Below are 55,395 nucleotides of genomic sequence, written 5' to 3'. Positions count from 1 at the left end.
CGCGCCGTAGACCACGGCACTGCGCCGCGTCAGGCCGGCGCACCGGGTGCGAGCGCCCGCAGGCTTGCGAAAGTGGTATGCTCGATTCAAGCCGTCCCGCACGGCGAGTCCATTCCACCGCAACAACGAGGGAACCGATGCCGCCCTGCGCGGCGCCGATACGTCGCCATGCCAACGCTGAACGCCAACGGAATCCGCATCGCCTTCGATACCTCGGGCGATCCAAAGGCCGTGCCGCTGCTGCTGGTGCATGGCCTCGGCATGCAGCTTGCAAGCTGGCCCGACGAATTCGTCGACGGCCTGGTCGAGCTCGGCTTCTACGTGATCCGTTTCGACAACCGCGACAGTGGCCTGTCCACCAAGTTCGAGCAGGCCGGCGTGCCCAACCTCTCCATCGCGGCGCTCAAATCCTCGCTCGGCTGGCCGCTGCGCGCCGCCTACCGCCTCGACGACATGGCCGAAGACGCCATCGGCGTGCTTTCCGCGCTGGGCGTGGCGCGCGCCCACGTGGTCGGGGTATCGATGGGCGGCATGATCGCCCAGATCCTCGCCGCGCGTCACCCGCAGCGCATCCTGAGCCTGACCTCGATCATGTCGAGCAGCTGCCGGCGCGGCTTGCCGGGGCCGGAGAAGAAGCTGCGCAAGCTCCTTGGCCGTCGCCCGGCCAACCCGGCCGATATCGAGAGCATCATCGACCAGGGCATGGAAGTCATGCGCGCCATCGGCAGCCCGTCCTATCCGACGCCCGAGCGCCTGCTGCGGCGGCGCGTGGCCCGCTCGGTGCGGCGCAGCTATTGCCCCAGCGGGGTGGCGCGCCAGATGATGGCGATCGCCGCCTCGGGCGACCGCTGCGCCCAGCTGGCCGCCATCACCGCGCCCTCGCTGGTGATCCATGGCGCGGCCGACCCGCTGGTGCCGCTGGCCTGCGGCGAGGATACCGCCAGCCGCATCCCCGGCGCCCGCCTCGAAATCATCCAGGGCATGGGCCACGACCTGCCGCCGCAACTGGCCGAGCGCCTGCTCGCCTTGATCGATGCCCACGCCAGGGGTAAGATGCTTCCGGACTCAACACCCCGGCTATTTGTCAAACAGTGATCACCCAACAAATCGGCATCGCCATCGTCGCCCCTGGCGGCCAGGCCCTCGACCCCTGCGCGGTCGACCGCGCAGTCGCCCGCCTCGAGGCGCACGGCTGCCTGGTCCACAATTACTACGACCACGCTTCCATCCACGAGCGCTTCGGCGGCACCGACAGGGGCCGCCTGGCCCAGCTGCAGGCGGCCGTGGCCGACCCGGACATCCAGCTGATCATGGCCCTGCGCGGCGGCTACGGCACCACCCGCCTGCTGCCGCAGATCGATTTCGACGCAATCGCCGAGAGCGGCAAGCTGGTGGTGGGTTTTTCCGACGTCACCGCCATCCACATGGGCCTGATGGCCCGCACCGGCGCCCTCAGCTATACCGGGCCGATGCTGGTGGGCGACTTCGGGGCGCGCGAGACGGTCCCGTTCACGCTCGATAATTTCTGGCACTGCCTGGCCGGGCCGACCCATACCATCCTGGAGACCGCCGGCGGCAATCCCTGCCTCGAGACCTCCGGCACGGTCTGGGGCGGCAACCTGGCGATGGTGGCGTCGCTGCTGGGCACCCCGTATTTTCCGGACATCGACGGCGGCATCCTCTACCTCGAGGACATCGGCGAGCATCCCTACCGGGTCGAGCGCATGCTGCTGCAGCTGGAGCATGCCGGGGTGCTGGCGCGCCAGCGCGCCGTCGTGCTGGGCGAGTTCTCGGGCTACCAGCTCGGCGCGAACGACAACGGCTACGGTTTCGACACCATGCTGGCGCACTTGCGCGCCACGCTTCCGCTGCCCGTCATCCACGGCCTGAGCTTCGGCCATGGTCCGCGCCGGGTGACGATTCCCTTCGGCGCGCAGGGGCGGCTGGCGTCGAACCTCGACGGCTTCACACTGAGCTTGTCGGATTACCCGACACTGCGCGCGGCCGCCTCGGTCTCGCCCAGTCGCTGCGGCGATGGTAAAATGCACGGTTAATCGTAAACTCCGCTTCTAAAGGTTTCCCAGTGCTATCCACAGCCAATATCACCATGCAGTTCGGCGCCAAGCCGCTGTTCGAGAACATCTCCGTCAAGTTCGGCGACGGCAACCGTTACGGCCTGATCGGGGCGAACGGCTGCGGCAAGTCGACCTTCATGAAGATCCTCGGCGGCGACCTGGAGCCATCGGCCGGCAACGTCAGCCTCGACCCGGGCGAACGCCTCGGCAAACTGCGCCAGGACCAGTTCGCCTACGAAGACATCCGCGTGCTGGACGTCGTCATGATGGGCCACACCGAGCTGTGGAACGCCATCTCGGAACGCGACGCGATCTACGCGAATCCGGAAGCGACCGACGACGATTACATGCGCGCCGCCGAGCTCGAGGGCAAGGTCGCCGAATACGACGGCTACTCGGCCGAAGCGCGCGCCGGTGAACTGCTGCTGGGCCTGGACATCTCGGGCGACCTGCATCAGGGCCCGATGAGCGCCGTCGCGCCCGGCTGGAAGCTGCGCGTGCTGCTGGCCCAGGCCCTGTTCTCGAACCCGGACATCCTGCTGCTGGACGAGCCGACCAACAACCTGGACATCAACACGATCCGCTGGCTGGAAGACATGCTCAACCAGCGCAATTCGACGATGATCATCATCTCGCACGATCGCCACTTCCTGAACCAGGTCTGCACCCACATCGCCGACATGGACTACGGAACCCTGAAGGTCTACCCGGGTTCCTACGACGACTACATGCTGGCCTCGACCCAGGCGCGCAACCAGCAGCTGGCCAACAATGCCAAGGCCAAGGAAAAGGTCGCCGAACTGCAGGAGTTCGTGCGCCGCTTCTCGGCCAACAAGTCCAAGGCGCGCCAGGCGACCTCGCGCGCCAAGCAGATCGACAAGATCAAGATCGAAGACTTCAAGCCATCCTCGCGCGCCTATCCGTTCGTGCGCTTCGAAGTCGAGAAGAAGCTGCACCGCCTGGCGGTGGAAACCGAGGGCTTGAGCAAGGCCTACGACCGTCCGCTGTTCAAGAATTTCTCGATCATGATCGAGGCCGGCGAGCGCGTCGCGATCATCGGCGCCAACGGCGCCGGCAAGACCACGCTGCTGCGCTGCATCGGCGGCAAGGACATCACCGGCCTGGACGCCGACCATGGCCGCACCAAGTGGGCCGAGAACGCGAACGTCGGCTACATGCCGCAGGATCCGACCGAGGAATTCCCGACCGACGCCGTTCTCACCGACTGGATGGGACGCTGGACGAAAGAGGGCGACGACGACCTGGCCGTGCGCTCGATCCTGGGCCGCCTGCTGTTCGGTGGCGACGAAGTCAAGAAGTCGGTCAAGGTGCTCTCCGGTGGCGAGAAGGGCCGCATGATGTACGGCAAGCTGATGCTGGGCCGCCACAACGTCATGCTGCTGGACGAGCCGACCAACCACATGGACATGGAATCGATCGAGTCGCTCAACATCGCGCTGGATAAATACGAAGGCACCCTGATCTTCGTGTCGCACGACCGCGAGTTCGTGTCCTCGCTGGCCACGCGCGTGCTCGAAGTGAAGGAAAACGAAATCGTCGATTTCCGCGGCAGCTACGAAGACTACCTGAGCAGCCAGGGTATCGAGGCTTAGCAAGATTCGTAGGGTGGGCGGGGTAATTTCGGGCAGTGCCCGGAATTACGAACGCCCCCGCGTTCAAACCACATGTGAACAGCCGCGCGGACAGCATCAACGTGAGTTGAACGCGCGGGCGGCCAAGCCGCCCACCCTACGAGAACCATCTCCTGCACAGTGAGACCATGACCCCATGATGACCGTACCGATCAAGACCTACGAATACGACCACCCGCAAGGGGGCAGCGCCTGTACCGCCGAGGCCTGGGCACGCACGCCTGCAACGCCGACCGCCGCCGAGAAAACCGAGCTCAAGGAGCGCATCCGCCGCTTGTTGAAGGAACGCGATGCGGTGCTGGTCGCCCACTATTACGTCGATGCCGACCTGCAGGACCTGGCCGAGGAAACCGGCGGCTGCGTGTCGGACTCGCTGGAAATGGCGCGCTTCGGCCGCGACCACCCGGCCAGGACCCTGGTGGTGGCCGGTGTGCGCTTCATGGGCGAATCGGCCAAGATCCTGAGCCCGGAGAAAACCATCCTGATGCCGGACCTGGATGCAACCTGTTCGCTGGATCTCGGCTGCCCGGCAGACGAATTCGCGGCATTCTGCGACCAGCATCCGGACCGCACCGTGGTGGTCTACGCCAACACCAGCGCCGCCGTGAAGGCGCGCGCCGACTGGATGGTGACGTCCTCGATCGGCCTCGACATCGTCAAGCACCTGCACGAGCAGGGCAAGAAGATCCTGTGGGCGCCCGACCGCCACCTGGGCGCCTGGATCCAGAAGCAGACCGGGGCCGACATGCTGCTGTGGCAGGGCTCCTGCCTGGTGCACGATGAATTCAAGGGCGTCGAGCTCGACCTGCTGAAGGCCGAGCACCCTGAAGCCAAGGTGCTGGTGCACCCCGAGTCGCCAGCAGCGGTGGTGGCCCAGGCCGACGTGGTCGGCTCGACCACCCAGCTGATCAACGCTGCGGTGAACCTGCCGGCGACCACCTTCATCGTGGCGACCGACAACGGCATCCTGCACAAGATGCGCCTGGCCGCGCCGGGCAAGCATTTCATCGAAGCGCCGACCGCCGGCAACAGCGCCACCTGCAAGAGCTGCGCGCACTGTCCGTGGATGGCCATGAACGGCCTGAAGAACCTGGCCGAGGTGCTCGAATCCGGCGCCAACGAAGTGCATGTCGATCCTGCGATCGGCGCGCAAGCCAAGCGCGCGATCGACCGCATGCTCGATTTCGCGGCCGCGAAAAAAGCACAAGCCCTGCCGAGCGGTGCGCTCGAGCAGAACACCACTTTGTTCCAGGGAGTTGGGCCCGCATGACGACCCTCCGTAACCAGCACGACCAATTCGACGAGAAACTGCAATCCGCTTTTGAGGCCAATATCCTTGCCGCGCTGCTGGAAGACATCGGCAGCGGCGACCTGACCGGCCTGCTGGTGCCGAACGACACGCGCGTGCAGGCCAGGGTCATCGTGCGGGAGAACGCCGTGCTGTGCGGCGCGCCCTGGTTCGAGGCCGTGATGCTGGCGGTCGATCAAGGCATCGACATCGACTGGAAATATGCCGAAGGCGAGATGATGAGCGCGGACTCGGTGGTCTGCACCATCGAAGCCAATCCGCGCTCGCTGCTCACGGCCGAACGCGCGGCGCTGAACTTCATGCAGCTGCTCTCGGGCGTGGCGACCGCCACCCGCAAGTACGTGGACGTGATCGAAGGCACGAAGGCCGCGATCCTCGACACCCGCAAGACCCTGCCCGGCCTGCGCCAGGCGCAGAAGTATGCGGTGCGCGTCGGCGGCGGCAAGAACCAGCGCATGGCGCTCTACGACGGCATCCTGATCAAGGAAAACCACATCGCCGCGGCCGGCGGCGTCTCAAAAGCGCTGGCTGCGGCCGCCGCGCTCGGTTCGAATGCCCCGGTGCAGATCGAAGTCGAAACCATCGTCCAGCTTCAGGATGCCCTGCAGGCCGGCGTCAAGTCGGTCCTGCTGGATAACTTCGATCTCGCGATGATGCGCGAAGCCGTGGCGGTCAACGCCGGCCGCGCGCTGCTGGAAGCCTCGGGCGGCATCAACATGGACACGGTGCGCGCGATCGCGGAGACGGGCGTGGACCGCATCTCGATCGGCAGCCTGACCAAGGACGTGCGCGCCACCGATTACTCGCTGCGGATCGTGGGCTGATGATGATGGACTGGAGCAAACTGCGCCTTTCGACCGGCGCCCGCATCTTCTGGCTCATGTTCGGCCTCGTGCTGGGCGTGCCGACCCTGCTGGGCGGCCTTGCCAACCACGGCACCGCCGACCTGTGCTTCGGGATCGGCATGATCCTCGTGGGCGTGCGCGGCTTCCTGCGTCCGGTCATGTTCGGCAAGGCGCTGAGGATGGAACAGGACCCGCAGACCGCGCAAGTGTCGATCGGCTCGCCGATGCTGCATGGCGGGCTGTCGATGGTGATCTTCATCGCGCTGACGGCGGGGATCGTGATCAAGTATGTGATCAAGGCCTAAGGTCTTGGCAAACCATCACACCCCGCTTTCGCTCGCCCTCGCCAGCGCCTCCGCCTCCGGCGTGCGCACATGCACCGGCACGCCCACCTGCGCCGCGATCGCGTCGATCGCCGCCATCACCTTGTCCGGGTGCGCATAATGCGTCATATGCCCCACGCCCGGTTCCAGTTCCAGCTGGCTGTTCGCCAGGCGCTCGTGCAGCCTTTCGGAGTTGTGACCGCAGTTGACGATCTTGTCCTGCGTCCCTGCCAGGATCGCCACCGGCACCTTCAGTTCGGCATAACGCCTGGATAGCGACACCGCCGCCGGCACCATCAGCGCGCCTTCGGCGGCGCTGGCGCGCAGCTGTTTCGGGCGCAGCGCCATCCAGACCGGGAAGCGCTTGAAGCGCTCGGCGACCGGCATCGGCGCAAACATCTTCTTGCTCGCGAGTGGCCACAGCAGGCGCGAGCCCAAGGGCGAGATGGTATAGCGCAGCAGGTCGCCCAGGACCGGGATCGCCGGGGGCGAGGCGGTCACGACATCGAGGCGCACGCTCGGGTAGTAGTAACCCGACAGCAGCACCAGCCCGCGCACGGTGTCGGGCGATTGCAGGCCCATGGCCAGCGCCACCATGGTGCCCCAGGAGTGGCCGGCGACGATGCTCGACTCGACGCCGAGCTGGGCCAGGGCCTTGTTCAGGAGTTCCGCCTGCTTGTCCGGGGTCCAGACCGTGGTGCGGGGACGGTCGCTGTAGCCGAACCCGGGCCGGTCGAAGGCGATCACGCGGTAATGCTCCGCGGCGGCGTCGAGCAGGCCGCTGGTGACGAAATCCTCGGTGTAGACGCCATTGCCGTGCAGGAGCACCAGAGTTGGCCCCGTGCCGCGCTCGAGGTAATGCAGGCGCACGCCGTCGACCTCGATGAACTTGCCCTGCGGCGGATTCTCATGCTCGGCCTGCCGGGTCCTGGCGCGCACGTAGAGGAAGGAAGCGGCCAGGCCGATGCCGGCCAGGATGGCGCCGGTGTGCAAGCCGGTCGGACGCGATGCGATGGAAGTAGTGCGGTAGCGTTTGGTCACAAGATCCCCCTGTTATTCGTTGATTGGTTGTGACTCCTCCGGCTCCTGTGCGTGGAGCAGGCCGGCAACGAGCGGCAGCAGCCGCTCGGCCGACTCTTCTATCTTGAGTGCGATCAGCTCATCCGCACGGGTGCGCCCGAGGTTGACGGCGGCGATCGGCTTGCCGGTGTCAAACGCCATGCGGCAAAACCGGAAACCCGAATACACCATCAACGAGGAGCCGACCACCAGCAAGGCGTCCGCCGCTGCCATGCTGGCCAGAGCCCTGGCAGTGCGCGCCTGCGGGATACCATCGCCAAAGAATACGACATCCGGCGAAAGCGCGCCGCCGCAATGGACGCACCAGGGCAGGCGGAATTCGGCCCAGGCATCCGGTTCGATCGCGGCGTCGCCATCGGGCAGGGGCGTGGCCAGCACGTTCGCCAGCTCGGGATTGGCTTCATTGAGCATGGTCTGAATGAAAGCACGGGAGAAATCCAGCCGGCAATGCAGGCAGACGACCTTGTGGACGCTCCCGTGCAATTCGAGCACCGACGGGCTGCCGGCGCGCTGGTGCAGGCCGTCGACGTTTTGCGTCAGCAGGCCGCTCACGCGGCCGTGCTGCTGCAGCCGGGCCAGTGCGATATGCCCGCCATTCGGGAAGGCCCGCGCCATGATGGGCCAGCCGACCATGCTGCGCGCCCAGTAGCGGCGCTGGACCTCGATCGAGCGCCGGAATTCCGGTCCCTGGATCGGCAGCCGCCCCCGTCGCACGCCGTCGCGGTCGCGGTAACCGGGAATGCCGGAGGCGGTCGACAGGCCGGCGCCGGTGAGCACCAGCGCGCCCGGGTGCCGCTCCAGGAATGCGGCCAGCTCGCCGGCGGCGTCGTGCGGGGATAAACCTTCTGCCATCTTGCTTTCCTCTTGCTCAGGCTGCGATCCTAGCATCCAGGGCGGCCGGGCCGGAACACGTTTCCAAAGCCGAACACACAGGGTTCAGCGCGCGGAAACGACAATGCCGCCCACGATCAGGCCGAAGGCCAGCACATGGTAGAGATGCGGCGCCTCGCCGAGAAAAGCGGACGACAGCAGCGCCGTGAACAGCGGCGTGAGGTTGATGAAGAAGGCGGCGACGCTCGGCCCCGCACGCTGTACGCCGGCGCCCCAGCAGCGCATCGCCAGGATCGCCGGGCCGATCGCCACATACAGCAGCGCTGCGCCCAAGGGCCAGCTCCAGGCGATCTGCACGCCGGCAAGCGCCCATTCGCCACCGGAAAGCGCCGCCGACCACAGCACGCCATAGCCGACCTGGGCCAGCAAGAAGGCCGCCCAGTCCGCGCGCAGCGCGGGCACGTCCTTCTGCTGCATCAGCATCCAGCTGTAGAAGGACCAGGCGATGGTCGCCAGGATCATGTACAGATCGCCCGTCACCAGCCGCAATGTGACCAGTTGGTCAAATTCGCCGCGGCACAGCACCACCAGCACCCCGGCAATCGACAGCATGGCGCCCACCACCTGCCTGCGCTTGACCGGAATGCCGTAGACGAAGCGGCCCACCAGCAGCATCCAGACCGGGATGCCGGAGGCGACCAGGGTCACGTTGATCGGCGTGGAGCTCTGCAGCGCCAGGTATTGCAGCGAGTTGTAGAGGCCCACGCCCAGAAGGCCGAGCATGCAATAGCGCCGCCAGTTGGCCAGCACGCCGCTGCCGGGCTGGAACGCGGCGCGGCCCAGGGGCACCAGCACCGCAAGCGCAATCGTCCAGCGGATCAGGTTGAGCGTCATCGGGGGCACCGCATCGCGCACCAGCCGTCCGACGATGGCATTGCCCGCCCACAGCACCGGCGGGACCGTGAGCAGCAGGATGGTGGAGGGGGTGAGGGCGGGGCGGTTCACGGGAAACAGCCGGTCCGCACAGGGACCGGCGTGGGAGACTCAGCGGCGTTCCGGCGTGAGCACGCTCGGCAGCGCCTTCGGCAGCGTGTCCGGGAAGTCGCGCGAATAATGCAGGCCGCGGCTTTCGTGGCGCGACAGGGCGCTGTTGACGATCAGGCAGGCCACTTCGACCAGGTTGCGCAGTTCCAGCAGGTCGTGGGTGATGCGGAAGTTGCGGTAATACTCGTCGATCTCTTCCTTGAGCAGCTTGATGCGGTGCTGGGCGCGTTCGAGGCGCTTGGTGGTGCGCACGATGCCGACGTAATTCCACATGAAGCGGCGCAGCTCGTCCCAGTTGTGGGCGATTACGACTTCTTCGTCCGCATTGGTGACGCGGCTTTCGTCCCATGGCGGCAGCGCCGGCCCTTCGCCCCGTGGCGCGGCCGCGATCTGGTGCGCGCAGGCGCGCCCGATCACGACGCATTCGAGCAGCGAATTGCTGGCCAGGCGGTTGGCGCCGTGCAGGCCGGTGCAGGCGGTTTCGCCCACCGCGTACAGGCCCGGGATGTCGGTGCGTCCCGCCAGGTCGGTGACGATGCCGCCGCAGGTGAAGTGCACCGCCGGCACCACCGGAATCGGCTGCTTCGTGATGTCGATGCCCAGCTCCAGGCAGCGCGCATGGATGGTCGGGAAGTGCTCCATCAGGAATTCCGGGCTCTGGTGGCTGATGTCCAGGTGGACGTAGTCGAGGCCGCGCTTTTTCATCTCGAAGTCGATCGCGCGCGCCACCACGTCGCGCGGGGCCAGCTCGCCGCGCTCGTCATGGGCCGGCATGAAGCGCGTGCCGGCAGCAGCGCCCGCTTCCGGCGGGAGTTTCAGCAGGCCGCCTTCGCCGCGGATCGCTTCCGTGATCAGGAAGGACTTGGCGTACGGGTGGTACAGGCAGGTCGGGTGGAACTGGATGAATTCCATGTTCGACACGCGGCAGCCGGCGCGCCAGGCCATGGCGATGCCGTCGCCGGTGGCGGTGTCCGGGTTGGTGGTGTACAGGTAGACCTTGCCGGCGCCCCCGGTGGCCAGCACGGTGTGCTCGGCCTCGAAGGTGAGCACGTCGCCGCTTTGCTCGTCCTGCACGTACAGGCCGTAGCAGCGCGGCTGGCCCACCAGGTGCGGCGTTCCGCCATGAAGCGCACCATGCACGCCCTTGGCGGTCAGCTTGTCCGAGGTGATGACGTCGATCGCGCAGTGGTGCTCGAACAGGGTGATGTTCGGGTGCGCGCGCACCTTCTGCTCCAGCGTGACCTGCACCGCGTGGCCGGTGGCGTCGGCCGCGTGGATGATGCGGCGCTGGCTGTGGCCGCCCTCGCGGGTCAGGTGGAAACCCATCTCGGCCGAGGCGTCGCGCGTGAAGGGCACGCCCTGCTCGATCAGCCACTCGATCGCGGCGCGGCCGTTCTCGACGATGTAGCGCGTCGCCGCTTCCTCGCACAGGCCGGCGCCGGCGATCAGGGTGTCGGCGATGTGCTGGTCGTGGCTGTCGTTCGAGTCGAGCACCGCGGCGATGCCGCCCTGGGCCCAGTTGCTGGCCCCATCGAGCAGCGCGCGCTTGGAGATGATCGCAACCGTGCGCGTCTGCGCCAGATGCAGGGCCACCGACAGGCCGGCCAGCCCGCTGCCGACAATAGCGACGTCAAATTTCATGGAGGAGTGAGTTTTTGTACGGAGGCGTCACTATAGTCGATTTGGCCATTCCTCGCCCGCGCCCCGCCGGAGGGACAGAGCCGGGTCAGTGTACGTCGGCGCACCGATGGCAGCAAGCCGCGGCGCTACCATCGGGGTTTCATTCCATTCCAGAGGACTGCCATGCCAGCCAATACCACTCCTGCGCACGCCGCCGCCCTGTCCGACAAGATCGGCTCGATGCGTTTCGCCATGTTCACCACGCGCGACCAGAACGGCCACCTGGTCAGCCAGCCGATGACCAACCAGCAGGTCGATTCCGAAGGCGCCCTGTGGTTCTATACCAGCACCACGACCGAGCTGTGGGACAACATCGCCCATGAGCCGGAAGTGAACCTCAGTTTTGTCAATACCGACGACAGCAACTACGTGTCGGTGAGCGGGCGGGCCGAGCGGGTGGTCGACCGCGTGAAGATCAAGGCGCTGTGGAACCCGATGGTCCAGGCCTGGTTCCCGGCCGGCCCCGAAGACGAGCATGTGGTGCTGGTGCGCGTGCTGCCGCATGCGGCCGAATACTGGGATTCGAACGACAGCAAGATGGTGCGCCTGTTCGCCATGGCCAAGGCCGCGGTGACCGGCACGACCCCGGACATGGACTCGGACCACGGCACCATCCGCATGTAAGTGCAAGCGTCCCGGCTGCCCGGGCTTGCCCCGGCCCGCCGTGCTCGCGTAGAGTGGCTGCTTCATCCACAGGAGCAGACCATGGCGCGAGCAGCACAAGACAGGGCGGGCGCATGACGCCGCTCGAAATCGCGGCGAATGCCTTTACCGCCATCGCGATCGTGCTCGCCGGGCGCAACAGCGTCCATACCTGGTGGACCGGCATTATCGGCTGTACTTTATTCGGCCTGCTGTTTGCGCAAAGCCGGCTGTATGCGGACGTGGTGCTGCAGGTGTTTTTTGTGGCCACCAGCCTGCTGGGCTGGTGGCGCTGGGTCCTTGGCGCCGAAGGCGCTCCGCTGCCGGTCACCCATGCCCGCCTCAAGACCCTGCTGTGGATGATCCCGGCCGGCCTGGCCGCCACCGCCTGCTACGGCGCGCTGCTGCATTTCTACACCAATGCCTACGCGCCCTTCGTCGATTCGGCGGTGCTGGTGTTCAGCGTGATCGCCCAGCTCCTGATGATGGGGCGGCGCATCGAGAACTGGCCCGTGTGGCTGGTGGTAAACACGATCGCGGTGCCGCTTTATTTCAGCCGTGGACTCTACCTGACCGCGGTGCTGTACGCCTTCTTCTGGGTCAATGCCATCGTCTCGTGGATCTGGTGGCGCAAGCTGGCCGCGCTCGACGCGCACAAGGCGGCGCTCGCGGCCCAAGAGCTCGCCCAAACGGCTTAGCGCGGCGGCAGGTCGGCTTCAGTCTGGTTACCGCCGGTCTCGGGCGTACCCAGGCCGGTGCCGGTCTTGCCGGCCTGGTCCGGGCGGGTGTCCTGCGGCCCGCGCGCGGTATGCGTCATCGCGCTGCCCGGCGCCTCGCGTTCCGGTCGCGCCTGCGTGACGTCGCCGTCCGGCGCATTCGTCGTTTCGCCCACCTGGTTGCGGCTCAAGCCGTCGCCGCCGTTACCGCCGGTTTCCTGCTGGGTTTCATGGCTCGGCGTGGCGCCTTGCTGGCCGCTGGTGGCGCCGCCCACGCCCAGGGTCGTGGACGGGTCGTTCTGTGGGGTGGGTTCGCTCATCCTGGCCTCCATCGCATCGTGAACGCCGATTATGCACCCGAGGGGGCGCCGCGGCCCGTCCTATTGGTAGCGCCCGAACACCGCCGCCTTGCCGCCGTCTTTCACCAGCAGCACCTCGTACGGGTCCTTGCGCGGGCCTTCCATGCCGGGAGAGCCCATCGGCATGGCCGGCACGGCCAGTCCGCGCGCCTTCGGTCTTTCAGCGAGCAGGCGCTTGATGTCGGCGGCCGGGACGTGGCCCTCGATCGCATAGCCGTTCACGCGGCCGGTGTGGCAGGAGCCGTATTGCGCGGGAATGCGGAATTTCTCGCGGTAGTCCGACGGGTTGGCGACATCCCTGGCCTTGACGGTGAAGCCGTTGGCCTCGAGATGCCTGACCCATTCCTTGCAGCAGCCGCAGCTGGCGGTCTTGTAGACTTCGATCACTGGCTGGGCGGCGACGGCTGCCAGCGGAAAGGCGAGCGCCGAGGCAAGGGCGGCCTGGGCAGGAAAACGCAGGGGCATGATGGCTCCGAAGTGAAAGGGACGAGCCGGCATTATGCCGCAGCCTCGGGGGCTGCGCCCGGTTTGCGCGAACTCTTGGTGGGCCTGCTCGGCGGTGTTATACTGTATAAAAACACAGTATATGTAAGCAACCATGCCACGCTTCCTGCCGCTCGACCTCGATCCACCCGCTGAAGATTCTCCCGAGCGGGCCGCCGCCAGTGCCCGCAGCGGGGTCTTCCGTGGCGTGGCCGACGAGCCGGTCACCGACGCGAAAACCGACGTCGAACTGGCCCGCGAATACATCGGCCACAGCGAATTGAGCCCGAAGTCCGTCGCCAACACCCAGAAAGAGCTGTACCGCTTCCTGACCTGGTGCCGCGAAGAGGCGCGCAAGACCTTCCGGCAGCTCAGCGTGGCCGACCTGAACGCCTACAAGGAATTCATCCGCAACCCGCCGCCCGAATGGACCAGCACCACCAAATGGCCGCGCAACGACCCGCGCTACCGTCCGTTCTCCGGCCCGCTGTCCGACGCCAGCCGGCGCCAGGCCATGATCGCCGTCAAGGGCCTGCTCGGGTATGCGGAGCAGACCGGCTACCTGCGGCGCAACCCGGGCCGCATGGTGCGCAACGTGCGGACCTCGAACGTCAGCCGCATCACGCGCTACCTCACCACCCAGGCGATTGCCTACGCGCTCGATGCCGTGACCAGCCGCGTGGCCGAGACGCCGGCGGCGATCCGCCAGCGCGAGCGCGACCGCTTCCTGCTGGTGGCCTTCGCCCAGACCGGCGCGCGCCTGAACGAGATCGTCGGCGCCAGCATGGGCGCGATCTACAGCGAAGGCGACCAGCGCTGGTGGCTCGACGTCATGGGCAAGGGCGCCAAGCCGCGCCGCCTGCCGGTACCGCCGGCGATGCTGACGGCTTTCCGCGACTACCGCGGGGCGTTCGGGATGCTGCCGCAGGCCAGCCGCGCCGACCGCACCCCGCTGGTGCTGTCGAGCCGGCGCGAGGAACCCGTGCGCATCACCGACGAGGCGGCGTCCGAAGCGCTCAAGGCGGTGTTCATGGCCGGCGCCGACCGCGCCGCCGCGCTGGGCGACGCCGACAGCGCCGCGTCGCTGCGCCAGGCATCGACGCACTGGCTGCGCCACAGCATGCTCACCAACCACGCCAACAGCGGGGTGCAGCTCAAGACCCTGCAGGACACGGCCGGCCACGCCAACATCGCCACCACGGCGGCCTACCTGCACAAGACCGACCACGAGCGCCACGACGAAATCGTGGGCAAGGGTCCGGGCCTGGCGCAATAGGCTTGCAGCCGGGGGCGCTTCAGATCGGGAGTTCGGATTCGCCGCCGGCCGAACTGCCGAAATCCTGCAGGTCGTCGAGCGACAGGCGGCGCTCGTTCAGGGCCTGCACGATGGACTTGAGCTGCTCCGCATCGGGATGCAGGTAGACGATCCGCTGTTCCAGTTCGTTGTCCCAGTACTTCGTGTAGGGGACGTCGGTTTCCGACATGACTTTGGCGTCGAAGCTGCCGTCCATCATTTCACCGACCAGGATGACCTTGGTGGTGTCGGGGGTGGTATTCTTGACGGTCGTGCCCATGCTCATCCTTTCGAGTGATCAGTTCGCAACGGCACATTCTTACCCACCTGCCCAAGTCGCGCAAACGGCTGGCATTCAGCCGTGCGCGCTGATGCAGACCGGCTTGCCGACCACGTAGCGCCAGCCGCCCGGATGATGCGGGCCGCCGGCAGGAAGGACGACCCGCCTGCCCGGACCGCATAGTGCGGCGTGGGCCGCGTCGCTGCCGGGGTCGAACACCGACTTGATCGGGTGGCCAGGCAGGCCCCAGGTCGCCGCGGTGAACGTCTGGATGGCGCCATCGTGGTGCAGCACGCGCTCCAGGAAGATTTCCGGCTCCGGCGCATACAGGCTGGGAAACAGGCGCAGCACCGCCCGCGCGGCCGGGCTGAACTCGATGTACTCGTAGCTGCGCGCGTGCTTCATCGCTCCCGCCTGCACCAGCAGCATGGCCGCCAGCAGCATGGTGCTCCAGCGCGGCACGCGCTGCATCCAGCTCAAGGCCAGGTAGAGCAGCGGCATGCCGCCCCAGAAGGCGTAGCGCATCATGCCGTTGGCGCCCGAGTTCCAGTTGATCGTCGACAGCGAGGGCAGGGCCAGCGCGACGCTGAACCCGATCCCGGCCAGCGCATGCGGCAGCCAGCGGCGGCCGTCTTTCGCGAACAGCTGCACCGCCACCATGGCCAGCACCACCGGGAAGCCGAGCATGAGGCCCTGGTTCAGGTCGAAGTAGAACGACAGCAGACGCGCGCCGCCGATCAGGTCCGGATTGGTCGACATCGCCGCGATCGGGCTCGGGATGCCGAAGACGGCCTGGTTGTACAGGAAGGGCGTCAGCGCCAGCGCCGCCACCAGGAGCGACGCCGGCACCGCATGGCGGTCGAGCACCCTGCGGATGGCGGCGCCGGCCGGCAGGCGCTCATGGGCATACAGGTAGCAGATGCGGATCAGCGGTGCGAACACCGAAAAGAATACCAGCGGCGGATTCTGCATGGCCCCCAGGCCGGCCAGCAGTGCGCCGACGTAGGGTCGTCCCTGCAGCACGAACAGCAGGCCGGCCAGCAGGCAGCAGCCGGTGAAGAATTCGGTGCTGGCCCAGTTCGCGTAGAGCACCCCGCCCGAGAGCAGGAAGAACACGATGGCGAAGATCGTGCGGCCGCTCGATCTGGTCACCCGGAACATTGCCACCGCCAGGATCGCCAGCGCGGCGAGGTTCACGACCTGGAAGGCCTTGAACGGCTGGCCGCCAAGCGCCTCGATGATCTTGAAAGGCAGGGCTGCCAGGGCCGAATAGGCGAAAAAATGGATCGCGTGATAGCCGCCGCCCAAGCCGCGCACGATGCCGGGATAGGGCATGGATTCGCCGCGCTGCATGCCGGCGCGCAGCTGCCGGTGCAGCGTGACGAAGCCGGGCTCGGGCGAGAGCTGCTGCGCCGTCTCGAGGTCGGCCAGGCGGATGTCGGGGCTGGCGTGGTTCGCCAGCGCGATCGTCATCAACGCGTATTCATGGAAGTCGCCATCCTTGGCAGGGCGGTACAGGAGCAGGGTAGCAAGCGAGACCAGGAAGACGAAGATGGCGAGGCGGGCGCCTGGTTGGACAGGGAATCGAGGCTTCATGGAACGGCAGTGCGGGGGCTGCGGCGCAAATAAGGGAAACGGTCAGGATTCTAGCCTGCTATCCCGGCCATGGGAATGCGCCGCCGCCGTTTATCCCGGATGGATAAGCGGCGCGCCTGTACGGGCGGCGGGAGACAGGCTAGTATGAAAGGCAGGGGACGATCGTCCAGCGAAACGGAGGCCTACCGCCATGCCTGCTACCACGCCAACCGATCTCCAGCGCCGGCTCGACGAGCTGCTGGAGCACCTGCCCGCAGGCGTCGTCGTGCATGGCGCCGATGGACGGATCGAATCGGTCAACCGCCGGGCATGGGAATTGCTGGGCCGGCCCAAGGACGAACTGATCGGCACCGAATGGAATACCACCGCATGGAGCTTCGTCCGCGCCGACAATACCCCGATGCCGGAGTCCGAATTCCTGGTCAACCAGGTGCTGGCTACCGGCCAGTCCGTGACCGACCTGGTCGTCGGCGTTCCGTCAACCGCGCCGGAACCGCTCCGCTGGCTGATCTGCAATGCCTATCCCGAACACGACGGCCAGGGCAGGCTGACGGACGTGGTGGTGTGCTTTACGGACTGTACCAAGCTCAAGAAAACCGAACGGCGTCTGTACAAATCGGAACAGCGGCTGCAGCTGGCCCTGCGCGGCTCGACCGATGCGCCATGGGATTGGGACCTGGTCAGCGGCGAAGTGTATTACTCCGAGCGCTGGTGGGACATCCTGGGCTATACCGGCGACGAACTCAAGTCCGACGCCGATACCTGGGCCAGGCTGATCCATCCGGACGACCAGCCGCGCATCGGGGTCTTCCTCAGGCAGTTGCTGACGTCTGCGCGCGAGAGCTACAGTGTCGAGTTCCGCATGCGCCATCGCGACGGACACGATGTACCGATCCTCTCGCGCGGATTCGTGTCGCGCAATCCAGAGGGCAGGGCAGTGCGCATTTCCGGAACCAATACCGACCTGACCGAGCGCAAGCTGGCCGAACAGCGCATCCATGAGCTGGCCTATTTCGACCACCTGACCGGATTGCCGAACCGGCGCTTCCTGGCGGAAGAACTGCACATGATCCTGGCCCGCAGCGAGCGCACCGGCCAATTGGGCGCGGTGCTGTTCCTCGACCTCGACAACTTCAAGCTGCTCAACGACACCATGGGCCACGACGTCGGCGACCTGCTGCTGTGTCAGGTCGCGCAGCGCCTGAGCAAGGCGGTGCGCCACAGCGACCAGGTGGCGCGCCTGGGCGGCGACGAATTCGTGGTCGCGCTCGAGAACCTGGGTCCCACCTCCGGCGCCGCGGTCGCCGAGGCCAGCCGGGTCGTCGCGAAGATCCTGCATGTGCTGGACCAGCCTTACCAGCTGGCCGGCCGCCAGTTCGACAGCACCGCCAGCATCGGCATCGCGCTGCTGGACGGCGCGCGCACCGACATCGACACCTTGCTCAAGCAGGCCGACCTGGCGATGTACCGGGCCAAGTCCGATGGCCGCCATGTCGCACGTTTCTTCGATCCCGGCATGCAGGCGGCGGCCGAGCGCGAGGCCGCGCTCGAGGCGTCGCTGCGCCAGGGCATTTCCTTGAACCAGTTTGTCCTGTTCTGCCAGCCGCAATTCAGCCCGGCGGGACGCCTGGTCGGGGCCGAAGTGCTGGTGCGCTGGCGCCGCGACGGCGGGCCCCTGCTCGCGCCTGCGGACTTCATCGGCCTGGCCGAAAGCTCCGGGCTGATCATCCCGCTGGGCCACTACGTGCTGGAAGAAAGCTGCCGGGTGCTGGCGCGCTGGGCGCACGACAGCATCCTCGGCACCCTCAAGCTTTCCGTCAACGTCAGCGTGCGCCAGTTGCGCGATCCCGATTTTCCGGCCGAAGTGGCGCGCATCCTGGCGCGTACCGGCGCGCCAGCCGGCATGCTGTGCCTGGAGGTGACGGAAAGCGTATTCGCCTCGGACCTGCCGGAACTGACGGCCCTGATGGAGCGCTTGCGCAAGCTGGGACTGTCCTTCTCGCTCGACGATTTCGGCACCGGCTACTCGTCGCTGGCCTACCTCAAGCGCTTTCCCTTGTCAGCCCTGAAGATCGACCGTTCCTTCGTCCACGACGTCCATGTCGATCCGGACGCCGGCCCCATCGTCGAGGCCATCATCGCCCTGGCGCAGAAGCTCAAGCTCGAAATCGTCGCGGAAGGAGTCGAACACGAGGCGCAGAAACGCTTCCTCAGCAAGGGCGGATGTTATGCGCTCCAGGGTTACCTGCTGGGCCGGCCGGTTCCCGTTCCGGATTTCGAGCGGGCCTACAGCGCGGCCGATACCGGGCAGGTATGATGTCGACTCGCGGCCTGGCCAGGCCGCCTGGCGTCATGGAAGAACAGAACACATGCGGATCGAAGTCGTATCGGCCGGCGCCTCGGCCGGCCATAACGAAGATTGGGCTGGGCATGTCCATTCCGACGGGATCACCGACCTCGTCATCATCGACGGCGGCACCTCGGTCGCCGACCGGGACTATGTCGCGCCGGGCACGGGCGACGTGGTCTGGTTCGTCGGCCATTTCGCCGCCGCGCTGGGTCGCTGCATCGATGCCGGCCTCGGCCAGCACGCGGCGGTGCACGCGGCCATCGATACGACCTATGGCGCGTATCGTGAGCTTGCCGCCGGCCTCGCCGTGCCGGCATATGCCTGGCCGATCGCGGCGCTGACCTGGACCCGCGTCACGGCCGGCAAGGCCGGCCACCGTGCGCAGCTGTACTGCCTGGGCGACTGTAAAACCCTGGTGCGCCATCCGGACGGCGCCGTGGTCGACCTCGACCCGTTCGTCAACCCGCAGGAAGGCGTGCTGCGTGCCGAAATCGCCAGGCTGCGCGCCGAGGGCATCGTGGACGGCGCGGAGCGCCATGCACGGCTGCTGCCGATCCTGCGCGCACGGCGCGAATTCCAGAACACGGCCGCAGGGCCGGCGGCCCTGTGCCTGCGTCCGAACGGCGGCTTCCAGGCGCGCACGGTCGAAGCGGACCTGGCGCCTGGCGCGGTGGTATTGGGCATGACGGACGGCTTCTACCGGCTGGTCGACACCTACGCGCTGTACACGCCGGCGTCGCTGGCTGCGCTGTGCATCGAACGCGGACTGCAGAGCGCGCTCGACGAGCTGCGCAGCTTCGAAGCGAACACGCAGGCGCAGGCCGCGGCGGCGGGCTCGGTAAAGCGTGCGGACGATGCGTCGGCGATCCTGTGGCAAGCGGGACTGCAGTCGCCGTGACGGCGGCAGCAGCCTGGTAGCGATGTAGCAGGCCCCGGCTGGGCCTGGATTACTTTGCCTTTCGCGACGACCAATGGACGTGCACGATCGACCAGTCATCGCCATTCTTCGCAAGAATAGCCGTTCCCGTCCCGAACACCGTAGCGGACTGCCCCTGGATGACGGCCGTCGTTTCGGTTTCTTCCCACACCACCGCCGTTTTGCCGTCGATGCGTTCGTTCTGCTTCAGCACTTTGCGTGTCGAATTTTTCGCAAACTCGATGTCGCCGCCAAGGTGCTGGCCGGCGTACTCGTCGCGCGACCGTTCCACGTGACCGGCCTCGTAGATCGCAACTGCGGGCGCCAGCAGGCTGGTCGCCCTGGCCCTGTCGCCCTTGCTCAGGGCATCATGAAATGCCTCGACGGTTTCCGTCGGCGACGCGGCCCAGCTGGCGGCCGGTATCCCGAGAAGTGCGGTGCCGAGGAAGAGTCCTGCCAGGGATTGCATCGTCATTATTATTCCTTAAGGGATGAACTGCTTCACGACGTCGGCGGTGGCGTGATCGAGCCGGCAAGGTGGTCGCCCAAGGCCGGCGGAGGAACGAAAAAGCGAGGCAAGCATCGCCTCGCTCACGCCTTCAACGACCGCCTTTGCGGAGAATCAGTGATGATCGCGGAACTGGCGGCGGTGATCGCAGCTCGCGCAGCCCTCGGCCGCCTCGTTGGTCCAGTACACGTGGGTCAGCGTGATGGAACCATCGTCGTTGTGGCGCTGGTAGGTGGAGGTGCGGCCGTTGGCGGACTGCTTCATCAGTGCGCCCCAGCTGTTCGGGTCGTCGCTGATGTCGACGTTCACGCCGCCGCGTGCCGACGGCGCCGGCCCGGGAGCCGTGGCGACGGTGGTGGTGGAATCGAGGTGCGCGTAGATGCTCTTGAGCAGCGAGAAGTCGTGCGCGTTCGGCTTGGTGCTGACGGTGCTGGTGGCGTTCGCGCCCGTGTTGGAGAAATAGTCCATGCACGAGTTCTGCGAGCTGCCGTCCTCGGACTGGTGGCCCAGGCCGAAGGTATGCGCCACTTCCTGGCACATCACGTGTTCGCGTTGGTTGACGTTGTTGTAGGTCGCCGTGTTGAAGTAGGTATCGTTCATCTTGGCGGTACCCTGGGTGATATGGTCGCCGTTGATGTTGATCGACGCCAGGCCGAGCCAGCCGTTATTGCCGTAAGTCGCGTTGCAGACCTGGGTGGTACCGACAACCATCTTGCACGTTTGGCTCGTGGTGCCGCCGGAAACAACGGCGGTGAGGACTGGCGTGTTCCCCGCGTTCCAGTCGTTGGACGATTGGTTCAGGCGGGCCGTCCAGGCGCTGGTGGTCAGGTTGTTTCCGAGCTTCAGGGTAAATTGAGGCGTGGTCCGTGCCCAGTGGTAGTTGCCCCAGGCGTGGCTGGCGAGGGCGACCTGGCTGGCCGAGACGCCTGCTGCGCCGATGGCAATTGCGAGTGCCAGCTGCTTCAAGATCTGTTTCCGCATAACAAATTCCTTTATAGTTTTTAAACAACGGGAAAATACATACGTACATACAGGATACTGCTGGGCCAGAATACGCCGCCGGTCGAGTTTGTCTACGCGATATGGATAAGCTTGGGGTTTTTCCGCAAAACCTAGCAGATCTGATACCTGAAGCGGCAGGGCCCTGTGGTACGGAGACTGACGCCGGCGGATCGAGCGCGTTTCAGGCAAGCAGATGATTGGGCGACGTAACGGGCAGCGTGAGTGTCAATCATTGCGAAGCAGGGCAGAGCGTGTCGGTGTAGCGCTTGCCTCCGACAGACTGGTGTCGACCGCAATGCCGGTTACCTGAGAGTCGCCGCTCAGGGCGGTAGGAACGTCCTCAGCTAGAGCGCCGCCATTAGCGGCACCAATTTCACCATCGATCGAGAGCGCTGGAAGAGGCTGTGCGAACGGCAAGTTGGGAAGTAAGGCTTGCACCCGAACGTCGGCGCGTGACATCTACGGAGCCGATGCCCCTTGTCAAATGCGGTAAGCTCTTTCGGATAGTAGCGGATGATCGCCATCCAGCGAACTCGACATTAGGTTTTATAATGTCGAGTACGCTCTTCCTGCCGGGGGGAGTCGGCATCGGGTCGGTGGCCCTGTGCCAATGAGGCCTTGATCCTCAGCCGCGCCGCTTCTTGTGGATGCGCGGGCTCATCGGGCAGGTACCGTGATGACTTGAGAACAAAGCGCATCTCACCAGTACTAGGCGGATAGCGCCCTTCGAATCGTGCGACGATATCGGAATCCTTGCAGTTGGCAAGGCGTGGCCGCGCCATTGCCACTCTCGGGCACGACGAAAGACAATCAGCTCGTTACTCACCGGTCAGGCACTGGCTCCGCGGCTTCGCCCGCCATCCAAGGCAACTCACAACGCACCGTCGTGGATGTCAGGCGCGACTCGACATCGCCAGCGACCAGGGCGCGACAAATTGCGGACGTTTCCAGCAGGTTCTCGAGAGTCGAGCGTCTCTGGTGCCGGCTCAGGATTGCTGCGTTCCTCCTTAGCTCCGGCAAAGCGGAACGCGTCCAACGTTTTCACTGCGTTCTTGTCGGCCTCAAGGCGGACTGCCAGACGGGGAAAGGAGCGTGTGTTTCAGATTGACTGTCTCTCCGCCGGCAAGTTTCAAAAGCGCGCAAGTGACGACACTGGTGTCGCCCAGTGACCGGAGGGCCGAACAGCCACCCCGAGGCCGGGGATGGGCCGGCGGCATCGATACGAATAGCGCATTTAACATAATATAGATTATGCGTCTAAGCCCCACAGTTCGGTGTGCCGCTTTTTTTCTCGCACGACATTACCGACCGCATCAACTCAGTGCGTTGTCGTCACATCGCCACAATTCTCGTCGAGTTCCGGCTTCATACCATTCGACATTCTCCTCTATCGGCGCTGCCCGCTTTCAAGTGACCCCGGCAGCACTGGAGAGCCCATTCTGCTGGAACTGGCAGACGCCAACGGCTCCGAATCTCAACCCAAATGCTCATTTTCGGCGGTCTGTTATTGGCTGAGGCTGGGGGAAGGTCCGATCAAGGTAGAAACACCGTCCTCCTGGATTACCCTTTGCAGTTCTTTCATTGCCTCCTGATCGGTGGGAAATGGATCGTTCCAGACCGTCGAGTTGTTGAACTCGTCGACAACTTCAAGAAGCCAACCACCGTCGCCATCCTCATAAATCTGGACATCGATTTTTTTACCGTCGAGCTCCAGCCGCTCTGACAGCGGCGACATCTTGACTTCGTATTCTTCGTGCATTGGGTATCTCCTAAATAAGTGATTGAAGCGGGTGGGAGTCGTGATGCCTACACTCAATTGGAAGCGTGGCGACATGATGGATTTAGCCCGCATGCTCGCGGCTTCACACTGGGTACGCGGCGTAAAATGAAAAAGGGCGGCCATCGCCGCCCTTCCCGTCCACGGCAGCTCAGCAGCAGCCCAGCATCTTCAGGCAGCACTCGATGCTCGCGCAGCAGCCCTGGCTGGCGGCGAAAGCGGCGGTCGACACGGCAGCCAGACCCAGGGCAGCGGATACTTTGATGAGTTTCTTCTTGATTGGTATTCCTTTCAAGTTAAGGACGAGCCCGATAAATCGCCACGATATGCCGGGAAATGACGATCACGCGTCAATTCTATCCTGATCAAGATATTCCGGCCACATGCGGCTAGCACGCGCCTGAACCAACCGGGAGCGGATCGGGTTCACGCTCCCTTCAAGCATGCGAATGCTCAAACCAGCCACCTGCTGCCCACCTAAAATGGACCTTCCGCCGCCTCTAATTGCTATTAGTCAACCGAACTCAGCTCTGCCGTGCGTCACTCTTTAGGTATATCAACACTCCTGCTGAAGGGATATTGGCTTCACTTCGAGGAGGAAGCCGGCTCCACTCCACCGACGAGGCCAATCGTGACCGACCGATTCATATCGTTCTTGTTGATCGCCAGATGGGCCAGTGCCATTGTCGCGCTGATGTACCACCTCCGGTTCCTGTTGTTCGTGGACTACGATGCCGTCCACGCGAAAACCCTGTTTTCAAAGGGTTTTTATTTCATCACGGGGCTGGGACACGAATCCTATGCCGTCTTTTTCATCCTGGACGGCATTCTCGCCGGGCTCCTGCTGCACCGGCAGCGTTCCGGGGGCGTGCCAGACCGCCCGGCCGTTTCCCCGCACCTGGGCTCGCTCTACAAGATCGTGCTGCCGGGCCTGATCGTCGGCGCGACCCTCGATTTCACCGGCGCGCAGTTTTTTGGCGGCACCGGCGTGTACACCGACTTCCCTGAATTGAGCGTGCTGACGCTGACGTTTTCGGCACTGTTCGGTAACGCCTTGATGCTGCAGCCCTTCATCGTTCCAAACTTCGGCAGCAACAGCATGCTCTACCTGCCCTCCTACCTGTTCTGGTCCATGATCCTGCTGGTTGCGTACGTCCGCCTCGGCCTGAACAAGCCGCGCGGACGCTATGTGCAACTGGCGCTGCTGGCGGTCGTGGTCTTCGTCATGCCTTACCAGTTCCTGATCTGGGCCGGCATCTGGCTGGCCGGCGTCGGCGTCGTTTTCCTGGGCGAATCTCGCGCGCTGCGGCCGCCCTTGCTGGTCGCGTTGCCGGGTTTTGCCGCCGCGCTGGTCCTGTCCCGGCTCATGGGTAGCCGCAGCAGCCAGTTGCCGGAACCGTTTGGAGACTTCATCATCCAGGGCGGCTTCGCACTGGTCGGCATCGGGTTCGCCGCCATCGCCTGGGCGCTGTATCCGAAGCAGCCCCAGGACGGGCGCGCCAGCCGTGCATTCGAAGCCAGTGGCTCGGCCGCTGGCTGGTCGGGGCAGACCGCGTCGTTCACCTTTTTCTTCCACTTCCCGGTGATCATGCTGCTGGTGGCGATGGGCTCGGCGCTGCTCGGCCAGGCGCTCATGCAGCAGCCGACGCTCGCTACCTACATGCGCTTTTCCCTCCTCGCGATCGCCTGCATCGTGACGGCAGCGCTGGTCACGCGCGTGGCGAGCGCCGCCACGCATGCGGTGGTGTTCAGGCGCCAGCCGCGGGCCTGAACCATCCGCACGGCCGCCCGGCGGTGCAAGGCGCCGCCCACGTGTTGCGTCCGCAAATCAGGTATACAATGATGGGGCAGGTGTCTCGTTCCCGCCCGCGGCAAACCGGGCGCAGGACAAGCGAGCGTGACGGTTTCAAGGCACGTTCAAGCCGACGCCGCACAGGTGCCCGATGCAGACCGCCCAAGTCATTCATCCACGCGCGCCGGTCTCGAGGCCGGACAGCGCCCTGGCACGCCCCGCATCCTGTACGGGCCCATCCGTACACCGACAAAACCGGTTACGGTGGCGGTGCGCCCCGGATCGCCTGGCCGGTATCGCAGGGAGCTTCGCAACATGAGCCCTGCCCCCGATACGCCCGGTCCCGCCACGTCGGCCGGCCAGCCGTCCGTTTTGCTGGTCAATGACGACCCGGGCGCCCTGTTTGCGCTGCGCACCGTGCTGGCCGACCTCGATATCGACATCGTTACCGCGACCTCCGGCGAACAGGCCCTGATGCACCTGCTGCGCCGGGATTTCTGCCTGATCCTGATGGACGTGAAGATGACCGGGATGGACGGCTTCGAGACCGCCCGCCTGATCCGGTCGCGGCCGCGCTCGCGCGACACGCCGATCGTATTCCTTACCTCGCACCGCGCCACCGACCTCGACCGCACCGAGGGCTATGCGGTCGGCGCCGCCGACTACCTGTTCATGCCGCTCGCGCCCGAAGTGATCCGCGCCAAGGTCCAATCGTTTGCCGACCAGGCCCGCGAACAGCAAGAGGAGCGCGGCAACGCGCCCGCGCCCGGGGCCGGCGTGTGGTCTTCGGGACAGGACACGAGCCCGGTGGAAGCCGAGACGCTCCATAGCGGCGCGGCCAGCCTGACGCCCGGCATGACGGGTCTGGACCGTCCCGACGCGGCGCGCCTGGTGCTCGAGCATGCGGGCGACTATGTCGCCCTGCTGTCGGCAGACGGCGCCTGGCTCTACGCCAGCCCGAGCTACCAGCGCGCCTTCGGGACCGAGATCATGTCCGGCGCGAGCTATTTCGACATCGTCCATCCGGACGACCGCCGCCGCGTGGCCGAGGCGCTGACCCGCTCGCCCGGGAACGAAGGGCACCTGCGCCTGCGATACCGGATCACCGCGGCGACCGAGCGCCATCTCGAGTCGGACGCAAATGCCGTGCACACCGCGGCGGGCGCGGTCGGCCAGCTGGTGGTGGTCTCGCGCGACCTCACCGAGCGCAAGGAAATGGAAGCCTACGGGGTGCAGCAATCCTTCCACGACAGCCTCACCGGCTTGCCGAACCGACTGTTGCTGATGGACCGCCTGACCCAGGCCACGGCGCACCGCGCGCGCCCCGATACCCCGCTGGCCGTGCTGTTCATGGACCTCGACCATTTCAAGGAGGTCAACGACAGCCTGGGCCACGCCGCCGGCGACCGCCTGCTGCAGGACGTGGCCGAGCGCGTGGCCTCCTGCGTGCGCGAGGCCGACACCGTGGCCCGCATCGGCGGCGACGAATTCGTCGTGCTGCTGGTCGACCTGCGCGACCTGTCCGCGGCGGCCGTCGTGGCCGACAAGATCATTTCCGCGGTCTCGGCCAGCTGCCGGATCGAAGGCAGCGAGCTGCACATTACGCCGAGCATCGGCCTGGCCGTCTTTCCCTGCGACGGGGGCGACCCCGACACGCTGCTGCGCAATGCCGACGTGGCGATGTACCACGCCAAGCGCGACGGCGGCGGGCGCTATGCCTTCTTCGCTCCCGAAATGCAGGAGGCGGCCAGACGCCGGCTCGCGCTCGGGACCGCCCTGCAGCGCGCCATCCGGGCCGATGAATTCCTGATGTATTACCAGCCCAAGATCTGCGCCGCGAACGGCAGCATCTGCGGCTTCGAGTCGCTGATCCGCTGGCCCCAGCGCGACGGCAGCTGGATCCCGCCCAGCCAGTTCATCCCGGTGGCCGAACAGACCGGGCGCATCGAGCCGATCGGAGCGTGGGCGATCCGGCAGGTGACCGCGCAACTGCGCCGCTGGCACGCGCTGGGCATCGACAACGTTCCGCTTGCGGTGAACGTGTCGGCCTTGCAGTTCCAGCGCGATAACGTGGCGCGCCGCCTGGCCGAAGCGGTCGAGGAGGCCGGCGTGGCCCCTTCCCTGCTCGAGGTCGAGCTGACCGAGTCGGGCGTGATGAGCAACCCGTCCCAGGCGATCGCCACCCTGCACGAGATCCATTCGCTCGGCATGACGATCGCGATCGACGACTTCGGCACCGGTTATTCCTCCCTGGCCTATCTGAAGCGCTTCCCGATCGACAAGCTGAAGATCGACGCCTCTTTCGTGCGCGACATGGTGACCGACCCCAACGGGGCGGCGATCGTGCGCGCCATCATCGGCCTGGCCCATGTACTGAACCTGACCGTGATTGCCGAAGGGGTCGAGACGGCCGAGCAGTCGGCCTTCCTGGTGGCCCATGGCTGCGAAGAGCTGCAAGGCTTCTATTTCAGCAACGCGGTGCCGCATGCCGAAGCGCTCGCGCTGCTGGCACGCGGTCCCTATGCCGTTCCGGGCGTGCCCCCCCGGCATCCGTCATGACGACCGGCGCGCCGCCGGCGGAGCACGACGCCACGCTGGAAGGCAAGCCGGGGCCTCGGACTGCGCGACGAAGCCGGTCGATACCGCCGAGCTGCTGGTCAAGCTTCGCAGCTGGGTCGGCGGGCCGCGCTCCCATCCGACGTGATCCGCCTCGGAACTGCTGTGTTTGGGAATATGCCGGACGGAAAACCGCAGCTACAGGATATATAGGTGACGGCAACTTATCATCCCGACAGCGAATTTGCCTTCAAAACAGGCAGATCGAATTATTTTGAATTTATTTCTGCGTGGAACTTAATGCCGCACAGAAACCTGTCGCCTTGTACTTGTGAACGCGAGTGACTCACTCCACAACCCGAACACTGACAGGAAACCAACCATGCTGAGCCTTCACACCAACAACGCTGCACTGTCCGCACAAAACTCGATCAGCCGCACCCAGAGCTCGCTGTCGACCTCGATGACCCGCCTGTCGACCGGCTACCGCATCAACTCGGCAATGGACGACGCCGCCGGCCTGCAGATCGCATCGCGCCTGAAAGCCCAGACCTCGGGCATGACCGTCGCCATGCGCAACACCCAGAACTCGACCTCGATGCTGCAGACCGCCGAAGGCGCGCTGGACGAAGTCAGCAACATGCTGGTCCGCATGAAAGACCTGGCTACCCAGGCAGCCGATGCCTCGTCGACCGCCGACGACAAGACCGCCATGCAGTCGGAATACGACGCGCTGGGTACTGAGCTGGGCAACGTGTTGAAGAACACCACCTTCGGCGGCACCAAGCTGCTGGTGGGCGGCACCATCGCTTCGTCGATGACCTTCCAGATCGGCGCTTCGTCGAGCGAAACCATGGCCGTCGACCTCGGCACCGACGTGTCGCAAGTCGTCACCGACATCAGCGCCGCCACCGCCAACTACAGCGCGGCCACCACCGGTGCCGAACTGACCGGCGCCGCCAACGCGACCATCGGTTCGCTGGAAACCGCGCTGGCTTCGGTCAACAAGGTCCGTTCGGGCCTGGGCGCTGCCGCCAACCGCCTGGAACACGTGTACAACAACCTGTCGAACATCAGCACCAACAGCAAGGCCGCTGCCGGCCTGATCATGGACGTCGACTTCGCCACCGAAAGCGCCAACATGACTTCCAGCCAGATGCTGCTGCAAGCCGGCACCGCCATGCTCAAGCAGTCGAACAGCATGTCGTCGATGGTCATGTCGCTCCTGCAGTAATCCTCTTCGCCGCCCGGTTCGCCGGGCGGGATGTGAACAGGCCAGCCCCACGGGGCTGGCTTTTGTCGTTCTGCGCGTATTAAAAAAATAATTTTGGCAGAACTGCATCCAAAGCCCGTCCTGGAACGTAGAGCTCGTGTCACCACGACTTCCACCCGACAAAAAGGACCACGACCATGAACGACCAGCTCTTCGCCAAACTCACCCTTGCTTGCGCCATGGCCGCGGCACTCGCCGGCTGCGGCGGCAGCGACGATGACGACCGGGTCCCGGCGCCCGCCCCGGCCCCGGCGCCGCCTGCGATAGCAGTGGGCGACATGTTCGCCCTCACAAGCAGCAACCGGATTGTCTCCTTCGACCGCGCCACGCCCGCGACCATCCGCAGCACCGCGGCCGTGACCGGCCTGCAGGCCGGCGAAAACCTGGTCGGCATCGATGTCCGCCCCGCCGACGGCCTGCTGTATGGCGTCGGCAGCAGCGGGCGCCTGTACACGATCGACCCCGCCACCGGCGCCGCGACCCTGAAATCCACCCTGGGCGCCGATGCGACCGACACCACGGCGCCCTTCACCGGGCTGGCCGGCACCGAATTCGGCGTGGACTTCAACCCGGTGGCGGACCGCCTGCGGGTGGTCGGCAATACCGGCCAGAGCCTGCGCATCAATGTCGACACGGGCGCGACCACGACCGACGGCAACATCAACGGCGGCGCGGCGACCACCGCGGTGACCGCATCGGCCTACACGAATTCGTTTGCCGGCACGGGCGCCACCACCCTGTACGCGCTGGACAGCGCAACCGACACCCTCTACATCCAGAATCCGCCGAACAACGGCACCTTGGCCACGCCGGTCGCGCTGGGCGTCGACGCCGGCGGGGTGAACGGCTTCGATATCGACGGCCGCACCAACATGGGCTATGCGGTATGGAGCGTCGGCGGCGCGCGCACCCTGTACAGCATCAACCTGGCCGCAACGGCGAATCCAGCCACGGCCATCGGCGCCGTGGGAGTGAACGAAGAGATTAAGGGCCTGGCCGCACGCGCCACCCTGGGGCCGGTGGTGTTGGGCCTGACCGACGCCGGGCGCATCGTCGCCTTCCGTCCGGCCACGCCGAACGTCCTGACCCTCGATATCGCCCTGGCCGGCCTGAACGCCAACGAAACTGTGCTCGGGATCGACTTCCGTCCCAAGGACGGACTGCTGTACGGGATCACCTCGGGCGCGCGCGTCGTGACGATCGATGCCGCCACCGGCGTCGTTACGGTCAAGGCCACCCTGGCCGCCGACGCTGCCGACACCAGCAACCCCTACGGCGCAATCGCCGGCACGGCCTTCGCGGTCGACTTCAACCCGGTGGCCGACCGCCTGCGCGTGATCGGCAATACCGGGCAAAGCCTGCGCATCAACGTCGATACCGGCGCGACCACGACCGACGGCGCGGTCAACCGTCCCGGCGCCGCGCCGGTAGTGACTGCCGCTGCCTATACCAACAGCGTCCCGGGGGCGACGGCCACCCAGCTGTTCGACATCGATACCGACAGCGACAGCCTGGCCCTGCAGAATCCCCCGAACGACGGCGTGCTGGCCAATATCGGCTTGCTGGGCGTGGCCGTGGCGGGCGATGCGGGCTTCGACATTGCCGGCGGCGCCAACGGCATCGCGCTGGCCGCGCTGCGGACGGACGCTGCCGGGCCGTCGTCGCTGTACCGCGTGGACCTGGCTACCGGCGCGGCCACGCTGTCGGCCGGCGCCGCCAACCCGGCGCTGTCGGTGGTGGGCGGCAGCCTGGGTCTGCGCGACATCGCGATCTCGCTCCAGTGATGGCGTTCAGGTCATCTTGACCGCGCGGCCGATGAACAGGATCGGCCCGGTCGGGCGGCCGATCGGGGAACCGGCCGGCGGTTCGAGCGTGATTTCGAACAGCTGGTTTGGCGCCAGGGGCGGCAGCTTGCCCAGTTGTACCTCGACCGGCTTGCCAGGTGTGATCAGCCCGAGCGAGACCGGCCCGCTCCAGCCGTCGGCCTTGGTCCAGAGCTGCAGCGAACGTGCCGCCGGCACGCCGGTGGCGCGCAGCGGCACCAGGCGCAGCTTGTCCTTGCCGATCGACTGCAGCATCCAGCCGGGCGCCATGCTGCCGGGCGCGGCCAGCACCACCATGTAGCGCGGCGCGGGAGCGTGCGGCAACTGCACCGTGATCACCGCCATGAATGCTGCCGCGGTAAAACCGGCGGCGGCCAGGCCGCGCCATAATCCCAGCCGGTCCCACCAGCCGGCGCGCGGGCGCCGGGCCGCTCCTGCGGCCGCCATCGAGCCGGCGATCCGGGCCCATAGCTGCGGCGAAGGTTCGATCGGTGTGGCCAGCATGGTCAGGGGCAGCAGCCGGGCTTCCCATTGCGCGACCGACGCGCGCAGGTCGGCGTCGGCGGGCAGCGCCGCTTCCACTTCGCGCCGCTTCGCCAGCGGCAAGGAGCCCAGCACGTATTCGCCGGCCAGGCCATCGAGTTCATCGCGCTCGGGGCTCATCCCATGCACTCCCGCAAGGCGCTCAGGCCGCGCCGGATCCAGGCCTTGACCGTGCCGAGGGGCGACTGCAGGCGTTCGGCGATCTCGCTGTGCGAGCAGCCGTCGACATAGGCGAACAGGATGCTGTTGCGCTTGACGGCGTCGAGCCCGACCAGGCAATCGTGCAGTCGGCCCAGGTCCTGGTGCAGCTCGAAGGGGTCGGCCGCGCCGGCGTCAAGGGCGGCCGCGCCGAGCGCGCCCAGGGCCTCGTCATCGACCCCGATCTCGCGCTCGCCGCTGCGCACCAGGCTCAGGGCCTGGTTGCGCACCACGCTGTAGATCCAGCCGCGCCCGGCGCCGCGCGCCGGATCGAAGCTGTGGGCGCGGGTCCAGATGTTCAGGAAGGCGTCGTGCAGCACGTCTTCGGCGATCTGCCGGTGGCGCACGATACGCATTGCGACCCCCAGCAGGCTGCGGCTGTCGCGGTCGTAGATGCGGCGCAGCGCGCCGTGGTCGCCCCGGGCGCAGGCCGCCAGCGCGGTATCGTAGTCGAAGCCGTCGCGGGCGATCATGCGGGGCGGCCTGTAAGCATCAAGACATCCATGGTCGGGTTCTCCTGTTGTATGAATAGTAAGGCAATACGCCTTCATGCCCGCATTTTTACGCAGGAATGCGCTACAAAGGGGCTTTCACGACCGCGTCAATGCCGGAGCACTTGGCGAATGAGCCATTTTCCTCTATATATATCCGGTTTTCATCTCGATGAGCCGCCGACCCGCCGCATGAATTTCCAGCCACCTTCCCTGCGCCTGAGCGCGAACGCCGTCGTCAGCGCCACCTGCATCATCGCCCTCCTGCATTTCGGGCGCGAAGTACTCGAGCCGCTGGCCCTTGCGCTGATCCTGAGCCTGGTGCTGGCGCCGCTGGTGCGCAGCGTGACCCGGATCGGCCTGGCGCGCATGCCGGCCGTGCTGCTGTCGGTCGCGCTGGTCTCGACCTTCCTCACCGGCGTGGGCGCGGTGCTGGCGACCCAGCTGGTGACGATCACGCGCGACCTGCCGCAATACCGCAGCGCGATCCGCACCAAGGTCGCCAAGGTGCGCGAGGTGGTGGAGCGCCCGATCTCGCGCATCGAGGCCGAGCTGAGCGCCGTGGCGCCGAGCGGCACGGTCGAACCGGTGCGGCCGCGCCGCGGCGGCGGCAACCTGGCGGTGACGGCGGCGAACACCGCCACCAGCGCCCCGGTGCCGGTCGAAGTGCGCACGCCGCGCACCATGAAGGACACGCTGGGCCGGATCGTCGGCCTGGTCTGGGGCCCGATCGGCGAGGCCGGCGTGGTGCTGATCCTGCTGGTGTTCATCCTGCTCGAACAAGGGTCGCTGCGCGACCGCCTGGTGCGCCTGGCCGGCCAGGCCGAAGTGAGCCGCACCATCCGCACGCTGGGCGACGCCGCCCAGGGCGTGTCGCGCTTCTTCTTTTCGCAGTTCGTGGTGAACGCCACCTTTGGTGCGGCCATCGGCATGTCGCTGTGGCTGGTGGGCGTGCCCCATGCGGTGCTGTGCGGCGTATTGAGCGGCGTGCTGCGCTTCGTGCCCTACCTGGGTGTGCTGCTGGCCGGCGCCATCATCGCCATGTTCGTGGCGGCGATCGATCCGGGCTGGTCGCTGGCGCTCACCTGCATGGCGATTTTCCTGGCATTCGAACTGGTGCTGGCGAATTTCATCGAACCGAAAGTCTATGGCCACAGCTCCGGCCTGTCGCCGCTGGCGGTGATCGTCTCGGCCCTGTTCTGGGGGGCGCTGTGGGGGCCGGTCGGCCTGCTGCTCTCCACCCCGCTCACCCTGTGCCTGGTGGTGGCCGGGCGCCACGTGCGGGCGCTGGCGCCGATCACCATCCTGCTGGGCGACGCACCCAATATGTCGGACGCCGAGCGTTTCCACCAGCGCGTGCTGGCGGGCGAAGCCGACGAGCTAACCAAGGATGCGCGAACCTATGTGCGACGCTACAGCTTCGCGCGCTACTGCGACCATGTGCTGCTGCCGGGTCTGCGGATGGCAGTGTCGGACCTGGGCACCGGCACCATCGACAAGCTACAGCAGGACCGCATGCGCGCCGTGATCGCGAATATCGCCGAAACCGTGGCCTCGGCCTCGGGTTCGAGCATGCGCAACCGGCGCAAGGCGGTGCCCTTGCTGGACGCGAACATCGGCGCCCACCTGCGCAAGATGCGCGAATCCCGCTTCGGCCGCTGGCAGGGCTCGCTCGACGTCCCGAGCGGCTCGATCGTGCTGTGCGCCGGACTGCCCTCCGAGCGTGACGAATTCCTGACCGAACTGCTGGTGCGCGCCCTGCGCGAAGCCGAGGTCGACGCCCGCAGCATCGTGGCAGGCGCCCCGCAGGAACGTCCCGAAGCCGGCAACCCGGCCCTGGTGTCCACCGTCTTCATCACCTATCCGCGCCAGGACAATATCGACGAATGGCTGCTGGCCGTGGCCGACTTGCGCGCCGACCTGCCCGAGGCCCTGATGGTCACCGTGCTGCTGCCCTACGACGAGCAACTGCCCAAGCGCGCACTGGTGGAAGAGCACGTGGACATGATCCTGCGCTCCTTCGAGGAAGGCCTGGCCTTCGTGGCGCCGGACCGCGCGGCGCAGTCGCCCGGCGCCGCGCCGCGCATGCGCGCCGCATAAGCGGCCCTGCCCCGGGTTTGCCCCCGATTTCGTTGTTTTTCCAGCGCAGGCCAACCGAAAACTCGGTGAAGTTTGCGCCAGTATTGACGATTTCCAGATTTTCGCACGTAAAATGCTTTCCCAGCGGCATTAACATTTCTCAGGCGGAATATGAAATCGGTACAACAAGAAGTCGACGAGCGCAGCAACCTCACTGGCACCAACAAATTCGAACTCCTGCTGTTCCGCCTCGGCGGCGACGAACAGGGCGAGCGTAGCGAGCTGTTCGGCATTAACGTGTTCAAGATCCGCGAGATCGTCGCCATGCCGGTCATCACGGCCGTGGCTGGCGCGATGCCGCATGTGCTGGGCGTGGTCAACCTGCGCGGCCAGATCATCCAGGTGCTCGACCTGCCGGCGATCGCCGGCGTCAAGCCCAAGACCGGCCTGAACATCATGCTGGTGACGGAATTCGCCCGCACCACCCAGGCCTTCGCGGTCGAGAGCGTGGAAGAAATCGTGCGCCTGGACTGGAGCCAGGTGATGTCGGCCGAGCGTTGCGCCGGCAGCGGCATGGTCACCAGCATCGCGCGCCTGCCGAGCGAGAATGGCGACGAAGGCCGGCTGGCCCAGGTGCTCGACGTCGAGACCATCCTGCGCGACATGAACCCGGATTCGGGTCCGGAGATCAACCAGCAGACCGTCGGCGCGAAGATCCACATCAAGCCGGGCTCGGTCGTGCTGGCGGCCGACGATTCGGTGGTGGCGCGCGCCCTCATCGAAGAAGGCCTGAAGGCCATGGGCCTGCCCTTCATCATGGCCAAGAGCGGCAAGGAAGCCTGGGACCAGCTCAATGCCATCGCGACCACCGCCGAAGCCGAAGGCAAGTCGGTGCACGACAAGGTGGCGCTGGTGCTGACCGACCTGGAAATGCCGGAAATGGATGGCTTCACCCTGACCCGCAACATCAAGAAGAGCGGCCGCTTCGGCGGCATCCCGGTGGTGATCCACTCCTCGCTGTCGGGCACGACCAACGAAGAGCACGTCAAGAACGTCCAGGCCGACGCCTATGTCGCCAAGTTCTCGGCCGAAGAGCTGGCCACGACCCTGCGCCGCCTGCTGCGCCAGTAATTCATCCAGGCATTACCCGGCTCGCATGTCAACGGCATGCGTCCCCGATTCGTTGTGTTGTAACAAACGCTAACACAATCGTCCCGTGCGCCGGGCTCCTGGTTGTACTATAGGCAACAAGCCGGTACGTAATCGGGGGTGCCGGCCAGGCAGGGGCTCTGCCTCTGCCGACCCGATTACGCAAGATGCGCGCGTGCACACCGGTGCGCCTTCATGCAGAGAGCTTGCCCATGCCGCAAAGACGACGAGATGACCAGACCGCTGTAACTGCCGAGTACGCCTTCTTCCTGGCGGAGACCCGCGGGCTGCGCTTCGCGCTCGACTACCTGGACAACTGCCACATCCCACGCGATATCCTCATCCGCGCCATCGAAGAACCCGCCCGGCGGCGCCGCGTCGAACGCCGCCGTACTCCCCGTAACGACTAGCCTGCCTGCCGCCGGGTTGTTTCCCAGCCATTGACTAACGCGCGTCACCACGCCGCGCCCTGTGCTAATTTGGGCGCGGTGGGGAGTGGGCCATGCTGCACGTGTACCGTTGGCAAACCATTGATGGCGTCGGGCTCGAACACCTGAGCCTGCAGCGCCGCGACGACATCATCGTCGCGGAAGGCGTCGTCATTGGCGTTGCCGGCGACGAGGAGCCCTTCGGCTGCAGCTACCGCATCTGCTGCGACGCGCGCTGGCGCGTGCGCGCGGTCGAGGTGCATGCCGCAGGCGGCGAATCGCGCGTGCTCACCACCGACGGCAGCGGCTGCTGGCGCGACGGCGACGGCGCGGCCATGCCCGAGCTTGGCGGCTGCATCGACGTCGACATTTCGGCCACGCCCTTCACCAATACCCTCCCGATCCGCCGTCTCGGCGAACACCTGCACCAGCGCGCCAAGGTGGAGGTGGTTTACATTCCGGTGCCGGCGCTCGCGTTGGCGCGCGCCGAGCAGGCCTATACCCGCCTGGCCGACTGCCGCTACCTGTACGAAGGCCCGGTCGGAGACTTCCAGGCCGAGCTCGAAGTCGATGCGGACGGACTGGTGGTGCACTATCCGGCCCTGTTCCGGCGCCTCGGCTGACGAATTGGCCGGCTGCCACGCGCAGACCGGCAATGACTTGGCGTGCCGGAATGGCTATAATTTTGGTCTTCGTACCAAGGATCACGCCATGTCTTTGTCAGCGCACCAGCTTGAACTCCTGTCCCCCGCGAAAACCGCCGAGATCGGCCGCGAGGCCATCCTGCACGGCGCCGATGCGGTGTATATCGGGGGGCCGGCCTTCGGTGCGCGCCACAACGCCAGCAATCCGCTGGAAGACATCGCCGGCCTGGTCGAGTTCGCACACCGCTACCGCTCGCGCATCTTCGTGACCATGAACACGATCATGCACGACAGCGAACTGGAGCTGGCGCGCAAGCAGATCCACCAGCTCTACGACGCCGGCGTCGATGCCCTGATCATCCAGGACATGGGCCTGCTCGAACTCGACCTGCCGCCGATCCAGCTGCATGCCAGCACCCAGTGCGACATCCGCACCGTGGAGAAGGCGAAATTCCTGGGCGATGTCGGCTTCTCGCAGCTGGTGCTGGCGCGCGAGCTCACCGTCGAGCAGATTCGCAAGATCCGGGCCCAGGTCGACACCCCGCTCGAATACTTCGTGCACGGCGCGCTGTGCGTGGCCTTCTCGGGCCAGTGCTATATCTCGCACGCCGACACCGGCCGCAGCGCCAACCGCGGCGACTGCTCCCAGGCCTGCCGCCTGCCCTACACCCTGAGCGATGGCGAAGGCCGCGTGGTGGCCTATGAAAAGCACCTGCTGTCGATGAAGGACAACGACCAGAGCCGCAACCTGGAAGCGCTGGTCGACGCCGGCATCCGCTCGTTCAAGATCGAGGGCCGCTACAAGGACATGGGCTATGTAAAGAACATCACGGCCCATTACCGCCTGCTGCTCGACGAGCTGCTCGAGCGCCGCCCGGAATTCTCGCGCGCCGCCAGCGGCTCTACGCGCGTGCTGTTCAGCCCGGACGTGGACAAGAATTTCCACCGCGGCCACACCGATTATTTCGCACTCGGCCGCCAGGAAGACATCGGCGCCTTCGATTCGCCGAAATACATCGGCGTCGAGCTGGGAACGGTCACCCGCATCGGCCCGGACTTCATCGACCTGGCCACCAATGCGCCGATGGCCAATGGCGACGGCCTGAACTACATGAACAAGCGCGTCACGGTCGGCGTGCAGGCCAACAAGGCCGAGAAGCTGGGCGAAGACGAGGATGGCCAGCGCTGGCGCGTGTTCCCGAACGAGGTGCTGGGCAGCCTGCCCGGCTTGCGGGTCGGCACCATCGTCCACCGCAACCGCGACCACCAGTGGGAATCTGCGCTGAACAAGAAGTCGTCCGAGCGCAAGGTACGGGTCGACCTGACCTTGTCCGAACAGCCGGGCGGCCTGCGCCTGGCGGTGCGCGACGAGGACGGCATCGAGTCCGTGCTGGATGCCGCGCTCGCGCTGCAACCGGCCCAGCAGGGGCCCCTGGCCGACGCCGGGCTGCGCGCCAGCCTGGCCAAGCTGGGCAACACGATGTTCGAGGCCGGCACGGTCGAGCTTCAGTTGTCCCAGCCCTGGTTCGTGCCCTCGAGCGCGATCAACGCCCTGCGCCGCGACGCCATCGTTCTTCATGAAGCGGCGCGCCTGGCCAGCTGGGAGCGGCCGCAGCGCAAGCCCAAGGCCGAGCCGCCGGCCATCTACCCGGACCAGCAGCTGAGCTATCTGGCCAACGTCTACAACGAGAAGGCGCGCGCGTTCTACCACAAGCATGGCGTGCAGCTGATCGACGCGGCCTACGAATCGCACGAGGAACCGGGCGAGGTCTCGCTGATGATCACCAAGCACTGCCTGCGCTTTTCCTTCAACCTGTGCCCGAAACAGGCCAAGGGCGTCACCGGCGTGCAGGGCCAGGTCCGCGCCGAGCCGATGACCCTGGTGAGCGGCAACGAGCGCTATACGCTGCGCTTCGACTGCAAGCCCTGCGAGATGCATGTGGTCGGCGCCATGAAGCAGAACATCCTGCAGTCGCCGCCGCCCTCGGCGGTAGCCTACAGTCCCCTGACCTTCCACCGCCAGCGCCCGCGGGCCTGAACGAAAAACGCCGCCGGGTTTCCCCGGCGGCGTTTTTACTGCTGCCTTGCGACGCGGTTCAATCCACCGTCGCGCCGCTATCCTTCACGACCTTCGACCAGCGCACCGACTCGGCCTGCACGAACTTGCCGAAAGCTTCCGGCGATTCGCCCACGAAGTCGGAGCCGGTATCGGCCAGCACCTTCTGGAACTCGGGGCCCTTCATGACCTTGATGGCCTCGGCATTGATCTTGGCGACCACGGCCTTCGGCGTCTTGGCCGGGGCGAACATGCCGTACCAGGCGTAGGACTCGATCGCCGGCAAGCCGGCTTCCGCGAAGGTCGGCACATCCGGCAGCAGCGCCGAACGCTTGGCGCCCGAGATCGCGATCGGCTTGACCTTGCCGCTCTTAATGTGCGGCATGATCGCGATGGTGCTGTCGAACATGATCGGGATGTGGCCGCCGAGCAGGTCGGAGATGGCCGGCGCCGAGCCCTTGTAGGGTACGTGGGTCATCTGCAGCTTGGTGACGCTCGCGAACAGTTCGCTGGTGAGGTGCTGCGGCGTGCCGTTGCCCGACGAGCCATACGAGAACTGGCCCTTCTTCGACTGGATATAGGCCATCAGCTCCTTCAGGTTCTTGGCCGGCACCGATGGGTGGGCGACCAGCACCAGCGGCACGCGCAGCAGGTTGGTCACCGGCGCGAGGTCCTTGAGCGGATCGAAATTCATGTTCTTGTACAGGCTCGGGTTGATCACGATCGGTGCGCTCGAGGTGATCAGGAGGGTCTTGCCGTCGCCCTGGGCGCGGGTGACCGCGGCCGTGCCGATGTTGCCGCCGCCGCCGGCGCGGTTGTCGATCACGAAGGTCTGTCCCAGCGCCTGGGTCAGGCCCTTGGCCATCGGGCGCGCCGCGATGTCGGACGGTCCGCCCGGCGGCCATGGCACCACCACCGTCACCGTCGAATCCGGCCAGTTTTGCGCCAGGGCGCTGAGAGATATTACCGACGCCGTCACAGCGAACGCGAGTTTCTTACCGCTGCCGAAGAGTAAACGCATAGTCCCCATCCTTCTGTTGATGAATTGGCATGAGCAGCTAGTGTAGCGCATTCGACCCGCGCGTACACGGCCGCGTTGCACCGATCCACAGCGGCGCGATCGCGGCCATTTAAATATTTACAACGAAAAATGACAAATTCATTAAAGCAATAGAGATTTGTTATCGGAAATAGTTTATTTTGTAGGACGTCTCCTACCCGAGAGCTGCCCATGGACCGCCGCTATCCTTTCATCCGTCGACGCGCCAGACGCGCGCGCTTGCGACAGCGCGTAGCGGCGGCGCTCATGCTCGGCATCGCCGGCGGCGCGCTGGGGTTTGCGCTGATGGGCGAGCCGGACCCGGTCGGCGCCGGCATCCCGGCTGCGCCGACCCTGCTGGCCCTGGCGTCCACGCCGGCCGGAGCCGTCCCAGGCAAGGCGGCGCCGCGCCGCATCTACCCCTATTCGATCGTGCCGGGCGGCACCGCCACCCAGACCGAGCTGGCGCGCGTGATCCGCACCGACAAGGTGGTCGCCGCCCATTACGCAAGCTTCGATGTCGACAGGGCGCGCCCGCTCACCGTCACCAAACCGCGCGCGGTGCACGTGTCCTACCGCAAGGGCGACAAGGTGTACTGGACGGCGAAGAAGATCATGCTGGCCGAAGGCGAGACCCTGCTGTCCGACGGCAGCAATGAAATGCGGGCGCGCTGCGCCAACCGGATTTCGGACCTGGCGCAGTTCCCGGTCGAAGCCAATGGGCCGGGCGCCGAGGTGCTCGATACGATGTTCGAGGAAGGCGGCGATGGCGACCCGGCATTCGCCCTGGTCGACGGCGACGGCGCCGGCACGCAGGCACCGGCTTACGTCGAGGGCGGCAACGCTTCCGGCATGCTGCGTGCGTCGAATGGCGACACGGGCGGCATGACGCTCGCCCGGTCCGGCTCCTCCGACGGCCTGGATTCGCCGCTGTCTTCCGCGACGACGGCGCCCGTGTCCGTGGCGGCGCCCGCGGCGCAGGAAGTGCCTGCCGGGACGCCGGGCGCCCAGCCGCCTGCCACCGGCGGCACCGGCGGTGGCGGCGACGTCGCCGATCCGGTTCCGGGCGATGCCGGTACGAAGCCGGGCCCCTTCATCCCGGCGCCGAGCCTGGCGCCCCCTGCCCCGGCTACCAGCACCGACGAAGAAAAGCCGGCGGGTGGCGAAGTGCCGGAGCCGCCTGGCTTGTTACTGTTTGGTCCGGCGCTGGCCGGCATCGCCTTCTTGCGCCGCCGGCCAGTGCGACCCGGGAAGCCCCCTAGCGCGCCGCCCTGAGACAGCAAACTTCCCCGTCCTGCTCCTAGCCGAACAGCTTGTTGGCCGTGCGCGCGATCAGTTCGCCCTGGTGGCGTGCGCCGCCCAGTTCGAGTTCGCTGGGCTGGCGCTCGCCCTTGCCGCCGGCGATGGTCGAGGCCCCATACGGGCTGCAGCCGACGATCTCGTCGAGCGTCATCTGGGCCTGGTAGCTGTAAGGCAGGCCGACCACCGTCATCCCGAAGTGCAGCAGGTTGGTGATGATCGAAAACAGCGTGGTTTCCTGGCCGCCGTGCTGGGTCGCGCTGGAGGTGAAGGCCCCGCCCACCTTGCCGTTGAGCGCGCCCCTGGCCCACAGGCCGCCGGTCTGGTCGAGGAAGGCCGCCATCTGGCCAGGCATGCGCCCGTAGCGCGTGGGCGCGCCGATGATGATGGCGTCGTAGTCGGCCAGTTCGTTGGGGGTGGCGACCGGCGCATCCTGCTGCAGCTTGAAATGCGCGTTCTTGGCGACTTCTTCCGGGACCGTTTCCGGCACCCGTTTCAGGTCGACGGTGGCGCCGGCCGCGCGCGCGCCTTCGGCCACGGCCTTGGCCATCGTTTCGATATGACCATAGGTCGAGTAATAGAGCACCAGGACTTTCGACATTGCTTTCCTCCCTCGGTTGAATGCATCGTTCAAATACCGCGAACTGGCATTGTGGGCGGAAACGGTATTTCGTGACGTGCGGCTGGCCCGGGCGTAAAAAAGGCCGCTCGCGCGGTAATGCCGTTCAGTTAGCATAAAAATGTAGGGTGGCCGGCTTCGCCGGCCGCGCGTTCACATCACCGATGCGCTGTGGCAGATCACATCGGAGCTGGACGCGCGGCCGTTCGTCGTTCAGGCCACTGGCCTGAACGACCCCGGCCACCCTACGTTTGACTGAACAGCATTACCGCTCGCGCGGCCCTTCGTCGTGCAGTTCAGCCCGGCCTCAGATCCACCAGATCAAGGCGCCCAGGCCCACGACCAGGACAATGCGCACGAGGTTGTAGGCGGTCTTGTTCCAGGCCTTCAGGCGGCGCCGGTACTGGCCCATGTAGAAGGAAATACGGAACAGCTTGCTGACCAGGCCGACCTGGTCCCCGGATTCGTTGGGCGAGGCGGCAGCCGTCATCACGGTGCGGCCGAACCAGCGGTTGAAGGCGCCCATCCAGCCGAAGCGCATCGGGCGCTCGATGTCGCAGAACAGGATGATGCGGTCGCTGTCGCTGCCGTTGATCGCCCAGTGGATATAGGTTTCGTCGAAGATCACGCCCTGGCCGTCGCGCCAGCTGTAGCGCTCGCCGTCGACTTCGATGAAACAGCGGTCGTCGTTCGGCGTGGCCAGGCCCAGGTGGTAGCGCATCGAGCCGGCGAAGGGGTCGCGGTGCGGGTTGAGCTTGCCGCCCGGCGGCAGCTCGGCGAACATCGCGGCCTTGACGGTCGGGATCGCCTGCAGCAGCGCATAGGTCTGCGGGCACAGGCGCTCGGCCGACGGGTGGCTGGCGTCATACCATTTCAGGTAGAAGCGCTTCCAGCCGTTCTTGAAGAAGGAATTGAAGCCGGCATCGTCGTTCTGCTCGGCGGCCTTGATCTTCTTCAGCAGCAGCAGGTTCTCGGCTTCGGCGCGGATGACCGGCCAGTTTTCCTGCAGCTTCGCCAGTTCCGGGAAGGCGCTCACCGGAATGTAGGGCGTGTTCGGCACCTTCGAGAACTTGTGCATGAAGATGTTGATCGGCGCCATGAACGACGAATGGTCGAACAATTGGCGACGCAAAGGCAGGCGCACGCGGCCGCGGAAATGGATGTGCAGGATCGACAGGAAATAAAAACCAACCACTACCCACTTCATCGCGTCTCCCGTCCCAGCGCAAGGTGGCTGGCAGCTTAAAGGGACGCAGGATACCATAACGGCCACTCAGCCGTGGCAGGCTGGAGGCCGGCGCCCCGGCCCGGGCCCGGTCGTGGACCGGGCCGGAAAAGGACGGACGGGAGGAACTCAGTGCTGGACCGAGGTAATGGCATACCCCTTTTCGTCGATCTGGCCGCTCACGTTCTCGATGTCGTAGTCGGGCAGCTGCTCGGCGCCGTCGTCGACCTCGATGGCCCGGATTTCGATTTCCCAGTCGGTATTGGTGGCTTCTTCAGGGATGTTGCGTGCTTCCGGTACTGCCAGATAGGACAGCTTGCCGTCATTCTCTGCTCTACGGTAAATATCCAGGCGCATAGTCGTTTCCTCAAGTCAAAAGCCCACTTTCCCGATGAAAGAGGGGCAGTTCCACGGTAGAAGATTGAAACGCTGTCGTCTGTTAATTGACCCACACTCAGCCGGTGTCAGCGGCCGGGCGATGCACCGAGGATGCGGGCCGGCAGCAAAACGATGGCGCGCAGCAGTTCGAACACCGCATCGACGCCGACGCCGAGCAGCCGCAATGGCAGCAACAGCAGCCACACCAGCGGATACAGCACCAGGGCCAGCAGTGCGATGGGCCAGCACAGGAACAGCAGTACCAACCATAGCAGGAAACCTAGCATTGTCCTCGCTCCTTTGAAATTGACGGCGCAGGAGAACTCTAGGTGCTGGGGCGGGCGCAGGCAAACGCTGTGCGACAGGCGGGGGAAAAGGCGGGCTGGATGGGGGAATTCGCCTGTTGGGCGGATTCCCACCGGCCGTCCCCTCGTGTGGGGACGGCCCTCCCCGGGGCCGGGGGCGGCACAAAAGGTCAGGCGTAGGCGGGCACGTCCTGGGCGACGCGCTGGTTGATCACCTGGGCGCGCAGCGAGGCCTGCAGCGAAGGGATCGAGCCGCCCGCGCGGTACTGGAAGGCGATGTGCAGCAGGTCGCCGGCCACCACTTTCACGGGCTGCTCCATCGGCAGCGTCATGTAGTGATTGAGCCAGTCGATCGTGTTCGACTCTTCCGGCACGATGGCCAGCACGTTCTTGGTGATGAAGCGCATCGCGTTGAGCGTGCCGCTTTTCTCCACCACGACGGCGCCTTCCCAGGCGAACACGCTGTCGACCGGCTGGCTGAAGTCGATCAGGCTGTACACCGCCGGCTGCGCGAGTTCGACCGTGCCCGGATAGATGACGTTGGTTTCCTGGAATTGCACGATGGGCGCGTGGAAGCCCTCGAAATCGTATTCCTGCTCGACCGGCTGGGCCGCCATGATCACGGCTTCCGGCAGGAACACCGGCAGCGGGCCGCCGAACTTGGCCAGGTAGCGGCGCTTGAAGGATTCGATGACCTCGACCTGCTTCTCGCGCAGCATGGCCACGTGGATCATTTCGCAGATCACGACGTCGACCGGCTCGGGCGGCAGGTAGTCGAAGGCGTCGGCGTGGATCACCTCGACCTTGTGGCCGTTCGGATTAATCGCGAGGAACTTGCGCGCTTCGCGCACCATGTCGGGATTGAACTCGACGCAATAGACCTTGCTGGCCGCCTGGGCCGCGAAAAAGGACAGCACGCCGGTGCCGCCGCCCAGTTCCAGCACCCTGGCGCCAGGCTTGACGGCATAGTGGATGGCGGACTTGAAGCTGTGCATCCGGTTCTGGTCCATCAGCATATTGTGATGGTAATGGACTGGAATGAACTGCCCCAGGTAGCAGCTTTCGATTTCGCGTTCGTTCAGCATGGTGTTCCTTTGCCCTTACGGCTTGTACGGTAAGGACATTATGGACAAGGAAGCACCGCGCCGATTGGCCGAGCTGCGGGGTGTTTACCGCCTAGTTCCGCGCGGCAATGTTAAACGGCTATCGTTTGAACGAGGCGATCGCCGCCGCAAGGTCGCCGCGGCCGGCGCGTGCGGCGATCCGGGCCGCGGTGAGCCCTTCGCTGTTCTCCAGACCGGAATCGGCCCCCTGCTCCAGCAGGAAGGCCACCATCGCCTCCTTGCCTTCGCGCGCCGCCATCATCAAGGGTGTGTAGGCGCCGCTGGCGCGCGGCGAGACGGCGTCGAGCCTTGCCTTGCGTTCGACGAGCAGGCGCGCAATCCCGATATCTCCGCTGGCGGCCGCGTAATGCAGCGCCGTCCAGCCCGGGCGGTTGACCTGCGCCCCCTTGGCCAGTAGCGCGGCGGCCGCTTCGCGGTTAGGCTTGAAGGCGGCCATCATCAGGGCGGCATTGCCGTTCATGGCGGTCGCTTCCAGGTCGGTGCCGGGATGGGCCAGCAGCGCTGCGAGCACGCGCATCGCGTCTTCGCGCACCGCGATCACCAGGGCCGGCTCGCCGCCGACGGGGTTGATCTCGTTGGGATCGACCTCGCGCGCGATCAGTTCCTCGACCTTCTTCACGTCGTCGAGCTGGACGGCGCGGAAGAAGGCGGCGACCTGGGCCGGCGTGGCAGCCGCGGCCAGCGGGCTGCACAGGGCCGCCGCCAGCAGACAGCCCTGGATCAGCGCGCGGCGGGTCATCATCGCTCAGGCCTGTGCGGTGCTGAACAGCTTGAAGAAATTCTCGCTGGTCCGGGCCGCGACCTCGCGCAGCGACACGCCCTTGAGGGTGGCGATGTATTCGCCCACGTGGGCGACATAGCCCGGCTCGTTCATGCGGCCGCGGAACGGCACCGGCGCCAGGTAGGGCGAATCGGTCTCGATCAGCATGCGCTCGAGCGGCACGGCCTTGGCCACTTCCTGCAATTCCCTGGCGCTCTTGAAGGTGACAATGCCGGAGAACGAGATATAGAAGCCCTGCTCCATGGCCGCTTGCGCCACTTCCAGCGATTCGGTGAAGCAGTGCATGACGCCGGCGACGCCGCCGGCATCGAGGCCGGCGCCCTCTTCCTTCATGATGCGGATGGTGTCGGCGCTTGCCGCGCGGGTGTGGATGATCAGGGGTTTGCCGGTCTCGCGCGAGGCGCGGATATGGGTGCGAAAGCGCTCGCGCTGCCATTCCAGGTCGCCCTCGAGGCGGTAGTAATCCAGGCCCGTTTCGCCGATGGCGATGATCTTCGGATGGTTCGCCAGCTCGACCAGCTGCTGCACGGTCGGCTCCGGCGTGTCTTCGTAGTCGGGGTGGACGCCGACCGAGGCATAGATATGCGGATACTGCTCGGCGAGCGCGAGCACCTGCGGAAAGTCCGGCAGGTCGACCGAGACGCAGAGCGCATGCGTGACCTTGTTCTCGGCCATCTTGGCCAGGATCTCGGGCATGCGGACGCTCAGTTCCGGGAAATTGATGTGGCAGTGGGAATCGATGAACATGCCGGTATTGTAACCGGAGGGGCGTGGGTGGGAGCTTATGCCACGCGCTTGCCCAGGATAATCAGGTCGCGCTCGATCCCATCCAGGTTCGCCACGCGCGGGAAATGCGCCCACTTCTCGAACCCATACTTGTCGAACAAAGCCAGGCTGGCCGCGTTGTGCCCGAAAATAAACCCCAGCAGCGTATGCACGTTCACGTTCGGCGCAAACGCGATCGCCTGCTCCAGGCAATAGCGCCCGATCCCCTTGCCGCGTGCGCTTTCCGCGATATAGATCGACAGCTCGGCCGTGCCCGAATAGGCCGGGCGGCCATAGAAGTTGGAATAGGACAGCCAGCCCAGCACTTCCGGCTGCGCGCGCCCGTCGTCGGCTGCGTGAATCACCCACAGCGGCCGGCGCTCCGGCGCATGGTCGGCAAACCACTGCTCGCGCGACTGCACGGTGACCGGTTCGGTGTCGGCGGTGACTTCGCGCGAGGCGACGGTGGAGTTGTAGATGTCGACGATGACGGGCAGATCGTCGCGGGTGGCGAGGCGGTGAAAGTAGGACGGCATGGGTAGGTTGATTACAGCGTATGGGTCGCACGTGCCGAGCGCAACGCGGCGCCGAGGATCTCTTCGATGCGCAGCTTGGCGCGCTGGCCGGCTTCGTCGTCCGGGAAATGCACGCCGATGCCTTGCGCCTTGTTGTTGTTCGCGCCCGCCGGAGTGATCCAGGCGACCTTGCCGGCGATCGGGTATTTGTTGGGGTCTTCCATCAGCGACAGGATCAGGTAGATCTCGTCGCCGATCTTGTAGGGCTTGTTGGTCGGCACGAACATGCCGCCATGCTTCAGAAAAGGCATGTAGGCGGCGTACAGGGCCGCCTTTTCCTTGATCGCCAGCGACAGCACGGACGGCCGCGGTGCTTGCGGGGCGTTCGGCTCTGGGGGCGTGGCGGTCATCGGTATCCTTTCATGCGCAGCATGAAGTGTACTCAAGCAACATATCTTCGACAAATAATTTTGCCGACAAGGGATGGTCGGCCACGGCGCGGCGCTCATTGGCCGACTTGATCGCCCGGTTCAAACTGGCAGTGTGCACCCGCCCGGCCAGGCTCGCAAGTTGCCTCTCGTAGCGCGGATAATACCGGACCTTGCCCGCCAGTTTCACCGACATCAGGTCGTACAGCCAGCGCTGCTGCCAGGACACCAGGGACGCCAGCGGCGACTTCGACAGTTTCTCGGCGGCGCGCAGGGCGCCATCGACCGCCGGATTCGCCAGGAACTGCAGCAGCGCGTCCAGGTCTTCGCGGCTGCCGCCTTCGGCCTCGTTCAGTGCCGCCAGCGGCGCCCCGCCCTGCTCGCGCAGCCAGCTGTCGGCGTCAGGCACGCCTTGCGCCGACAGCCAGGCCAGCGCCTCGGCATGCGAGGGCATCGGCAGCGCGAACTTGCGGCAGCGCGACAGGATGGTGGGCAGCAAGCGGTCCAGGCTGTTCGAAGCCAGCAAAAACACCGTGCCAGGGGGCGGCTCTTCCAGGGTTTTCAGCAGCGCATTCGAGGCCGGCATGTTCAGCGCTTCGGCGGGATACAGCACCACGATGCGCAAGCCCTGGCGGTGGGTCGAGATGTTCATGAAGTCGGCCAGCGCCCGGATCTGCTCGATCTTGATTTCTTTCGAGGGCGCCTTGGCCGACTTCGATTTGCCGGCGGGCTCGGCGCCATCCTCGCCCTCGCCCGGGGGCTCGTCCTCCAGTGCTTCCGGGCGCACGCGGCGGTAATCCGGATGGTTGTTCTGGACGAACCAGCCGCAGGACGCGCAGGCTGCGCAGGCGTGGCCGTCCGGGCGCACGTTCTCGCACAGCAGCGATTGCGCAAAGGTTTCCAGGAAATCGGCCTTGCCTACGCCGGCCGGACCGTGAAACAGGATTGCGTGCGGCAGGCGCGCGCGCATCGCCTGCAGGCGGGTCCAGGCATCGCCCTGCCATGGGTAAATCTTCACAACAATTTCTCCAGCACTTCGGCCAGGCGCAGCTGGATGTCGGGAATCGTCCGGGTCGAATCGACTACCACGATGCGTCCCGGGAACTGGGCCGCGCGGCGCAGGTATTCGTTACGGCATTTCTGGAAGAAGTCGGCCTGCTCGCGCTCGAACTTGTCGAGGGTGCGGGTGGCGTCCAGCCGTTCGCGCGCAACCTCGAGCGGCACGTCGAACAGCAGGGTCAGGTCCGGCTGCAGGTGGGGATGGACCCAGGCTTCCAGCGCCTCCATCTTTTCGCGGTCCAGGCCGCGGCCGCCGCTCTGGTAGGCGAAGCTGGCGTCGGTGAAGCGGTCCGACAGTACCCAGTTGCCCTGGGCCAGCTTGGGCTCGATGATCTGCGCCAGGTGCTCGCGGCGGCTGGCGAACATCAGCAGCGCCTCGGTTTCCAGGTGCATCTTCTCGTGCAGCAGCAGATCGCGCAGCTTCTCGCCCAGCGGCGTGCCGCCCGGTTCGCGCGTAGGCACGACGGTCTTGCCGCGCATGGAGAGGAAATCGTTGACGAAGCCGATATGGGTCGACTTGCCGGCGCCGTCGATGCCTTCGAAAGTAATGAACTTGCCTTTTACGATACTGCCTTGCGTCATTGGTTCATCCGCCGCTGATACTGGTTCACGGCCCGGTTATGGTCGTTCAGGTTGTCCGAGAACTGGCTGGTGCCGTCGCCGCGCGAGACGAAATACAGGGCCTCGGTCTTGGCCGGCGCCAGCGCCGCCGCCAAGGACTGCACGCCCGGCAGCGAAATCGGCGTCGGCGGCAGGCCCGAACGCGTATAGGTATTGTAGGGGGTATCGGTTTCCAGGTCCTTCTTGCGGATCTGGCCCGCGAAACGCTCGCCCATGCCGTAGATCACGGTCGGATCGGTCTGCAGCAGCATGCCGGTGCGCAGGCGGTTGACGAACACGCCGGCAATCATGGTGCGCTCGCTCTTCTGCCCGGTTTCCTTCTCGATGATCGAGGCCATCACCAGCGCTTCGTACGGATTCTTGTACGGCAGGCTCTTGTCACGCCCTTCCCAGGCCGCCTTCAGGTGGCTCAGCATGGCCTGGTGCGATTTTTTATAGATGTCCAGCTCCGACGAGCCCTTGGCGAACAGATAGGTGTCCGGGAAGAACAGGCCTTCGGGCGAGGTGTAATCCTTGGAGATCTTTTCCATCAGCTCCTTGTCGCTCAGCTTGACGGTGTCGTGCTTGAGGCGCTGGTGCGCAGCCAGGGCCGCGCGCATCTGGCGGAAGGTCCAGCCTTCGATGATGGTGACGGTCTCCTGCGCGAATTCGCCCCGCACCAGCTGGGACAGCAGGCGCCGTGGCGAGGTATTCGGCTTGAGCTCGTAGCTGCCGGCCTTGATCTTGCCGGCCTGGCCGGTGACCCGCGCCAGGATATTGAACAGGTGGCGGTTGACCGGCACGCCGGCGCTCGCCATCTGCTGGGCGGCCGCGCCCACGCCGCTGCCCGGGTTGATCGAGAATTCGATGACCGGCGGGCTCGTGGTCAGTGGGCTCTTGGCCCACCAGGAAAAGCCGGCGGCCGCGGCCACCGACACGACGACGCCGGTGACCAGGAGTTTTTTGATGAATGCCATGTGTTTTTGTTTGGGTTTCTGCCGGGGGTTTTGTCCCCTCCGGCGCGATTTTGCCGACATCTTTATAATGAGCCCGTAATGATAAAGCCTAATTGCTAATACTAACTGGATTTATGCCTAACTGGACAGACACACTTGCCTCGCTCGGCGCCCGTTTCCATGTCGACGATGCCGCGAGTATCGACGATTTTGGCCGCCCGCTGACCGCAACCGAACTTCAGGATGGTTTCGTGGCTCCGGTCACCGACCTCGGCATCATCGCCGTGGAAGGCCTCGATGCCGCCAGTTTCCTCCACAACCAGCTGACCAACGACGTCGAGCACCTCGGCCGGTCCGAGGCCCGCCTGGCCGGCTATTGCACCCCGAAGGGACGCCTGCAGGCCACCTTCCTGTATTGGCGCGATGACGAGGCCGTGTATTTGCAGCTGCCGCGCGCGATCCAGGCGCCGCTGCAAAAGCGCCTGTCGATGTTCGTGCTGCGGGCCAAGGCCAAGCTGCGCGACGCCACGGGCGAGCCGCCTTTCGCGGCCGTGCTGGGCCTGGGCGGCGCCCGCGCCGAAGCGCTCCTGCGCCGCTTCGTCGCGACGCTGCCGGATGCCCCCAACGGCAAGGTCGCCGGCGATTTCGGCACCGTGATCCGCCTGGCCAATGCCTTCGGCGCGCCGCGTTACCTGTGGCTGGCCACCGTCGATGCGGCCACGTCCGCCCTGCCCGTGCTCGCCGGCGAACTCGCGCTGGGCGGCAACCAGGCCTGGCAACTGGCGGCCATCCACGCCGGCGTACCCCAGATTACCGCGGCCACGCAGGAGCAGTTCGTCCCGCAGATGGTCAACCTGGAGCTGCTGGGCGGCGTCAATTTCAAGAAGGGCTGCTATCCGGGCCAGGAAATCGTCGCACGCAGCCAGTATCTGGGCAAGCTCAAGCGCCGCACGGCCCTGGCCACGGTGGAGAATGCCGCCGCGCGCGCCGGCGACGAAGTCTATTCGATGATCGATCCGGACCAGCCTTGCGGCATGGTCGTCAACGCGGCCGCCAATGGCCTGGGCGGCGCCGACCTGCTGGTCGAGATGAAGCTGGGCGCGCTGGGCGAAGACGTGCGTCATGGCGCGGCCGGCGGCCCGGCGCTGCGCTTCGAGCAAATGCCCTACCACCTCGACGCGCTCGACATCTAGCGATGATCGACCTGTACGTCTATTACAAGGTGCGCGCGATCGATGCCGCACCCCTGGCGCCGCGCGTGCGCGCGATGCAGGCCCGGCTTGCCGAGGGCGGCGTAGCCTGCCAGCTCAAGCATCGGCTGGAAACCCGCGACGGCTTGCAGACCTGGATGGAAGTCTATCCCGGCGCGCGTGACGGCTTCGACAGCGTGGTGGAAGCAGCCGCGCACGACGCCGGACTTGAAACCTTCATCCAGGGCCCACGCCGGTCCGAGATCTTTACGGACTTGCCGCCATGTGCCTGATCGTTTTTGCCTGGCACGTGATGCCGGGCGTGCCCGTCATCGCCGCGGCCAACCGCGACGAATTCTACGACCGTCCCGCCAGCCCGGCCGCCCCCTGGCCCGAACACCCGCATGTGATCGCGGGCCGCGATTTGCAGGGCGGCGGCAGCTGGATGGGGATCACGACGACGGGGCTGAACGGCCCGAAATTCGCCGCCCTGACCAATATCCGCGGCCCGCTGGAACGGCGCGAGAATGCGCCCACCCGCGGCGACCTGGTGGCCGGTTTCCTGGCCGGCGCGCTCGGCGCCGAAGAATACCTGGCCAGAATCATCGCCCGCGGCGACGTCTATAACGGCTACAACCTGGTGCTGGGCGACCGCGACGCCCTGTACTGGTATTCGAACCGGGGCGTCGACGATCCGCGCAACGGCAAACCGCTAGAGCAGGGCCGCATCTACGGCATCTCGAACGGCCTGCTGGACGCGCCCTGGCCCAAGGTGCTGCGCACCAAGGCGCAATTCGCGAGCCTGCTGTGCCAGGGAGCGCCGGAAGACGCCTATTTCGAGATGCTGGCCGATACCACCCGCGCGCCCGACCTGCGCCTGCCGGAAACCGGCATGCCGATCGAGGTCGAGCGCATGCTTTCGCCGGTGTGCATCGAGTCGCCGGGCTACGGCACCCGCACCTCGACCGTGGTCAAGCTGTACCGCGAGGGGGAGCCGGAGCTGCACGAGCGGGTCGTGCAGCCGGAGGGCCAGGCCCGCGGCTAGCGCCGCCCCTTGATTCCGGCCTTGAGCATCTCGCGCACCTGGGGCGTCGCCGCATACGGATCGGCCGGCGCCTTTCCCTGCACGATCGCCTCGAAGCGCTCGGCCACCGTCCCCAATGCCTGCGGGTGCGAATAAATATAAAACTGTTCCTTGCGGATCGCCTCGAAGGTGATCCGCGCGACATCCTGCGCCGTCACCTTCCCTGACTCGACCGCTTTTTCGGTCACCAACTGCGAAGCCGCCTGGCTGGCGGTGCGGTGCCCGTGGCTGGCCAGCTCATGCGGACGGTTGCGCTCGGACTGCGCGATTCCCGTGGGGACGAAATAAGGGCACAGCACCGAAGCCTTGATCGGCGCATCGACCAGCTGCAGGTCGTGGTAAAGGGTTTCGGAAAGCGCCACCACCGCGTGCTTGGAGACGTTGTAGACCCCCATCGCCGGCGGCGTGAGCAGGCCCGCCATCGAGGCCGTGTTGACGATATGGCCTTCGTAATCGCCGTCGCGCCGGGCGCACTCGAGCATCACGCGGGTGAACACGCGCACCCCATGGATCACGCCCCACAGGTTCACGCCCAGCACCCATTCCCAGTCATCGAGCGAGTTTTCCCAGATCAGGCCGCCGGCGCCGACACCGGCGTTATTGAAGACCAGGTGCACCGCGCCGAAGCGGGCAATGGCCGAATCGGCCAGCTCCTGCACGTGCGAGCCCTTGCTGACGTCGCACACCATCGACAGCACCTCGGCGCCCTGCGCCAGCAACTCCCCGGTGGCATGCTCGAGCGCCTTGGACTGGATGTCGGCCAGCACCAGCTTCATGCCCAGGCCGGCGGCCGTGTTGGCGAACTCGCGCCCCAGGCCGCTCGCGCCGCCGGTGATGACTGCCACCTTGCCGCGAAAATCCTTCATGCTGCTCTCCTCTTGCCCGCCCGTGGTCAGACTGCCGAGACGCCGCCGTCGACGGCTAGTGTCTGGCCGGTAATGTGCTTGCCCGCGTCGGAGGCGAACAGCACCACCGCGCCCTTCAGGTCCTCGTCGTCGCCCAGCCGGTTCAGCGGCGCGTCCTTGGCCAGGTTCTCGGCCCCGAAGGCGGCCAGCACGCCCTTGGTCATTTTAGAGGGAAAGAAGCCCGGCGCGATCGAATTCACGGTGATCCCGTAGCGGCCCCATTCGCCGGCCAGCGCCCGCGTGAAGTTGACGACTGCGCCTTTCGATGTGTTGTAGGCGATGGTCTGCATGGTGCCCGGCGGGTTGCCGGCCAGGCCGGCGATCGACGAGATACTGATGATACGCCCGTAGCGGCGCGGAATCATGGACAGTTTGGCGACCGCCTGGGTGACCAGGAAGATGCTGCGCACGTTCAGGTTCATCACCTTGTCCCAGGCCTCGAGCGGATAGTCCTCGGCCGGGGCGCCCCAGCTCGCGCCGGCGTTGTTCACCAGGATGTCGACGTGGCCGAGTTTGGCGATGGCCTGCTCGGCGAATGCGTGCGCCTGGGCTTCGTCGGACAGGTCCGCGGCGATGCTGCAGGCGTCGATCCCGCGCGCCTGCAAGTGGGCCACGGCCTCGTCGAGCTCTTCCTGCTTGCGCGAGGACACCAGCACACGCGCGCCCTGCTCGCCCAGCGCTTCGGCCATCTGCAGGCCGAGGCCGCGCGAGCCGCCGGTCACGATGGCGGTCTTGTTTTTGAGGGAAAAGAGTTCCTGGGTGGTGCGCATTGCTTGTCTCCGTTTTATTTTTTAAGTGTCAGTGCTGTTGCTCACTTCGGGTGAACACTCCTACCGCATCCTTATACCTCGTAATCCATGCACTGCCGCCCTTCGCGAATCGCCCCGATGAAGGGCACCAGCGCCTTGTGGGTCGGGTGGTTCGCATACGCCTCGAGCGCCGCGCGGTCGGTGAATTCCGAGTACAGCACGATGTCGTAAGTCGCTTCCAGCCCCGGCTGCGCGATCGTCACCTCGAAGGTGAGCATCCCGGGCACGATGTTCGCGCATTCATCCAGCCGGCGCTTCATCTCGCGCGCATTGGCTTCGCGGCCGGCGCCTTCGGCCTCGTCCTTCAATTTCCACATCACGATATGCTTGATCATTCCTGCTCCTGTTTCATTGTTGCCGGGACCGCTGCAAACGAGAATAGCATGCTTAAGTACGGTCGTTCGCAAAAGAATTGTCAAAAAATATTGCGCATTGCACCATGCTTTTCCCCAGAGTGCAAACCGGCGCCGCCATGCTGCGCAGCCCCCGCCTGGTAGCTCATCAGTAAGCTTCGCGTAAGTTTGAAGACAGCACCGTGTAAGGATACCGGCACACACTCCGCTCAAGCTGACAAACCATCAGCCTTTCCGACGACACTAAAACCTATACGGAGACACCCATGGCAATCACACCCGGCATGACCGCGGGAGGAAAAGCGGCACCTTCCTCCAGGGGACTGACCAAGGAAGAGAAAAAAGTCATTTTCGCTTCCTCGCTCGGCACGGTATTCGAGTGGTACGACTTCTACCTGTACGGCTCGCTTGCCACCATCATCGCCAAGCAGTTCTTCATCGGCGACCCGACCACCACCTTCATCTTCGCCCTGATGGCCTTCGCCGCCGGCTTCATCGTGCGCCCCTTCGGCGCGCTGGTGTTCGGCCGCCTGGGCGACATGATCGGCCGCAAGTACACCTTCCTGGTGACCATTCTGATCATGGGCGCCTCGACCTTCCTGGTCGGCCTGCTGCCGAGTTACGCCACGATCGGCATCGCCGCGCCGATCATCCTGGTGAGCTTGCGCATCCTGCAGGGCCTGGCCCTGGGCGGCGAATACGGCGGCGCCGCCACCTACGTGGCCGAGCACGCCCCTGAGGGCAAGCGCGGCCTGTTCACCTCCTATATCCAGACCACCGCCACGATCGGCCTGTTCCTGTCGCTGATGGTGATCCTGGGCACCCGTACCGCGATGGGCGAAGACGAGTTCCAGGCCTGGGGCTGGCGCATTCCCTTCCTGATCTCGGTCGTCCTGCTGGGCGTGTCGGTCTGGATCCGGATGTCGATGGCCGAGTCGCCAGCGTTCGCCAAGATGAAGGCCGAGGGCAAGACCTCGAAAGCCCCGCTGTCGGAAGCCTTCCTGAAACCGAAGAACGCCAAGGTCGCCTTCCTGGCGCTGGCCGGCCTGACCATGGGCCAGGCGGTGGTCTGGTACACCGGCCAGTTCTACGCCCTGTTCTTCCTGACCAAGACCCTCAAGATCGACGAGCCGCTCGCCAACATCCTGATCGCGGTCGCGCTGGCCCTGGCCACGCCCTTCTTCATCTTCTTCGGCTCGCTGTCGGACCGCATTGGCCGCAAGTGGATCATCCTAGGCGGCTGCCTGATCGCCGCGGCGACCTACTTCCCGATCTTCAAGGCCATCACCCACTACGGCAACCCGGCCCTGGAACGCGCGATCCAGACCTCGCCCGTCGTGGTCGTGGCCGACCCGGCGACCTGCCACTTCCAGGTCGACCCGACCGGCACCAAGAAATTCCCGTCGTCCTGCGACATCGCCACCCGCATGCTGACCGCGGCTTCGGTGAGCTACAACGTCCAGGAAGCCCCGGCCGGCACCGTCGCTACGGTCAAGGTCGGCGACACCGTCTTCCCGTCCTTCAATGCCGTCATGACCCCGGATAACCTGAACTTCGACGCCGACTCGAAGGCGAAGGAAGCCGCGTACAAGAAAGACGTCACCGGCGCCCTGAAGGCGGCGGGCTACCCGGAAAAAGCCGACACCGCGGCCATCAACAAGCCGATGGTGGTGCTGCTGCTGTTCATCCTGGTGCTCTACGTGACCATGGTCTACGGCCCGATCGCGGCGATGCTGGTCGAGATGTTCCCGACCCGCATCCGCTACACCTCGATGTCCCTGCCCTACCACATCGGTAACGGCTGGTTCGGCGGCATGCTGCCGACCGTGACCTTCGCCCTGGTGGCGTTCAAGGGCGACATCTACTACGGCCTGTGGTACCCGATCATCATCGCGCTGGCCACGGTGGTCATCGGCGGACTGTTTGTCAGGGAAACCAAGGACAACGACATCTACGCGGCCGATTAAGGTCTGCTAGCCGCCGGGTGGTCCGGTAGCAAAAAAGGGAATGCGGGCAAGATCGCCGCGTTCCCTTTTTCTTTGTTGGCACTTCGGGGTCAGGTTGAGGCAGTCCGTGATTCATGGACATCCAAATAGGGGACAATATGCCCCGGAAGGATAAACATGAACCCGAAAAAGAAGCAGCTCCCATCCAAGCGGGAGATCAT

The 55,395-nt window shown here is 65.7% G+C and carries 56 protein-coding genes (1 of these 56 only partly in view); 26 read left to right on the top strand and 30 right to left on the bottom strand.

Annotated elements, in window-relative coordinates:
* The 7 genes from tadA to AC56LR_RS14350 all read left to right on the top strand — a co-directional run.
* Window positions 1–10, top strand: the end of a protein-coding gene (gene tadA, locus AC56LR_RS14380) for a tRNA adenosine(34) deaminase TadA (RefSeq protein ID WP_497131361.1). Its footprint begins 488 nt before the window's first position; 10 of the gene's 498 nt are visible here — the last part of the coding sequence; the start codon falls outside the window, past its left edge; the stop codon is at window positions 8–10.
* Window positions 11–168: 158 nt separating this feature from the next.
* A complete protein-coding gene (locus AC56LR_RS14375; RefSeq protein WP_497131360.1) occupies window positions 169–1,095 on the top strand; it encodes an alpha/beta fold hydrolase in 927 nt (308 codons plus the stop codon).
* On the top strand, window positions 1,092–2,054 hold the full coding sequence (ldcA, locus tag AC56LR_RS14370) for a muramoyltetrapeptide carboxypeptidase (RefSeq protein WP_497131358.1): 963 nt from the start codon (window positions 1,092–1,094) through the stop codon (window positions 2,052–2,054). The genes AC56LR_RS14375 and ldcA overlap by 4 nt, the downstream gene beginning before the upstream one ends.
* 29 nt (window positions 2,055–2,083) lie before the next feature.
* The gene (locus tag AC56LR_RS14365; RefSeq protein ID WP_497131356.1) at window positions 2,084–3,688 is read left to right on the top strand and encodes an ABC-F family ATPase; all 1,605 of its coding nucleotides are present in this window, start codon (window positions 2,084–2,086) and stop codon (window positions 3,686–3,688) included.
* Between the two features lie 178 nt (window positions 3,689–3,866).
* Window positions 3,867–4,997, top strand: coding sequence for a quinolinate synthase NadA (gene nadA / locus AC56LR_RS14360; protein WP_497131466.1), 1,131 nt, complete (start codon window positions 3,867–3,869; stop codon window positions 4,995–4,997).
* On the top strand, window positions 4,994–5,860 hold the full coding sequence (gene nadC, locus AC56LR_RS14355; RefSeq protein WP_497131354.1) for a carboxylating nicotinate-nucleotide diphosphorylase: 867 nt from the start codon (window positions 4,994–4,996) through the stop codon (window positions 5,858–5,860). The genes nadA and nadC overlap by 4 nt, the downstream gene beginning before the upstream one ends.
* The gene (locus AC56LR_RS14350) at window positions 5,860–6,186 is read left to right on the top strand and encodes a hypothetical protein (protein ID WP_497131352.1); all 327 of its coding nucleotides are present in this window, start codon (window positions 5,860–5,862) and stop codon (window positions 6,184–6,186) included. The genes nadC and AC56LR_RS14350 overlap by 1 nt, the downstream gene beginning before the upstream one ends.
* Before the next feature lie 15 nt (window positions 6,187–6,201).
* Here AC56LR_RS14350 and AC56LR_RS14345 read toward each other — a convergent pair whose 3' ends face one another.
* From AC56LR_RS14345 to nadB, 4 genes are all read right to left on the bottom strand, one after another.
* Window positions 6,202–7,245, bottom strand: a complete 1,044-nt coding sequence (locus tag AC56LR_RS14345; protein ID WP_497131351.1) for an alpha/beta fold hydrolase — start codon at window positions 7,243–7,245, stop codon at window positions 6,202–6,204.
* Window positions 7,246–7,257: 12 nt separating this feature from the next.
* Complete coding sequence (locus AC56LR_RS14340; protein ID WP_497131349.1) at window positions 7,258–8,136, bottom strand: NAD-dependent protein deacetylase; 879 nt, start codon at window positions 8,134–8,136, stop codon at window positions 7,258–7,260.
* A gap of 84 nt (window positions 8,137–8,220) precedes the next feature.
* A complete protein-coding gene (locus AC56LR_RS14335) occupies window positions 8,221–9,120 on the bottom strand; it encodes a DMT family transporter (RefSeq protein ID WP_497131347.1) in 900 nt (299 codons plus the stop codon).
* 39 nt (window positions 9,121–9,159) lie between these two features.
* Window positions 9,160–10,800, bottom strand: a complete 1,641-nt coding sequence (gene nadB / locus AC56LR_RS14330) for an L-aspartate oxidase (RefSeq protein WP_497131345.1) — start codon at window positions 10,798–10,800, stop codon at window positions 9,160–9,162.
* Between the two features lie 162 nt (window positions 10,801–10,962).
* Between nadB and AC56LR_RS14325 the strand changes: the two genes are divergently transcribed.
* Together AC56LR_RS14325 and pnuC are read left to right on the top strand one after the other, a co-directional pair.
* Window positions 10,963–11,463: a pyridoxamine 5'-phosphate oxidase family protein gene (locus AC56LR_RS14325; RefSeq protein WP_497131344.1), complete on the top strand. Its 501-nt coding sequence runs from the start codon at window positions 10,963–10,965 to the stop codon at window positions 11,461–11,463.
* A 113-nt stretch (window positions 11,464–11,576) separates the two neighbouring features.
* On the top strand, window positions 11,577–12,179 hold the full coding sequence (gene pnuC / locus AC56LR_RS14320; RefSeq protein ID WP_497131343.1) for a nicotinamide riboside transporter PnuC: 603 nt from the start codon (window positions 11,577–11,579) through the stop codon (window positions 12,177–12,179).
* On the opposite strand, the gene AC56LR_RS14315 is transcribed toward pnuC, so the two are convergent.
* Both AC56LR_RS14315 and AC56LR_RS14310 read right to left on the bottom strand, forming a co-directional pair.
* A complete protein-coding gene (locus AC56LR_RS14315) occupies window positions 12,176–12,517 on the bottom strand; it encodes a hypothetical protein (RefSeq protein WP_497131341.1) in 342 nt (113 codons plus the stop codon). The genes pnuC and AC56LR_RS14315 overlap by 4 nt on opposite strands.
* A 60-nt stretch (window positions 12,518–12,577) precedes the next feature.
* Window positions 12,578–13,021 carry a DUF411 domain-containing protein gene (locus AC56LR_RS14310; protein ID WP_497131339.1) on the bottom strand — a complete coding sequence of 148 codons (444 nt, stop codon included), beginning with the start codon at window positions 13,019–13,021 and terminating at the stop codon, window positions 12,578–12,580.
* A 133-nt stretch (window positions 13,022–13,154) separates the two neighbouring features.
* Here AC56LR_RS14310 and AC56LR_RS14305 point away from each other — a divergent pair, with 133 nt between their 5' ends.
* Window positions 13,155–14,315 (top strand): tyrosine-type recombinase/integrase, encoded by a 1,161-nt coding sequence (locus AC56LR_RS14305; RefSeq protein WP_497131337.1) that lies wholly within the window; start codon window positions 13,155–13,157, stop codon window positions 14,313–14,315.
* Window positions 14,316–14,334: 19 nt separating this feature from the next.
* Here AC56LR_RS14305 and AC56LR_RS14300 read toward each other — a convergent pair whose 3' ends face one another.
* Window positions 14,335–14,613: a hypothetical protein gene (locus AC56LR_RS14300; protein ID WP_497131336.1), complete on the bottom strand. Its 279-nt coding sequence runs from the start codon at window positions 14,611–14,613 to the stop codon at window positions 14,335–14,337.
* A 75-nt stretch (window positions 14,614–14,688) separates the two neighbouring features.
* On the bottom strand, window positions 14,689–16,209 hold the full coding sequence (locus AC56LR_RS14295; protein ID WP_497131335.1) for a hypothetical protein: 1,521 nt from the start codon (window positions 16,207–16,209) through the stop codon (window positions 14,689–14,691).
* 190 nt (window positions 16,210–16,399) lie between these two features.
* Between AC56LR_RS14295 and AC56LR_RS14290 the strand changes: the two genes are divergently transcribed.
* Both AC56LR_RS14290 and AC56LR_RS14285 read left to right on the top strand, forming a co-directional pair.
* On the top strand, window positions 16,400–18,526 hold the full coding sequence (locus AC56LR_RS14290) for a sensor domain-containing protein (protein ID WP_497131333.1): 2,127 nt from the start codon (window positions 16,400–16,402) through the stop codon (window positions 18,524–18,526).
* A 52-nt stretch (window positions 18,527–18,578) separates the two neighbouring features.
* Window positions 18,579–19,457: a hypothetical protein gene (locus AC56LR_RS14285; protein ID WP_497131331.1), complete on the top strand. Its 879-nt coding sequence runs from the start codon at window positions 18,579–18,581 to the stop codon at window positions 19,455–19,457.
* A 49-nt stretch (window positions 19,458–19,506) separates the two neighbouring features.
* Here AC56LR_RS14285 and AC56LR_RS14280 read toward each other — a convergent pair whose 3' ends face one another.
* From AC56LR_RS14280 to AC56LR_RS14265, 4 genes are all read right to left on the bottom strand, one after another.
* On the bottom strand, window positions 19,507–19,950 hold the full coding sequence (locus AC56LR_RS14280; RefSeq protein WP_497131329.1) for a YybH family protein: 444 nt from the start codon (window positions 19,948–19,950) through the stop codon (window positions 19,507–19,509).
* 147 nt (window positions 19,951–20,097) lie between these two features.
* Window positions 20,098–20,964, bottom strand: coding sequence for a hypothetical protein (locus AC56LR_RS14275; RefSeq protein ID WP_497131328.1), 867 nt, complete (start codon window positions 20,962–20,964; stop codon window positions 20,098–20,100).
* 1,525 nt (window positions 20,965–22,489) lie between these two features.
* Window positions 22,490–22,744, bottom strand: coding sequence for a hypothetical protein (locus AC56LR_RS14270; protein ID WP_497131326.1), 255 nt, complete (start codon window positions 22,742–22,744; stop codon window positions 22,490–22,492).
* A 169-nt stretch (window positions 22,745–22,913) separates the two neighbouring features.
* Entirely contained in the window at window positions 22,914–23,057 is a 144-nt protein-coding gene (locus tag AC56LR_RS14265) for a hypothetical protein (RefSeq protein WP_497131324.1), read from the bottom strand.
* Between the two features lie 399 nt (window positions 23,058–23,456).
* Here AC56LR_RS14265 and AC56LR_RS14260 point away from each other — a divergent pair, with 399 nt between their 5' ends.
* The 4 genes from AC56LR_RS14260 (at window position 23,457) to AC56LR_RS14245 (ending at window position 30,167) form a co-directional block, all read left to right on the top strand.
* A complete protein-coding gene (locus AC56LR_RS14260; protein WP_497131322.1) occupies window positions 23,457–24,533 on the top strand; it encodes a hypothetical protein in 1,077 nt (358 codons plus the stop codon).
* Between the two features lie 336 nt (window positions 24,534–24,869).
* Complete coding sequence (locus AC56LR_RS14255) at window positions 24,870–27,113, top strand: putative bifunctional diguanylate cyclase/phosphodiesterase (RefSeq protein ID WP_497131321.1); 2,244 nt, start codon at window positions 24,870–24,872, stop codon at window positions 27,111–27,113.
* Window positions 27,114–27,492: 379 nt separating this feature from the next.
* Window positions 27,493–28,344 (top strand): flagellin N-terminal helical domain-containing protein, encoded by an 852-nt coding sequence (locus tag AC56LR_RS14250; protein WP_497131319.1) that lies wholly within the window; start codon window positions 27,493–27,495, stop codon window positions 28,342–28,344.
* A gap of 176 nt (window positions 28,345–28,520) precedes the next feature.
* A complete protein-coding gene (locus tag AC56LR_RS14245; RefSeq protein WP_497131317.1) occupies window positions 28,521–30,167 on the top strand; it encodes a DUF4394 domain-containing protein in 1,647 nt (548 codons plus the stop codon).
* 6 nt (window positions 30,168–30,173) lie between these two features.
* On the opposite strand, the gene AC56LR_RS14240 is transcribed toward AC56LR_RS14245, so the two are convergent.
* Window positions 30,174–30,869, bottom strand: coding sequence for an anti-sigma factor (locus tag AC56LR_RS14240; protein ID WP_497131315.1), 696 nt, complete (start codon window positions 30,867–30,869; stop codon window positions 30,174–30,176).
* Window positions 30,866–31,420, bottom strand: coding sequence for a sigma-70 family RNA polymerase sigma factor (locus AC56LR_RS14235; protein WP_497131313.1), 555 nt, complete (start codon window positions 31,418–31,420; stop codon window positions 30,866–30,868). The genes AC56LR_RS14240 and AC56LR_RS14235 overlap by 4 nt, the downstream gene beginning before the upstream one ends.
* A 150-nt stretch (window positions 31,421–31,570) precedes the next feature.
* On the opposite strand from AC56LR_RS14235, the gene AC56LR_RS14230 reads away from it, so the two are divergent.
* From AC56LR_RS14230 to AC56LR_RS14210, 5 genes are all read left to right on the top strand, one after another.
* On the top strand, window positions 31,571–33,538 hold the full coding sequence (locus tag AC56LR_RS14230; RefSeq protein ID WP_497131311.1) for an AI-2E family transporter: 1,968 nt from the start codon (window positions 31,571–31,573) through the stop codon (window positions 33,536–33,538).
* Window positions 33,539–33,688: 150 nt separating this feature from the next.
* Window positions 33,689–34,648 (top strand): chemotaxis protein, encoded by a 960-nt coding sequence (locus AC56LR_RS14225; RefSeq protein ID WP_497131310.1) that lies wholly within the window; start codon window positions 33,689–33,691, stop codon window positions 34,646–34,648.
* Window positions 34,649–34,878: 230 nt separating this feature from the next.
* A complete protein-coding gene (locus AC56LR_RS14220; RefSeq protein WP_497131309.1) occupies window positions 34,879–35,076 on the top strand; it encodes a hypothetical protein in 198 nt (65 codons plus the stop codon).
* A gap of 92 nt (window positions 35,077–35,168) precedes the next feature.
* Window positions 35,169–35,717 (top strand): putative glycolipid-binding domain-containing protein, encoded by a 549-nt coding sequence (locus AC56LR_RS14215; RefSeq protein WP_497131308.1) that lies wholly within the window; start codon window positions 35,169–35,171, stop codon window positions 35,715–35,717.
* Between the two features lie 88 nt (window positions 35,718–35,805).
* Complete coding sequence (locus AC56LR_RS14210; protein WP_497131306.1) at window positions 35,806–37,776, top strand: peptidase U32 family protein; 1,971 nt, start codon at window positions 35,806–35,808, stop codon at window positions 37,774–37,776.
* 58 nt (window positions 37,777–37,834) lie between these two features.
* Here AC56LR_RS14210 and AC56LR_RS14205 read toward each other — a convergent pair whose 3' ends face one another.
* Window positions 37,835–38,815 (bottom strand): Bug family tripartite tricarboxylate transporter substrate binding protein, encoded by a 981-nt coding sequence (locus tag AC56LR_RS14205; RefSeq protein WP_497131305.1) that lies wholly within the window; start codon window positions 38,813–38,815, stop codon window positions 37,835–37,837.
* A 258-nt stretch (window positions 38,816–39,073) separates the two neighbouring features.
* Between AC56LR_RS14205 and AC56LR_RS14200 the strand changes: the two genes are divergently transcribed.
* A complete protein-coding gene (locus tag AC56LR_RS14200) occupies window positions 39,074–40,108 on the top strand; it encodes a hypothetical protein (RefSeq protein ID WP_497131303.1) in 1,035 nt (344 codons plus the stop codon).
* A gap of 25 nt (window positions 40,109–40,133) precedes the next feature.
* Here AC56LR_RS14200 and wrbA read toward each other — a convergent pair whose 3' ends face one another.
* From wrbA to mltG, 12 genes are all read right to left on the bottom strand, one after another.
* Window positions 40,134–40,733 (bottom strand): NAD(P)H:quinone oxidoreductase, encoded by a 600-nt coding sequence (gene wrbA, locus AC56LR_RS14195; RefSeq protein ID WP_497131301.1) that lies wholly within the window; start codon window positions 40,731–40,733, stop codon window positions 40,134–40,136.
* Window positions 40,734–41,058: 325 nt separating this feature from the next.
* Window positions 41,059–41,958 carry a lipid A hydroxylase LpxO gene (gene lpxO, locus AC56LR_RS14190; protein ID WP_497131299.1) on the bottom strand — a complete coding sequence of 300 codons (900 nt, stop codon included), beginning with the start codon at window positions 41,956–41,958 and terminating at the stop codon, window positions 41,059–41,061.
* Between the two features lie 147 nt (window positions 41,959–42,105).
* Entirely contained in the window at window positions 42,106–42,333 is a 228-nt protein-coding gene (locus AC56LR_RS14185; RefSeq protein ID WP_497131297.1) for a DUF6139 family protein, read from the bottom strand.
* A 107-nt stretch (window positions 42,334–42,440) separates the two neighbouring features.
* Window positions 42,441–42,641: a hypothetical protein gene (locus AC56LR_RS14180; protein ID WP_497131295.1), complete on the bottom strand. Its 201-nt coding sequence runs from the start codon at window positions 42,639–42,641 to the stop codon at window positions 42,441–42,443.
* Between the two features lie 188 nt (window positions 42,642–42,829).
* On the bottom strand, window positions 42,830–43,744 hold the full coding sequence (locus AC56LR_RS14175) for a class I SAM-dependent methyltransferase (RefSeq protein ID WP_497131294.1): 915 nt from the start codon (window positions 43,742–43,744) through the stop codon (window positions 42,830–42,832).
* A gap of 118 nt (window positions 43,745–43,862) precedes the next feature.
* On the bottom strand, window positions 43,863–44,525 hold the full coding sequence (locus AC56LR_RS14170) for an ankyrin repeat domain-containing protein (protein WP_497131292.1): 663 nt from the start codon (window positions 44,523–44,525) through the stop codon (window positions 43,863–43,865).
* 3 nt (window positions 44,526–44,528) lie between these two features.
* Window positions 44,529–45,311: a TatD family hydrolase gene (locus AC56LR_RS14165; protein ID WP_497131291.1), complete on the bottom strand. Its 783-nt coding sequence runs from the start codon at window positions 45,309–45,311 to the stop codon at window positions 44,529–44,531.
* 35 nt (window positions 45,312–45,346) lie between these two features.
* Entirely contained in the window at window positions 45,347–45,865 is a 519-nt protein-coding gene (locus AC56LR_RS14160; protein WP_497131289.1) for a GNAT family N-acetyltransferase, read from the bottom strand.
* 11 nt (window positions 45,866–45,876) lie between these two features.
* On the bottom strand, window positions 45,877–46,254 hold the full coding sequence (locus AC56LR_RS14155; protein ID WP_497131287.1) for a PilZ domain-containing protein: 378 nt from the start codon (window positions 46,252–46,254) through the stop codon (window positions 45,877–45,879).
* A gap of 10 nt (window positions 46,255–46,264) precedes the next feature.
* Window positions 46,265–47,290, bottom strand: coding sequence for a DNA polymerase III subunit delta' (locus AC56LR_RS14150; RefSeq protein WP_497131285.1), 1,026 nt, complete (start codon window positions 47,288–47,290; stop codon window positions 46,265–46,267).
* Entirely contained in the window at window positions 47,287–47,913 is a 627-nt protein-coding gene (gene tmk / locus AC56LR_RS14145) for a dTMP kinase (RefSeq protein ID WP_497131284.1), read from the bottom strand. The genes AC56LR_RS14150 and tmk overlap by 4 nt, the downstream gene beginning before the upstream one ends.
* Complete coding sequence (gene mltG / locus AC56LR_RS14140; RefSeq protein WP_497131283.1) at window positions 47,910–48,908, bottom strand: endolytic transglycosylase MltG; 999 nt, start codon at window positions 48,906–48,908, stop codon at window positions 47,910–47,912. Before mltG ends, tmk begins: the two co-directional genes overlap by 4 nt.
* Before the next feature lie 113 nt (window positions 48,909–49,021).
* On the opposite strand from mltG, the gene ygfZ reads away from it, so the two are divergent.
* The 3 genes from ygfZ to AC56LR_RS14125 are packed head-to-tail and all read left to right on the top strand — an operon-like array spanning window position 49,022 to window position 51,122.
* Window positions 49,022–50,080, top strand: a complete 1,059-nt coding sequence (gene ygfZ, locus AC56LR_RS14135) for a CAF17-like 4Fe-4S cluster assembly/insertion protein YgfZ (RefSeq protein WP_497131281.1) — start codon at window positions 49,022–49,024, stop codon at window positions 50,078–50,080.
* A gap of 2 nt (window positions 50,081–50,082) precedes the next feature.
* Window positions 50,083–50,370 (top strand): DUF4936 family protein, encoded by a 288-nt coding sequence (locus AC56LR_RS14130; protein WP_497131280.1) that lies wholly within the window; start codon window positions 50,083–50,085, stop codon window positions 50,368–50,370.
* Window positions 50,361–51,122: an NRDE family protein gene (locus tag AC56LR_RS14125; RefSeq protein ID WP_497131278.1), complete on the top strand. Its 762-nt coding sequence runs from the start codon at window positions 50,361–50,363 to the stop codon at window positions 51,120–51,122. Before AC56LR_RS14130 ends, AC56LR_RS14125 begins: the two co-directional genes overlap by 10 nt.
* Here the strand turns inward: AC56LR_RS14125 and AC56LR_RS14120 are convergent.
* From AC56LR_RS14120 to AC56LR_RS14110, 3 genes are all read right to left on the bottom strand, one after another.
* Window positions 51,119–52,027, bottom strand: coding sequence for an SDR family oxidoreductase (locus tag AC56LR_RS14120; RefSeq protein WP_497131277.1), 909 nt, complete (start codon window positions 52,025–52,027; stop codon window positions 51,119–51,121). The two genes, AC56LR_RS14125 and AC56LR_RS14120, sit on opposite strands and share 4 nt — an antisense overlap.
* A 26-nt stretch (window positions 52,028–52,053) precedes the next feature.
* Window positions 52,054–52,836, bottom strand: a complete 783-nt coding sequence (locus tag AC56LR_RS14115; protein WP_497131275.1) for an SDR family oxidoreductase — start codon at window positions 52,834–52,836, stop codon at window positions 52,054–52,056.
* A gap of 71 nt (window positions 52,837–52,907) precedes the next feature.
* Window positions 52,908–53,210 carry a Dabb family protein gene (locus AC56LR_RS14110; RefSeq protein ID WP_497131273.1) on the bottom strand — a complete coding sequence of 101 codons (303 nt, stop codon included), beginning with the start codon at window positions 53,208–53,210 and terminating at the stop codon, window positions 52,908–52,910.
* Window positions 53,211–53,494: 284 nt separating this feature from the next.
* Here AC56LR_RS14110 and AC56LR_RS14105 point away from each other — a divergent pair, with 284 nt between their 5' ends.
* Window positions 53,495–55,195, top strand: coding sequence for an MFS transporter (locus AC56LR_RS14105; RefSeq protein WP_497131271.1), 1,701 nt, complete (start codon window positions 53,495–53,497; stop codon window positions 55,193–55,195).
* Window positions 55,196–55,395: the final 200 nt, after the last annotated feature.

Source organism: Telluria sp. ZT3P39, assembly GCF_059685935.1.
Note: the sequence above shows the minus strand (reverse complement) of the source record. Positions and strands in the feature narration are given on the sequence as shown.

Excerpts from the sequence above, each read along its gene's own strand:
- AC56LR_RS14375 (WP_497131360.1), top strand. The coding sequence starts at position 169 with ATGCCAACGCTGAACGCCAACGGAATCCGCATCGCCTTCGATACCTCG.
- nadA (WP_497131466.1), top strand. The coding sequence starts at position 3,867 with ATGACCGTACCGATCAAGACCTACGAATACGACCACCCGCAAGGGGGC.
- nadC (WP_497131354.1), top strand. The coding sequence starts at position 4,994 with ATGACGACCCTCCGTAACCAGCACGACCAATTCGACGAGAAACTGCAA.
- AC56LR_RS14350 (WP_497131352.1), top strand. The coding sequence starts at position 5,860 with ATGATGATGGACTGGAGCAAACTGCGCCTTTCGACCGGCGCCCGCATC.
- AC56LR_RS14340 (WP_497131349.1), bottom strand. The coding sequence starts at position 8,136 with ATGGCAGAAGGTTTATCCCCGCACGACGCCGCCGGCGAGCTGGCCGCA.
- nadB (WP_497131345.1), bottom strand. The coding sequence starts at position 10,800 with ATGAAATTTGACGTCGCTATTGTCGGCAGCGGGCTGGCCGGCCTGTCG.
- AC56LR_RS14325 (WP_497131344.1), top strand. The coding sequence starts at position 10,963 with ATGCCAGCCAATACCACTCCTGCGCACGCCGCCGCCCTGTCCGACAAG.
- pnuC (WP_497131343.1), top strand. The coding sequence starts at position 11,577 with ATGACGCCGCTCGAAATCGCGGCGAATGCCTTTACCGCCATCGCGATC.
- AC56LR_RS14315 (WP_497131341.1), bottom strand. The coding sequence starts at position 12,517 with ATGAGCGAACCCACCCCACAGAACGACCCGTCCACGACCCTGGGCGTG.
- AC56LR_RS14310 (WP_497131339.1), bottom strand. The coding sequence starts at position 13,021 with ATGCCCCTGCGTTTTCCTGCCCAGGCCGCCCTTGCCTCGGCGCTCGCC.
- AC56LR_RS14305 (WP_497131337.1), top strand. The coding sequence starts at position 13,155 with ATGCCACGCTTCCTGCCGCTCGACCTCGATCCACCCGCTGAAGATTCT.
- AC56LR_RS14300 (WP_497131336.1), bottom strand. The coding sequence starts at position 14,613 with ATGGGCACGACCGTCAAGAATACCACCCCCGACACCACCAAGGTCATC.
- AC56LR_RS14295 (WP_497131335.1), bottom strand. The coding sequence starts at position 16,209 with ATGAAGCCTCGATTCCCTGTCCAACCAGGCGCCCGCCTCGCCATCTTC.
- AC56LR_RS14290 (WP_497131333.1), top strand. The coding sequence starts at position 16,400 with ATGCCTGCTACCACGCCAACCGATCTCCAGCGCCGGCTCGACGAGCTG.
- AC56LR_RS14285 (WP_497131331.1), top strand. The coding sequence starts at position 18,579 with ATGCGGATCGAAGTCGTATCGGCCGGCGCCTCGGCCGGCCATAACGAA.
- AC56LR_RS14280 (WP_497131329.1), bottom strand. The coding sequence starts at position 19,950 with ATGACGATGCAATCCCTGGCAGGACTCTTCCTCGGCACCGCACTTCTC.
- AC56LR_RS14275 (WP_497131328.1), bottom strand. The coding sequence starts at position 20,964 with ATGCGGAAACAGATCTTGAAGCAGCTGGCACTCGCAATTGCCATCGGC.
- AC56LR_RS14270 (WP_497131326.1), bottom strand. The coding sequence starts at position 22,744 with ATGCACGAAGAATACGAAGTCAAGATGTCGCCGCTGTCAGAGCGGCTG.
- AC56LR_RS14260 (WP_497131322.1), top strand. The coding sequence starts at position 23,457 with ATGTACCACCTCCGGTTCCTGTTGTTCGTGGACTACGATGCCGTCCAC.
- AC56LR_RS14255 (WP_497131321.1), top strand. The coding sequence starts at position 24,870 with ATGAGCCCTGCCCCCGATACGCCCGGTCCCGCCACGTCGGCCGGCCAG.
- AC56LR_RS14250 (WP_497131319.1), top strand. The coding sequence starts at position 27,493 with ATGCTGAGCCTTCACACCAACAACGCTGCACTGTCCGCACAAAACTCG.
- AC56LR_RS14245 (WP_497131317.1), top strand. The coding sequence starts at position 28,521 with ATGAACGACCAGCTCTTCGCCAAACTCACCCTTGCTTGCGCCATGGCC.
- AC56LR_RS14240 (WP_497131315.1), bottom strand. The coding sequence starts at position 30,869 with ATGAGCCCCGAGCGCGATGAACTCGATGGCCTGGCCGGCGAATACGTG.
- AC56LR_RS14235 (WP_497131313.1), bottom strand. The coding sequence starts at position 31,420 with ATGATCGCCCGCGACGGCTTCGACTACGATACCGCGCTGGCGGCCTGC.
- AC56LR_RS14230 (WP_497131311.1), top strand. The coding sequence starts at position 31,571 with ATGAGCCATTTTCCTCTATATATATCCGGTTTTCATCTCGATGAGCCG.
- AC56LR_RS14225 (WP_497131310.1), top strand. The coding sequence starts at position 33,689 with ATGAAATCGGTACAACAAGAAGTCGACGAGCGCAGCAACCTCACTGGC.
- AC56LR_RS14220 (WP_497131309.1), top strand. The coding sequence starts at position 34,879 with ATGCCGCAAAGACGACGAGATGACCAGACCGCTGTAACTGCCGAGTAC.
- AC56LR_RS14215 (WP_497131308.1), top strand. The coding sequence starts at position 35,169 with ATGCTGCACGTGTACCGTTGGCAAACCATTGATGGCGTCGGGCTCGAA.
- AC56LR_RS14210 (WP_497131306.1), top strand. The coding sequence starts at position 35,806 with ATGTCTTTGTCAGCGCACCAGCTTGAACTCCTGTCCCCCGCGAAAACC.
- AC56LR_RS14205 (WP_497131305.1), bottom strand. The coding sequence starts at position 38,815 with ATGCGTTTACTCTTCGGCAGCGGTAAGAAACTCGCGTTCGCTGTGACG.
- wrbA (WP_497131301.1), bottom strand. The coding sequence starts at position 40,733 with ATGTCGAAAGTCCTGGTGCTCTATTACTCGACCTATGGTCATATCGAA.
- lpxO (WP_497131299.1), bottom strand. The coding sequence starts at position 41,958 with ATGAAGTGGGTAGTGGTTGGTTTTTATTTCCTGTCGATCCTGCACATC.
- AC56LR_RS14185 (WP_497131297.1), bottom strand. The coding sequence starts at position 42,333 with ATGCGCCTGGATATTTACCGTAGAGCAGAGAATGACGGCAAGCTGTCC.
- AC56LR_RS14180 (WP_497131295.1), bottom strand. The coding sequence starts at position 42,641 with ATGCTAGGTTTCCTGCTATGGTTGGTACTGCTGTTCCTGTGCTGGCCC.
- AC56LR_RS14175 (WP_497131294.1), bottom strand. The coding sequence starts at position 43,744 with ATGCTGAACGAACGCGAAATCGAAAGCTGCTACCTGGGGCAGTTCATT.
- AC56LR_RS14170 (WP_497131292.1), bottom strand. The coding sequence starts at position 44,525 with ATGATGACCCGCCGCGCGCTGATCCAGGGCTGTCTGCTGGCGGCGGCC.
- AC56LR_RS14165 (WP_497131291.1), bottom strand. The coding sequence starts at position 45,311 with ATGTTCATCGATTCCCACTGCCACATCAATTTCCCGGAACTGAGCGTC.
- AC56LR_RS14160 (WP_497131289.1), bottom strand. The coding sequence starts at position 45,865 with ATGCCGTCCTACTTTCACCGCCTCGCCACCCGCGACGATCTGCCCGTC.
- AC56LR_RS14155 (WP_497131287.1), bottom strand. The coding sequence starts at position 46,254 with ATGACCGCCACGCCCCCAGAGCCGAACGCCCCGCAAGCACCGCGGCCG.
- tmk (WP_497131284.1), bottom strand. The coding sequence starts at position 47,913 with ATGACGCAAGGCAGTATCGTAAAAGGCAAGTTCATTACTTTCGAAGGC.
- mltG (WP_497131283.1), bottom strand. The coding sequence starts at position 48,908 with ATGGCATTCATCAAAAAACTCCTGGTCACCGGCGTCGTCGTGTCGGTG.
- ygfZ (WP_497131281.1), top strand. The coding sequence starts at position 49,022 with ATGCCTAACTGGACAGACACACTTGCCTCGCTCGGCGCCCGTTTCCAT.
- AC56LR_RS14130 (WP_497131280.1), top strand. The coding sequence starts at position 50,083 with ATGATCGACCTGTACGTCTATTACAAGGTGCGCGCGATCGATGCCGCA.
- AC56LR_RS14125 (WP_497131278.1), top strand. The coding sequence starts at position 50,361 with ATGTGCCTGATCGTTTTTGCCTGGCACGTGATGCCGGGCGTGCCCGTC.
- AC56LR_RS14120 (WP_497131277.1), bottom strand. The coding sequence starts at position 52,027 with ATGAAGGATTTTCGCGGCAAGGTGGCAGTCATCACCGGCGGCGCGAGC.
- AC56LR_RS14115 (WP_497131275.1), bottom strand. The coding sequence starts at position 52,836 with ATGCGCACCACCCAGGAACTCTTTTCCCTCAAAAACAAGACCGCCATC.
- AC56LR_RS14110 (WP_497131273.1), bottom strand. The coding sequence starts at position 53,210 with ATGATCAAGCATATCGTGATGTGGAAATTGAAGGACGAGGCCGAAGGC.
- AC56LR_RS14105 (WP_497131271.1), top strand. The coding sequence starts at position 53,495 with ATGGCAATCACACCCGGCATGACCGCGGGAGGAAAAGCGGCACCTTCC.